The sequence below is a fragment of the Microcoleus sp. T2B6 genome, from assembly GCF_036700475.1.
Taxonomy (GTDB): domain Bacteria; phylum Cyanobacteriota; class Cyanobacteriia; order Cyanobacteriales; family Microcoleaceae; genus Microcoleus.
The window spans coordinates 1-57,201 of the sequence record NZ_JAUBOZ010000036.1; the positions used below are offsets into that span (position 1 = coordinate 1).

Here is a 57,201-nt window from a genome sequence, read left to right on the forward strand (position 1 = left end):
CGAGGGCTTGACCTCTCTTTCTACATGGTGATGATGATGACTTAATTCTCTGCAGTCTTCAGGGTTTTTTACCCTTATTTTTTTTCCGTCTCTACACAGACGCACTGCCACCAATCCGATTCCATCCTCAACTCGGTTGTTAAATCCCCATGTGGCGAAGATATTTGGCGGGTCACTGCCTGAGAAAATAGATCGATGCCGTTCAGCAATATACAAACAAAAGCTTCTCTGATGTAGGAGCTTTTGTTTTAGGTTTTAAAGAACTTAGACGGGCTCATTTGTGACAAGTTAAGAAAAAGTGCAAATTGTCAAGGGGTAGACAAAAAAAGGTAAAATAGGACGAAACCTTTACGGGGCAAGCAGTTCAGCCATAATTGAACCAGTTATGAGTAGCCAAAAACGAATCAACCGAGATCATGCAAAGAAAAAAAAGGTTCTTCGGTTCTTCCTTACAAGGTTCTTCGGTTCTTCCTTACTTGGTATGCCAAACTAACAATTAAAATGACAATTAAGCAAACATCTATTTTTGTAGTTTTCAAAATTCCTAAAGCCATATGCAGAACGTTTTATTAACTTAAGCTTGTTGTTAATACCTTCAACAATACCAATTGTTGTCCTATTATCAAAGTAAGCAATTATCTCGTCCAACCAATTAGTAATAGTCTTCACAGTATCTGGAAAATATTGTTGATCTCTTTTCGTAACTGCTCAATAAGTGCTGATAACCCACATTCCGCAGATGTGATTATCGTATCCGCTCAATAAATCGGGGTAATAGCAAAAAAAGAAGGTTCACAATCTAGGCACAGCATGGTAGAATATGACGTATTATTAATCATAAAATCAAGGATGTCATAACTTTTTTTAGCTACTAAAGTCACAATTAACCGTGGGTTTATACGACACTTACTAAAGGAATCAAGTGCCAAGAATTCAGAGCCTTTATATTTTTTTGAATTTGTTCAATCAGACCAGGACACACCCAAAGAATAAACTGAAGATTGTTGACGAATAATCATCCCCAAAGATGGAATATTTCCCAGGTGAGAAATACGGTCGTTCATATATTCAAAAAAGCTAATTCCTAATTTGCGGGTAGTGGCAACCAGAGACATGAAAATGTCCATCGCCTTCGTTCCTTCACAAGTTTGGGTTGCATAACTAATATTTCGTCGCTGCACGATTGTTCTAGCAGCTAGTTCAGCCGGGTTATTATGTAAAGGTAATTCCGGATGCTCCAAAACTAAAAGCAACTCAGATATTTTACTCAAAGTTAATTTTTTTCGTTCATCTAATTGTTCATAACCAGAGGAACTGCCGAAAATTTCCCAAAATTTTGATTTGAGCCTGAGCTTCTCTAACCCAGATGGAGAGTTTTTATAAGCTAATAATTCTCGGTAGTAATCCCAAAAATCATCAAGAAACTTGTCTAAACTTTTTTGATGACAAGTTACAAATGGACTTAACTTTTTATAATGTCTTGCTTCACAATACTCCGGACAGTTTTTGAGACAGAGGCTGAAACCCTCATTCTACCGTTAGCATTTGACCTCCCTGAGAAGGCTGAAACTCGAATTCTGCCGTTAGTGATTAAAAACTGTCCGGACTATTGGCTTCAGGCACCCAACATAAAGATAAATCATCTGTGAGTAATTTAAACTGGGGTGCATCATCAGTCACCAGAGTTTTTATTATCGGAATCTGGGATTGCTGAGCATAAAAAGCAATCGCTGCTGCCTCTAAAATCCTGGTACGATGTTGAGAGCCTACAGCACCCATATTTTTATTCAGCAAGGAGTTAAACTCATCACCCTTCAACGGAATTTCTCTTAGCAATCCTTTAATTTGATGGCTCCACTTCTGGGGTACATTGAACTTATCTAATAGCTGGTAAGTAAGTGGAGATATAATAAACTCAAGTTCTGGGTTGTTCTGTAATACTCCAAGTACGCTTAATCGGTTTTTTCTTAAAGTTGTAGAATAAACTGTATATAATGGGTTGCAAATTATATTTGTAGTGTGATTTACTCCTTTAACACGCGCACTTGTTTGGTCTAAGTGTTGCCAAGGACTACTTGCTAATCCGGATTCATACACTTCGTTAAATTCTGATTCAAACTTTGATGAATTTTTCACCACTAGATTTGATAAATAACCCGCTGACATCGAAATCCCAATATTGCTTAAAAAATCTAATAGCTTTCCGCATCGTCATGTTTCCCCCGTAATACAAGCTCATAACTAAGGATTTTACTCCCGGACCAAACTCTCCATCATATCCGGATGGTAAGGGTGAAACGTATGTTTTCTTTTCTGAAGGTGAGTAATACTACTGTTTCCGGAATAACACGTTATCTGTTTTCAGTAAAATGTCTTGAACTATTACCTCTTCATAACCCTTAAATTCTGCATCGAATGGCAGTTCTGCTTCAGGATACTCCAGGATTTTTGAGCGGTCAACTTTGACGATCGCATTTTTACCTGACGGGGCGACAAGTCGCATGAAAAACAGACAGGGAGGCAATCCTAGACAAATCGCCTCAAAAAAGATAGGGTAAGAAAGCTTCTTACCCAAAAACAATTAAATGATACCAGAATTATATCATGCCCATTTGTCAGAAAAGCTGACACGTTCTAATTACTTATTGACAATTTTATTGATTCAAGTAGTGCAATCGATTAAAGAAGTCACATTGGAAAGCATAGCGACAAAACTAGCGATACCCATTAAATTTGAAAGTAGAAGAAAAAAAATTCAGAGATTTTTATCAGAGGATAAATGGGTTCTAGATGATATTTGGCTGTCACTGGTAATTGGTTGGATTAAAGGTACTGTCAAACAGAATAAGGTTGTATATTTAGCAATAGACCGAACCAAATGGCAATCCAATAATATTTTGATGGTCAGCATGATTTGGCGAAAAAGAGCTATTCCTATTTATTGGAAAATGCTTGACAAACAAGGAAACAGCACATTAGAAAATCAACAATTCGTATTAACGCCAGTATTTGCCGCTTTATCAGATTATAAATTGATAGTGTTAGGAGATCGTGAATTTTGTAGCGTTACCCTCGCCAACTGGCTGAGGGAGAAGAAAGTAGATTTCTGGAGAGCGACTAAAAAAGAATGTTTGTATCAAGATTGAATCGGAGTTATGGGCTGAACTCAAAATGCTAGGATTAGAGCCAGGAAATAGCTTTTTCAATCAAGAAGTAACGATTAGAAAAACTGCACCTATTACGGGGTTTAATCTAGCAGGTAAGTGGCTGGGTAAATATCGAAATGTTACCACATGCATAACCTTGGTATATTCTGACAAGCTTGGCAGATATACAAACAGCCGTTGATGCTTATGCAAAAAGATTTGGAATTGAAGAAATGTTTAGAGACTTTAAAGGCGGAGGCTATAACTTAGAGAAGACTAATTTAACGGGCGACCGATTGAGTAAGTTATTAATTTTGCTATCGCTATCATACTTAAAGAGTATCATTCAAGGGATAGAAATTAAATCCAAGCAAGTTCAAGAATATCTAGGCAGAAAAACAGAAAGCCACAGAAAATATGCTAGACATAGCACTTTTTATATTGGACTATGGGGTGAATCATGGGTCGATTCGATGTTTAGTAATTGGCAGGTTGTTGTTGAATTAATGTCTTTGTCTCCACACAAACTACCTAATTATCAACAAGGCATAAGAGCTATGAGGCTTATTCTATCAGCGTTATAGGCGACTTGTCGCCCCGACAGCATTTTTACTGCTTTTAATGTGCTTTTTTGGTGCTTTTCGCTCTTTTTCGGATGAGTAGTTCTCTTTTAACTTTTTCGCTCCATTAGCTTTGACCTCTGGTTTGCCTTGTTCTCCTTTGAGGCGATTGTTTTCGGATTTTAATCTTTGATTTTCTGACCGTAATTCTCTGGTTTCTGCTTGTAATTGCTCTACAAGGTTTAGCAATATGGACACAGTACGACGCAATGATTCGTCAGCAATCTCAGATGGCTCAATGCTTTGCAGTAAGGTCTCTACTAATTTTTGAGGATATGATTCTTGCGTCATGAATCATATTCTACTATGCTGTGCCTAGATTGTGAAACTTCTTTTTTGCTGTTACCCCGATTTATTGAGCGGATACTATTTAGAGACGTTTTATATGTTTTTAATGCGAGATATTAATCCACTTTCCTTGAAATTTCTAAACCGAATTTATCGCGAAAGCAGACATCATCAAGTGCGCCTAGCAAGCACATTTTTTAATCTTAGTTTCACAAGGTTTCAAAAATGAAAACTTGATGAAAATTTTTCAAGTTAGTTATAAGACTATGTATAAGTTATAAGACTATGTATAACTGGTTGAATCGATGGGAATATGAGGGAATGGTCGGATTATATAATAAACCAGGTAGAGGCAGAAAAGAAACATTTAATTCCGCACAATCAGCTCAAATTAGAGACTGGGTAAAATTGCAACCAAAACAATTAAAGCAAGTAGTGCAAAATATTAAACAAGAATGGAATATTAATATCAGTACGGAAACTATTAAGAGAATAATTAAAAAACTTTGTATGAGTTGGCATAGGATGCGTCGAGGTGTTGGTGGCAAGCCAGACCCCATAGAATACAAGGAAAAAAAAGAAAACTTGTCAGAATTAAAACAACTAGAAGATGAGGGAAAAATTGATTTATACTATTTAGATGAATCCGGATTTTGTGGCATCCCTTGTGTCCCTTATGGATGGCAAGATATTGGTGAATATTTGTCAATTGAGAGTCGTAGAACTAAGCGTTTAAATGTCTGGGGAATCATGAATCGGCAAAACACTCTTCATGCTTATGTTTCAGAGCAGACTATTAATTCTGATGTAATCATAGCCTGCATAGATACTTTCTTTGCTGTGGTGGAGCGGCCAACAGTTATTGTAGTAGATCAAGCTTCTATTCATACTAGCAATGCCATTTTTGAGAAAATTGAAGAATGGAAAAAACGCGGCTTAACTATATTTGAATTGCCGACTTATTCACCTAAATTGAATTTAATTGAGATTTTGTGGCGGTTTATCCAATATGAATGGCTCGAAATAGATGCGTACTCTAGCTGGCAAGCTCTTGTTTCATCTGTCGAAAAAATCCTTAAAGAATTTGGAGATAATTATGTAATTAATTTTGCTTAACTACTTAATTCTAGTTGTGCCTGAACTTTAAATATTAGCTTAGAGCTAGAAAGGTCAGAACTGGTCGAATTAGCATCGGATTTTGCTGTGGATTGTCTGCTACAGATTTGGGTTAAATTATGATATTTTAGTTCTGTAGATAAACGACCTGCTGCTGACAACTGGAGTTTAGACTAAAAAAGAGAGAAGGGTGGCAAAAGCAGGACTTGAGCCACCGCGCCGGGAGAGAATGAGGGTGAAAAATAAAACCTATTGACTCCCTCAATGAACAGTGAACGATTAAAGGACTTTCGTCAAGCAGCATACGAATTATTGGTGCGAGCGAAAGATGCCACATTCGAGCTGATGGATGCAGTGATGACCACCAGGAATGCGTCTTGTTTGGCAGAATTTTCACTCAGCCCGCTATTCAATCGACAATGGTCAAGTATCTATGAAGCCTTACAAGACTGTAGACCTGACCGAAAAAAACTGATGGAGTTGTACCCTTGAGCAATTAGAACAGCAAGTACCCGCAACAGAACATATATTAGTGGCGATTGATCGTACTGTATGGGGGAGACCAGACGCTAAAACCTTAAAAGACAGAACCCATGAATATCAGGGGGGCGTAATTATCGGACAGGGCTACAGTACAATTGCCTGGATACCTGAAGCTCATGGAAGTTGGGCATTACCCCTACTCCATGAACGAATTAGTAGTGGGTCTTCGCCCATACTTCAAGCAGCTTCCCAACTCAAACTTGTCTGTCAACAGAGCGTCAACAAGCGTATTAGCAGTCTTAGATCGAGAAGATGGCAATGCAACTTGGGTATTAGCCCAAGCAGATATTCAAGCTGATTGCTTAATGAGAGTCCGAAAGAATGCCTGTTTGTGGTCGGCACCACCAGCCTATAGTGGTCGCGGTAGACCACGGAAACACGGGTTCAAAATGAGACTCAATGACCCAACCACATGGCTCGAAACGGATACTGTGATTGAAATTGATGAACATCCACAGTTGGGACAAGTCCGAGTCAGTCAATGGCTTGACTTACATTTTTATCGTGCGCCGGGACATCCTGTTAATTTAATCCTCGCCCTTAAGAATGAATCCCATGTCAAGCGGTCAGCCGTTTCCACCCTTGTGGTTGGTTTGGGTGGGAGAACGAACTCTACCCTTAGAAACTGTTTGGTTTAAGTATTTACGACGTTTTGGAGTGGATCATTGGTAACGGGAAAGCTAAGCAACGATTACATTGGACATTGCCTAACTTGAGAACTCCCGAACAATCTGAGCGTTGGAGTGATTTAATGCCATTGATGAGTTGGCAACTCTGGCTGGCTAGGGATTTAGTTCTCGAACATCGACTGCCTGGGCAGTCTGCTAGGATCGATTTAACTCCTGGACGTGTTGCCCAATCAATGTTATCGGTTTTAGTTGACATTGGTACTCCTACGAAACCACCTAAACATAGGGGAAAATCTCCTGGCTGGGAAACAGGAAAGGTACGGACTAAGGCACCGCGATATCCCACTGTCAAGAAACGGGTTTCTCGACGCAAAAAGTCTTCAAGATTAGTTGTTTAATCTCCTCAATGCGTGAGTTTTTGAGCAATAACTTGCCTTCTGTTGAAAGGCAGCTACTTTTAGATGCGATCGTTTTTTAGTCTAAACTCCAGTGACAAGGCATCGGTGTCACAAGCAAATTCAATATTTGATAACTCTCGCAACTTTTTCTGACCCTCAATTTCAGCTTTTTTGAGTTGTTTTTCTAATTTACGTTGGTCGGCATCACGACGCAAACTGCTCTCTACTACGAACCATCTTTGTGTAATTCCACCATAATTACTTTTGTGTTCTGACCAACGATATCCCGTTATTGAACTTTCATTGAATTCTGATTCCTGCAAGCTGAGACACCAGTTGCTGCGCTTGTTTCAGGCTTAGTGGTACACGAGTTAACCATCTTAAATTGGTTAACATTTCTAAATTTGGAGCGGTATATAATGCACTGTCAGCTACCATTAAACTGTCGAGATTTAATTTTTTTTAAAAGTCTTGACAGATTGAGGCGAATATGGAATTATCTGATTCGTTTCGTGAAGCTACTCGTAAAAATAGTGGCACATCTCCATCTCCACTACAAATTAGGTCTAAAATAAATTGTTTTAAGTCGGGACGATGGTCACTCTTTGTAGCCGTAGGTAATTTGAATTGGTATTGGGGATGTTTGATGGTTGATTGATGAATTATCTAACTGATTGCTATCCATTTCTGTCTTAGCAAAAGATACTGATGGCAATTATTGTTCATATTTGCCATGTAGATGAAATGAACTTGAGTCGAGGTGAGATGTGTCGGTTTTTATCTCGAATTTTTGTAAGGATTCAGGTCACTGAACTCCTTGCTGGGCAAAGACTTTAGATATGGAGCTTGATACTAAATCAATCTATATTCTCAATAAGCCACGAAAAACTGTCATTTCTCCTCGTTTATTGACAATAAACCACGAAAGACAAAAACCCTTATTTTGCCCTAAAACCCTTGCCAGACAAGCGTTGGAGCCGCAAGTTTTTAGACCTGAATCCTTACGAATTTTTGAGCGGCTGACAGGGCAATGGTTGTAAATATTTCTGTAATTACGGCTATTTATAATTTATCTAATACTCTTCCTAAGCGGTCATCATTTAAATGTGATGCTTGAATCCCTGCTCCAAGTAAATGTTCTGTTGCTTTCCCTTCAAAAAATTTAGAAAATAAGTATAATGGGGCGGAAACCATCCCTAATCCATTGATGATCATGGCTTTAACTACCAGGCCGGGACTGACTATCTCACCCGGTTGTTCGCCTACTAATTCATTGATTTTTTCAACAATTCCTATTTCATCAACTAGACCGGCTATCAAGCCCAGATGATCTAGGTTTTCTACTTTTATCTGGGATGCTTTCTGCATGGGCTGCTGAATCCTGATTTAAGCGTTTATCGCGATTGCTAGTTTACACTGTTTTTGGTGATTATTGGCTATGGTTGCGAGCGCAATTAACGCATTTTCGTCATCAATCAGGTTACGAATACGCCCTAAACTTCGTTTTCTACCGCTCGCCCTTTTAACTCGTATCAGATTTAACTCATGCCTTCACTTCTCTTGTCAGGAATTTTCAGCCCTCATGATTGGAGTTTGACCAAAATTATTGAGTATTTTTACTCACCATTGTCTCGGGTGATTCACTTTTACCCCCTCAATCCGACTATGTGCCAGTTTGGGGTGCGGAATGTGGGTTGGTGAGTGCAGTGACGATCGCGATTTAATAGCTGTTTAGTCTAAACTCCAGTAACTTGTCACAAATGCCCCTGGGCCTCTATTCCAAAAACCGAATAACAAAATCCCCGACTTCTTTAAGAAATCGGGGATTTAAGTGCGATCGCATTTTATGTTAGGCGTTTCGCCTGTTTTTATGCCAAAACAGGCACGGGTTGCGGCCAACGTCCCATGACTTTACCAATCACCGCCAATTCTTCCATCAACTTGTCGAACTGATCCGGTGTTAAAGATTGCGGCCCGTCAGACAAAGCTTTTTTCGGATTCGGGTGCACTTCAATCATCAGCGAATCTGTACCAGAGGCGATCGAAGCAAACGCCATTGAGGGTACAAACTGCGCCCAACCGGTGCCGTGACTCGGGTCAACCATCACCGGTAAGTGAGTCAGAGTCCGCAATACTGGTACTGCCGACAAATCTAGGGTATTGCGTGTATATTGCCTGTCATACCCGCGAATTCCGCGCTCGCACAAAATCACGTTCGGATTGCCAGAAGCCATGATATACTCAGCAGCCATCAACCATTCTTCAATGGTGGCGGAGATGCCGCGCTTCAGCAAAATTGGTTTGTCTTGAGCTCCGACTTTCTTCAACAGTGAGAAATTCTGCATATTTCTCGCCCCGACTTGGATCACGTCGGCTACTTCTGCGATCGCACTTAAGTCCGCGGCATCCATAACTTCCGTGATAATTCCCAAACCGCTAGCTTCCCGGGCCGCCGCTAGCAATCCCAAAGCACTCTCGCCGTGGCCTTGGAAAGCATAGGGGGAAGTTCTCGGTTTGTACGCCCCACCACGGAGAAAATGAGCTCCAGCAGCTTTGACGCGCATTGCCGTTTCGACAATCATTTCTTCGTTTTCGACCGAGCAAGGGCCTGCTACGATCGCGATCGGGTGGTGCAGGCCAATCATCACAGGCCCTAAAGGAGTAGCAACTTCTACTGTGCTGGCTTCTCCTTGGCGGTACTCCAGAGAAGCGCGTTTGTAGGGTTTTTCCACGCGCAGCACTTCTTCAATCCAGGTGCTCATTTCGCGCAGTTGCATCGGTTCGAGCTCGGCGGTGTCGCCTACCAAACCCATAACAACTTTGTAACGGCCGACGATTTTTTCTGGTATCAAACCCCAGTTAGTGCGGAGCTCTTCGTCTAGTCGATCGATCTCGGCTTCTGGAGTGCCGGCTTTCATTACTATAATCATTTTTTTTTGCCTTTTTAGTTGGGCTAGACACGAATTATGACACGGATGGAATGCGAAAAATCCCGTTTTTACCTAAGCCTCGATCCCCCTAAATCCCCCTTAAGAAGGGGGACTTTGAGCAAGTTCTTGTCCCCCCCTTCGTAGGGGCGGTGCCCCCGTGCCCGCCCTTGGCTAGGGGGAATCTGGGGCTAATCGTCAAACAGAAGTCTCTGACTGGGTTTAACCTTAAGTTGACACCGATGACTACTGACTAATGACTAATGACTAATGACTGCTGACTGCTAACTAATAACTAACTTTTAGATTTTGCCGCGCGCCACGCTTCTCGCATCCGTCCAAAATTGGTATTAAATTCTTCCCACCCCAGAGTGCTTCCTGAAATTTCTTCATCCCAGGAAGCCGAGAGGACTCCGTAGCTTAATCCCAGAACGCCTAGACCAAAACAGCCCATGCTTACCAGCAATACTGCTGTGTTGGGCAGATCGAACAAGCCTTTGCTGACTACCAAATAGCTGACAAAAAATGTGCAAATTCCCAGCATTGTCGGTATGCCGCAGAATACCGCTATGCGAGATATCATGCGTTGGCTGACTACTTCTGGGATGGATTGCGACTGTTTTCCGGTTTTGTTAGCTTTCGGCTGCTTGTCGGCAGAATCCGACTCTAAGGCTAGGCTTGCTTGGGGTTCAGGGGGCTTTTTAGGCGTTTTTTTACGATTTGTTGCCGGTTCAAAGGGCAAGCGCTTGCGGGGTGGTTCGGAGGACATATTTTATCTCTAACCTGAAATCTCGAACATTTTTCAATAAGTCTTGGTGTTTGTCCAAGATTAAAGAATATTGTCGCAAATTTTGGCTGTGGTGTTTAGCCGCGAATGCCTAGACGGGCAATCAATGCTTTGTAGCGATCGACATTTTCCCTTTGGATGTATGCCAGCAGGCGCTTGCGGCGGCTGATCATCATCATCAAACCGCGCCGGGAGGCGAAGTCTTTTTGGTTGATTTTCAGGTGGGCGCTGAGTTTGGTGATGCGATCGGTCAGCATGGCGACTTGGACATCTGCTGAACCTGTATCGGTTTCATGGGTTTGGAAGTCGCCCATGATTTCTTGTTTGCGCTGTTGTGTAAGAGCCATGAATTGATTTTAGTTTTTTTTGTACGATTGTCACAATCTGCAATGATATCACAGTCGATCGACAAGGGTGCAGCGTGCGGGATGAAATTTTTGCTGCAAAAGTTCGCAAGTTAAGTTTCAATCCCCTTGCGGGGAAAAGTGAATTGCGGCACGACCGCCGCCACCGCCACCGGGGCGGCCTCCGCGTTTCAATCCCCTTGCGGGGAAAAGTGAATTGCGGCTTCAGCTTGACTGTTCTCGTTCTTATTTTTTCTTTTTTTGTTTCAATCCCCTTGCGGGGAAAAGTGAATTGCGGCCATGCACGCGCCGTAGCTCAGCGCCGAAGCCAGCAGCAGGCCCGCCAGTTTCAATCCCCTTGCGGGGAAAAGTGAATTGCGGCAAAAAAATGAAACTTCAAACCATTTTGGTCACAGGTCAAGTTTCAATCCCCTTGCGGGGAAAAGTGAATTGCGGCGAGGCTGTTGGCAACGAGGGGGCCGCGCAGCAGACTCTCGCGAGTTTCAATCCCCTTGCGGGGAAAAGTGAATTGCGGCACTCCGCCTCCCTCATCTCTCTAGCAGTAGGTACTGGTACTTGTTTCAATCCCCTTGCGGGGAAAAGTGAATTGCGGCCTGTGGGATGAGTCTCAAAGATGGTTCCCAATGAAGTTTCAATCCCCTTGCGGGGAAAAGTGAATTGCGGCTCAAACTCATAAGGGTAGAAATGGGTAAATATAAGTTGAGTTATGACTTATACAAAAGAAAAGTTATAGAAGTTTCAATCCCCTTGCGGGGAAAAGTGAATTGCGGCATTGGAATAATGACATGGCCAAGAAAAGTAAAGGTTTCAATCCCCTTGCGGGGAAAAGTGAATTGCGGCTCATATATTGAGAGGGAATGGTAGTCATTTGATAATTAAGTTTCAATCCCCTTGCGGGGAAAAGTGAATTGCGGCCCGCACCGAGCACACTCTGAGTATACCCGGAAAAGTTTCAATCCCCTTGCGGGGAAAAGTGAATTGCGGCTGTTTTTTATTTAGGGAGCTCCACAAACTTTCCAAAACTATGTTTCAATCCCCTTGCGGGGAAAAGTGAATTGCGGCACAACTTACCGTTTAACGGATACCGAGACAATAATGTTTCTACAGCGTTTCAATCCCCTTGCGGGGAAAAGTGAATTGCGGCGAGGACATGGAATGTTGGTGACCCCATCAAACATCTGGAGTTTCAATCCCCTTGCGGGGAAAAGTGAATTGCGGCTATGAGGGAATGAGGGAAGCAAAAAATCATCTAATGGGTTTCAATCCCCTTGCGGGGAAAAGTGAATTGCGGCTATTACTGTTCATCTCATATATGACAGAGAGGACAAGGCAAGGTTTCAATCCCCTTGCGGGGAAAAGTGAATTGCGGCTAGACCTGTTATAAATGAAGTAAATAAAGAATTGAAACAACGTTTCAATCCCCTTGCGGGGAAAAGTGAATTGCGGCTGGGCATTCTCAAATGTACCTAATCCACCAACAAAGAAAGTGTTTCAATCCCCTTGCGGGGAAAAGTGAATTGCGGCCTGGTAAAAAAGAAATATTAAAATCAGTAGGTAACGTTTCAATCCCCTTGCGGGGAAAAGTGAATTGCGGCGTATCTGGCAAACAATTACGAATACTCTGGTGAGTTGTTTCAATCCCCTTGCGGGGAAAAGTGAATTGCGGCATAATGACTTCTACGTCTTTATGTATTTAGGAGGTAGTGTTTCAATCCCCTTGCGGGGAAAAGTGAATTGCGGCGCAAAAAAAGATGTGACAAGAGGATCTATCACACCTAAGAGTTTCAATCCCCTTGCGGGGAAAAGTGAATTGCGGCTAGAGAGTTTCTAGATTCTTTTTGGAACTACAAGTTTTCGTTTCAATCCCCTTGCGGGGAAAAGTGAATTGCGGCATAAAAAAAGTATTGGTGTGGCGATTCGGGTTGGTATCAGGTAGTAGTTTCAATCCCCTTGCGGGGAAAAGTGAATTGCGGCTGGAAAAAAGATCGTGAAAAATCAGGATGCATTGCTTATGTTTCAATCCCCTTGCGGGGAAAAGTGAATTGCGGCATTACCAGGAAGAGATTATGTCTACAATTCGTGATAATCAGGTTTCAATCCCCTTGCGGGGAAAAGTGAATTGCGGCTTGCGGGGAAAAGTGAATTGCGGCTATCAAGTTGTAGAAAACCCTAGTAAAGGCTATTCAAAGATAATTGTTTCAATCCCCTTGCGGGGAAAAGTGAATTGCGGCTTTTAGAACCAGGGGAGTTAGAAAAGCTTGCTAATAAGCCACAAGTTTCAATCCCCTTGCGGGGAAAAGTGAATTGCGGCTTAGTATGAGTTTTCCAATTCAACTAACCAGTATTCAGTTTCAATCCCCTTGCGGGGAAAAGTGAATTGCGGCTCAAGCAATGAGGAGATGCTCAGTAAGTTTAAAAAACTTCAGTTTCAATCCCCTTGCGGGGAAAAGTGAATTGCGGCCTAACCCTAATAACCCTGAGTTTTATCTACAGGTTAAGTTTCAATCCCCTTGCGGGGAAAAGTGAATTGCGGCTAAAGAGCAGGAAGGCCTACCTCTAGAATATGCTAGTGAAAAGTTTCAATCCCCTTGCGGGGAAAAGTGAATTGCGGCCCCAGGTTGTGGAAGCAGTGCCCAGTAAAGGCTCCAGAAGCCGTTTGCGACCGCCTCTGATGCTGAGCTCACTTAGAGCCGAAAATTGGCTGCCGAAAATCGCTGAAACCCTTACTGCACAATAGAACGGCCGCCTATACGAGAGAATTTGTGTTTCAGCCATTTAGCGAGGCGGTCGGATAGCTAAATGATTGAACTGCTAAAACACTACTTTAATGTATTTAATTTTCTAGGTACTGGTGCTGTTGATTCGGGTAGTAATTAACACGACAAGTTTACTTGGGCTTCTGTGGATTTACAACCATAATCTAGCAATGGAGACATAGTAACGTAGATTTCCCTGGCTGTCAAGTGTCAAAAAAAATACTTTAAACAATGACGGAAGTTGGCGGTTGAGTCACCGGCGGGCCAGAACCCCAAGTTTCTACCTGCCCGATCGCCCGCGTTGACAAAGCATAAAAACGGATGTTATCTTCATCCAAATTCACCCGTCCCCGCAGGCGAGTGCGGAACTCCTCAAACTGACGCTGAGACAGGACACACTCAAAAACCATAGTATTAAGCAGAAAACTATCGGCTCAAATAGGCGATCGCCTCGCGTATCCAATCATCGGCATTACCTTTGGCGGACAAAGTGCTGTCTTGACTGAGGGTTTGCAGCGCCTGCAAGACTTCAGCCGCAGTGTATCCCATCGCCAGCAGGATCATCTCGACTTCTTCTTGAATAGCTGGGGGGACTCCGGCGGCGACTGAAGTTGTCAAACCTGCTTGCTGTCGCCATTCCGAGAGTTTGCTTTTGAGTTCCAGGGCGAGACGTTCTGCCGTTTTTGTACCCACGCCTGGGGTTTTGGCGAGGATGCGGGTGTTACCGCCGACGATCGCCTGGACTAAATCTTGTAATCCTAAAGTATCGAGAAGTGCGATCGCCAGTTGAGCACCCACACCGCTGACACTCGTCAACTGCCGAAACAAATCGCGTTCTGCCGCGCTGCCAAAACCGTACAATACGATTTGGTCTTCCTTAACTTGCTGGTGGGTAAATATTTGGGCGACTTCGCCGGATGCTGGCAATTGACCGGTCACGCGGGGCAAAATTTGGATTTCATAGCCGATTTGATTGACTTCGAGAGTCAATATGACGCGGTTGCTGCCTTTGGCGATATCGGCTACTGTGCCTTTGAGATAGCTAATCATAGAGTTTATAATACACCGCTATTCGTTTTCGTCAAACTCGGCGATGATGCGACAGATGGAGTTGAGGCTGATACAGCAATTTCCAGGTTTATGGAGTACGGTTGCAAGGGTTTGTCAACCAGTTTGGTAAGTGCTTGGGATTAAGGTGTACTTTATTTGCCTGGAATCTGCTGTATCTGTTCGATCTGACATCTTGCACCATTCTCAATTAGCCTTTTAGGAACAGGCTTTTCGGCCTGTTCCACAAGAAAATCTACTCTTTGTGGAACGGGCATCTTGCCCGTTCTTGAGAATGGTGCAAGATGTGAGTTCGATCGGATTTTGAGTAAAGGGTTAATAAAAGTACGATCGACGGTGATTCTACTTGATAAATCATGCGATCCTCTAAAATCTAAAATCTAAAATCTAAAATCTAAAATCTAAAATCGATCGATGCCCTCCCACATTTGAGAAAGAGGTATTCGCTGTCCGGCTTTGGCTTGCTGCAATGATCTTCTGAGACTAGCTTTTACTTCTTCAACTGGAGTATCGTTGGGGTCGTCTTCATCTTCATCTGTAGGTTCGGGAAGAAGAACGATGATTCGCACGGGGCCGAGAGTGTCTAGTGTTAAAGGTCGATCGAGAATTAATTGACCTTTTTCGTCGATCGTTCCTGTGACTTCAAAGGCTTTCATTTGTTTCTCCTGGATTTTTTTCAATTAATACTATTATATAACCCTGTTCGATTTCGAGCGATTTTGTTATTCTCAAGTCAAAATAAGCTGCTGTTTAACCAAAGACAAATCCGTCTTACCAAAATTCATAACCAAAGCCACATTAAAATTTTCCAAGGATTTGACAAACCACATAATTTCATTAGAAGCTTTACCTTCATAGTGATTAAACAAAATAGAAAATCGCTTTTCCAACTCTGGTTTGACTTTGCCCGAAAGCAGTACAAGTTTCAGCAGTAAACCCATTGTCCTGCTGGCGCCGAGGTTGTACACTAAATCGTAAAAAACGTAGTGGCTGGGATGTTGGGAATTTTCCACTACTAAGAAGTTGAACAACTGGTGGCAAGTACGAACTAACAATGGATTATTGAATTTCACCGAGTCATTTTCTCGCAATGTATTTTTGATTTGTTTGTACAAACGGTCATTAAATTGACGCCCCCCGTATTCTGGTTCGATCGACGATATTAAATATTCATATAAATCCATTTTAAATGAAGCGTAAGATGGAGTTTGTCTGGAATCTCTCAAGAAAAATTGAGCCGCTTCTTTGTAGCTGCGATCGCCTGCTACTTTTCCCGCAAATTCCCTGACCGCTAAGTGCAGTTCTGCATCGTTCAAAAGTGTGGGATTAGCCGCCCGCTGCACAATTCCTATTTCTGTCTGTCTCGGCTCAACCATATAATTCAAATATTTAGACAAATGTGTTTCAAATTGTCGCTGTCTTTGAAATGCCAGTTTTTGGATGGTTTGTTGGTCTTCCTCAATGCTGTCCTTGCTCAGTAGAGAATAGCCGTACAAATAAGGATACCGACAGATCAATTCGCCCAAAGGAGAATCTGTATCTTGTTTCTGCTGTTCCGCCTCTTTATCTAAGGCTTTTACTAAGCGCTCTATAGTCTGGAATTCGTCACTTTTTGTAAATAATTTTATTTGTTCTTGCAAGCGCTTGACTATGTAAAATTCCATCCCGAATCGGGGAGAAGTCTGCTTAAATAAAGCTACCAACTTGGCAATCGCGAATTGGTTTTGGGAATGCAATTGCCAGCGGTTGATCGGGATGTAGCAGCAGCGGTGGAGGAGATATTTAAAGTCCTGATCAGATCGCTTGACGGAGACTATACTGTACAAACTTGCTTCAATCTCTCGATCGGGATAGCCCATGCCGTCGATAAATAGCTTTCGGAACCGCTCGATCACCTGTGCGGGGGATTCTGTTTCCACGCAGGAGACGATGTGATCGTACAATCTCTGTTCGTTGCTGCCAATTGGAACAGTGTCTGAGGGCGGGGTGAGGATGCTGCTGTCTGCTTCTGTGTCTACGCTGCTGTCTGCAACTTGTGCCACAACAACTGTCGGTTTTTCCCGAACAGTTCGATCGGGATTCAAGAACCAATAGTGTTCTTGGCTTAATTGTTTGTCCGCAGCCCAATCCAAAGCTGACTGCAAACTTTCCCCGGTCAATAACAGCGATTCATCTTCGCGGTCTGAAGCCAGCCATGCTGCTAGCGCGGAGCGGTACGGAGCCAATTTCCCCAGCTCTTTTTCCACCCAAAATTGATTAAAAACTGACTGATAAATTAGGTTAGCAACTATTAATTTACCGTGAGATTTCACAACCAGTCCTGACAGTTGCAATTCGATTTTTTCGGGAGAGTAATCTGCTGGTACTCCCTGCGATTCCCCGGATTTTGTTGCCTGGGGCGGTTGCAAAGCTTGCTGGTACAGCGTTAACAGCCGCGTGAGGTCGCAGTGGTTATGGAAAATGCGATCGCGTATTGCGGTCAAATGTTGGGGTTCGTCTTCTTCTTCCCAATTTTTAATAATTCTGTGTTTGACCAGTTTTTCAACCTGCTTAGCTTCGGAATTTCTGCCAATAAAAGGCCCGTACTCAAGTACCAATTGGCAAAGTTTTTGAGTTAGAAACGGTTGGCCACCCGTCCAAGCTAATATCTCTTGGAGCACTTTTTGGGGGCGAAAAGCTTTCAGGGCTAATCCTTTTGCTAGCGGCAAACTTTCGTGCAGTTGGAATCGACTTAAATGAATCTGCCGTCCAATATTAAAAGGGTTGCATCTTGGATCTCGGATCAATTCTGAGGGGGCTGCTACTCCCATAACAGCAAAAGTCAGGCGATCGTATTCCGGTTGCTCTGCCCGCTTGGAGTAACAAGCCCGGATCAAAGCAAAAAAATCGCTGGTACTGAAATTTAGGCTGCTGATGCTGTCTATGTCATCTATGAAAATTACCAGATTTTGCTGAAGTGACTTGAGCAAAACTTTTTCGATAAATATCTCCAATCGCTGCACCGGGGATAGCAGTTCGCGATCGTTCCACCACTTGATGGCATCAAACCTGTTTGTGATGTGTAAACTGCTTGCCATGCGGTACATGATTCCGCCATACCACTTTTGGGGGGAGATATCTGGGCTGCTGATGCTTCTCAAGTTGATGGCTGCAAAAACTGTACCTTCGGCGTGCAACCTTTTGGCCGTTTGCACTAGCAGGCTGGATTTTCCCATTTGCGGCGCACTCAGCACGTAACAGAAGTCTCCGGCTTTGAGTCCTGCGTAGAGTTCGCTGTCGGCCGATCGCCGGACATAGGTGGGCGCACCGGCAGGCAAATATCCTCCGACTTGATATTGGTACGTTGAGTGGACTTCTGCTGTCATCTGGGAATTCATCAAGATTTTACGCCCCTCTGCTGTGCGATCGAAAGGTTCCGAATTGGAGTTATTGCCCGCTTACTATGGTGGGAAACTTTTGTTCCTCTTTCTCTATTGTCTACTAGCTCAGCTTTCTCCTTATCAATCTTTACCGTATCTTTGCAAGCGTTCCCCCCAAATCCTACGATCGGCCCAATTGTACCCCGTCACTTGATTTTTTACACTCGTTCACATAATTAAATGAATTTTCACTCGATCGAGTGAGAAAACGCTAAAACGCCCTTTTTTTCACATTTTTTTACAATAATACTTTAAATTTCACCCGGTGGTATGATGTGGGCAGGGAAACTCATAACCACAGCCCCGTCAACCTTCTGCCTTCTGATCCGCCTGCCGGAGGCCGGAGAAAAAGGCGCTCGCAATGGCTGCCAATAAAAAACCCCAGCGTTTGGCTGAGGACTGCTTGAGTGGGAGATATCGTTAATCTGCGTTTTTTTAGTTGACTTAGATTGCATGGAATTCCATGCTGCTGACATTCCCCGGGCTTTCGCGTTCGGGGATTCCTAAGAACAAACTTTTCAGGATGCATCCACAAAAAGTTTAATTCTTAAAGGCTTTGTCAGTACCAGGCTAACCACTCACTCAACTATAAAAGTTAAGTCGGTGGCTAATTGTAGAAGATGCGCCCTGATGGCTTAACTACCCGATGGATTAGCACCCTGATGGCATAACTCCCTGATGGATCGACGCCCTGATGGCTTTCGCTCCACTACCCAAAAAAATCAGGTTGGTGGATGATCGTGGACATTAGTAACACGTCACTTCCGGCGTTTCCGATCGCAAGCGGGTGTGCCTGTCTGAATTGATTATGGCAGGCAGATTTATCAGAAGACAAGTGGGCTATTGCATCAACCCATTTCTGATATATCGGGTTAGCCAAAAAGTGCCAATCTACGCAAATCAGGGTCATCGAACATGAAAAACAGCATCTTAGTATTAGGGGTAATTGCCTCGGCTGGCTTCGGCTTTTTCCAGGCAGGCAGCGCCAGCGCTTCGGCGCTAGCTCCACAACCTTCATCAGCCAGGAGTTTGACGGCTTGGGAGAGTTGTCCCGACTTTAACTACACTGGAACGAATGAGGATGGGGACGAAGAAGAGGTAAAAACGGGTAAAAACAGGAAATAATTGGCGCTCTTGTGTTGTTCGCTCTTGCGCGGTTGTGGTTGTGGTTGTAGTTGTGGTGGTGTTTGTTGTCGCAACCGCCTGTAATCGAGGCGGTTAAAACTAGATCCCAATATCAGTCTACCTAATCCCGGGGGTGGGGGTCAGTTTCCGAGAACCGTGGATGGGAAAATAAACAGGTAAGGCGAGTCTGTCGGTGGAGTTTCCCCGCCTGTAAACTTCCTTACCTTCTGATGTTCGGGATTTGGATCTGGCACAATCGTATTTCATCTCGTAAAAACCTAATGGAAAATACTCTCGAAACTACCCGCAGACAGCGCGTATTGACAAGAACCCAGGAAAGGCGTCAGGCGACACCCAAAGAAAAACAGTTGATTCACCTGCTAGCCAATATGGCTTGCAGTTTGATTAAATACGACTACAAACACGCAGCGGGCAAGGGTACTCTCCCGCCTTCGGAAAGCAAGCGTTTAGCGGAATGGCACTACCTGCGAGTTCAGCAAATTCGCCGGATCGAACGCTCATTGGAGCCCGTAGCGACCCTTAAGCGCGTGTACTACAAGAGCATCCTCAGTCCGAGGGATCTGAAGTCTTTGAAACTTCTGTGGCTGGAGGAGGACAAAAACCGTGTCAAACGGGTCGATCCTGAGTTAGACGACATCCTCAGCGAAGCTTTGGATCGGGGAGATACTTTAAAACAGCTATTTCACTCGATAGAAGTCAAAGAACGCACCTTTTCTGCAACTCCTAGCCCCGGCGCCGTGCCGCTTTGGGTCAAAGAGTGGGAAGAGTCGGAATATGACATAAACTTTTTTCCGCCTTCCTTCCCTGCATGGGTTTCGATCGTGGACGACTAGGTTCAGGAAAAACTCTTTGACATGGCATCGATCGTAAAATTCAGATGGTAGACTTATTTGCTATTGCTGCCATTGGCGAAGAGGGTGGGAGCGATCGGCTAAACCAGGCGGTGTTGCGCTGTGGCATCCGAGTACAGAGAAGTGAATCGGAGTCAGTACCATTGTACAATGGGGGAAAACCAGGGCTTCAGCTAATCGCTGATAGCTGATAGCTGATAGCTGATAGTTTCTCATGACTGACTCGATTTCTACTTCTCCTCTAGACTCGGCGGCCGATACAGCCGAACTCCGCTCTCAGTTGAGGTCGGGTTCGGAAAAAGCTCAACTGCAACTGCTGCAACAACAAATAGCAGATTCCGGTTGGGATGTATTGATGGAATTTTTATTAGAGCGCAAGTCAGATGCACCGACTGCGGTAATGGGTAAGGCTTACCAAATTCTTTACAGTGCTGGTTCTCCGAGAGTGGCGGAGTTTTTGCAAGCGAATTTTCCGACTGGGGTTGTGCCGCTGCGATCGGACTCTAACATTGATTACACTCCGCTGCAACAATTATTGGCGTTACAAGAATTTCAAGAAGCCGATCGCTTGACTTTAGACAAGCTTTGTGAATTGGCTGGTGATACAGCTTCAGTGAGAAAGTGGCTGTATTTTACGCAAGTTGAGAGTTTGCCGGTGGCGGATTTGCAAACAATTAATACGCTGTGGAAAGTTCATTCTGAAGGCAAATTTGGCTTTTCAGTGCAGCGGGAAATTTGGCTAGGTTCGGGGAAGAATTGGGATAAGTTGTGGCCGCTAATTGGCTGGAAGAAGGGGAATAATTGGACGCGATACCCGCAAGAGTTTATCTGGGATTTGAGCGCGCCTAGGGGTCATTTGCCGTTGTCAAATCAGTTGCGGGGAGTGCAGCCTTTTGCAGCTTTGATGGCTCATCCTGCCTGGTTGAAGTGAATGGTTTTGGGGCTTTTGGAGAATGCGGGGCGGGCTGGATGGCCTGCCCCGCTATTGTTTTTGGGGAATTGGGATTGGGATTTTTGAGGCGCAGAAATTCACAGAAATTCACAGGCGGGATGCCTGTTCCAATTTTGGCATAGAGAGAGAAGGGCGATCGTACTTCTAGGAATGTTGGGAAATTTTGTATAATTGATATTTGATATCATGTCCGGTCGATTACCCTGATTCCTGTAGGGGCGGGTTCACCAATAATATTTGCCAAAAACGGACAATCTCACAAACCCGCCCCGGCCAATGTATTATGGGTGAGCGATCGGACATGATAGGAGTTAATTAGCGAGAGGGCTGGGAGTCATGGTAGGCATCGGAACCAAACTCACTTTAGCAGAATTTCTAGCTTTGCCCGACGGAGATCTATATTGTGAGTTTGTAGATGGTGAAGCAGTTCCTAAAGTGTCTCCAAAATTTTTTCATTCCAGTTTACAGGGAGCTTTGTGTGACCTGATTCGTGTATGGTGTAAAGGACGCGGGCGAGTGCTTCCCGAATGGGCAATTTTGTTAAAACGTCAGGATAAAGATTGGGCACCTGTTCCCGATTTAACGTACATTTCTTATGCACGTCTGCCGAAAAGTTGGCGGCGAAATGAAGCTTGTCCCGCAATTCCTGAACTGGTGATTGAGATTATATCGCCGGATCAAAGTATAAAGGAATTTGAAGAGAAGGCGAAAGATTATTTGGCGGCGGGCGTTCCGCGAGTTTGGGTGATTGATCCAGAGGCTATTTTAATTAGAAGTTTTTTGACCGATGGTTCGAGTCAAGTTTATACGGATAATACACTAATTTTGGATGAGTTGCTGCCTGGTTGGGAGTTGACGACTATACAGATTTTTGAAGAAGCGGAATTGATTGATTGATTGATTGATTGATTGAGGGCGATCGTACTCTGTGCAAGATATCAGTCGTAGGGTGCGTGACGGGAAAACTTTAACTCGCGGCGGTGGGACTATTGACTGTCACGCACCGCACGCGGGCAAAGCATTGAATAATACGCTGTCACCGGAAACGATATCACTTAAACTTCCAGACGGATTTTGACTGTTTTGCCAAAAGCTTTTCTGAAGGCTGATTCAACATCGGGAAGTTTTTGAATTGCCATTAGCAAAAGTGGTGTTGAGGAAACTTTAATCCGGGCTTCGTCATCATGGATAGCAATCAGTTTTCCGTGCTGTCGCATCAGTTCTTTAGCGCTGCGTGCTGATATGTGAAGTAGCACGGTTTTCCATGTTAGGTCTAGCATACTTTGAATTGCTTCTTCCATTTGTTTGAGTGGATCTATTTTCTGAGGCATTACAGGTAGTTCTAGTTGAATGGGGAAGTTGGGTGATTGTCGATTATTGAGGCTTGCCATAATCAAAATTTCCTCTGTGGCTTGACTTTTTAAGCATGACAGCTAGGAATCTCATATATTGGTAGTGAGAAAAATCTCATTTTTATGAGAAACGCCTAATATGGATGCCAAAACTGTCAGAAAGATTTTCGATAAACTACCTCCCAAGCGCAAGCAGGTACTCCTGAGAGTGTTAGCGGGTGAGAGTAAGGCAAAAATTGCCCTTGACATTTGTGATGGGAGCGAAGGTGCAGTACAGCAGAATTTAAGACAGCTTTATAAGGACTTTCAGTTTCAAGATGAAAGAGAACGCAAACTACCAGGGTTAATTGCTCTGTTTGCCAAGTCAATGCCTGAGTTGATAGGTGCTGGTAATTCTCAAGGGATTAACGAATCGCAGCTATCTGTCTATGGTGATGAGACTTTGGTAGGTGGTCAGGAAGCGAACATCGCAAACCCAATCACCAGTGTCGATCAAGAACAGAATTTTGGTTGGGTTGAAGATGCTTCAGAGGATAACCCCGATGTCTTGGTGCAAAGGGTGCGATCGCATCCCTATCACAATGCTAAGATTCAAGATCAGTGCGGACAATTACGCATTTTAGATGTTGAACGCCCAGTTGAAATAGATAATATTTACATTGATATCAACGTTCTAGAAAAGCTTCCCAGCAATAGTAGGAAAACGATTTCTGATTTTCAATCTTTTAATTCAGCGATAGATAAGTCTGACCGTCTTGATTTAGGTAGATCACAACAAGAACGAGTACCGGGAATAGATGTAGCAGCAGCAGAAAATAACATGAAGCTAATGGTACTGGGAGAACCTGGCTCAGGAAAAACAACTTTTTTGAAGTCTTTAGCCATTCAGTGCAACCAAGGTAGGTTTCAGCCTCAACTTATACCATTTTTTATAGAATTGAAATATTTTGCTATAACTGCCAGCAGTAATCAATGTGATTTTAGCCTTTTCAATTACATCAGAGACAATTTTTTGTTAAATTGTGATATTTGGGAAGAGCAGATTAATACCTTACTTTTTCATGGCAAAGCTTTAATTTTGTTAGATGGTTTAGATGAAGTAGACCCAGAGAATGCTGATGCAGTTTTGACAGAAATCTCTTGTTTTTCAAGAGTATATTTTAGCAATAGATTAGTAATCAGTTGTAGGATTGAGTCTCAGCTTGCCAATCGGCTATTTAGTTTAAATTTAACTTATGTTAAAGTGGCAGATTTTAAGAGTGAGCAAATAGAAGCATTCTCTAAAAAGTGGTTTGTAGCAGTTGCCAGAAACTCTAGAGAGCAGGGTTTAAGCCAAGCTGCTGAGTTTATTGAAAAATTGTATCTTTCAGAACATCAATCAATTCTAGAACTAGCACGCACACCGATATTGCTCAATCTAGCCTGCTTAGTTTTCCAAGAGAAAGCTAATTTTCCTTCTAGCCGAGCTAAACTTTATGAAGAAGGATTAGAAATTCTGCTTTTCCGATGGGATGAAGCCAAGAATATTAAACGAGATGAAGTTTATCGAAAGTTGCCTGTGCGGAACAAAAAACAACTATTGAGTCAAGTAGCAGCCATTGCATTTGAGAAAGATGATTACTTTTTTGAGATAAATGAAATACAGCAACTCATCGCCAACGGTCTTACTAAATTAACTGATGAAAAAAACGCTCCGGTGCAAGTACATTTAGATAGTGAAGCAGTGTTGAAGTCTATTGCGGAGCAACATGGACTACTGGTGGAACGCGCAACAGAAATTTACTCTTTTTCTCATCTCACATTTCAGGAGTATTTTACGGCTTGCAGATTTGCTAATACTTTAGAACCACAATTTTTAGAAAAATTAGTCGTCCACATTAATGAAGAGCGCTGGCGAGAAGTGTTTTTATTGACGGCGGAAATGTTACCGTCTGCTAATGCTAATGAATTAATGCTCTTAATGAAAACAGAAGTTGATAAAATTATACCCAACGATCAAAAGTTGCAGCATTTTTTTATATGGTTAAATGAAAAAACTTTGTCAGTGAAGAATCAAGACAAAGTTCCGTTCAAACTAGCGGCAGTTCGGAGTTTGTATTTTGCTCGTGAAGTAGATCGCTTTTCTAACAGTATGCGAGCGCGTGTATCTAGTCTTTTTAAGTGTGCTTATGCTCTGGATAAAACTTCTTATTTTGGAAGTAATAATGCTCTTGATATAGATAGTGCAGTTTATTTTTTTGTAGTCTTTGCCCATAAACCTAAACTTATCCGTTCTTGTACGCTTGATGCTGTCCTTGAACTTAAACCTGAGCTCAAGCAACAGCTCGAAAAACTCCAAGATGAAATACCTGATGATGAGGAAAACCAAGAAAAATTTAATAATTGGTTTAAAACAGATTTTCCCAATTGGTTTGAGCAAGTAAAAATGGTAACAATTAAGTATCGCAATATAGGCCAGACTTTGGAACTCAGCGAAGAATCTAAAACTCGGTTAAGCCAGTATTATGATGCGAATAAGTTATTAGTTGATTGTCTAAATAGTAGTCGTAATATTAGTCCGACAATAAAAGCGCATATCGAAGAGACTTTTTTATTACCTCAAACTAAATATTTTCAGCAATAAAAGTGAAAGATATCGCCGTCTTTTTAGACAAGATATATCTATTACACCAAAACAGAAGCAGATATTAACAGCCTAAATTGAATTGCTAACTATACATAAACTCAAAGACATTCATTCAGTTGCTTCATATCCCCTTGCGGCTGCACTTGCTTGTGCAAACTAATTTTGTCGCCCACTTCATACCCCGAATTAAAACCCGCCGCGCTGCTGACTTGAGAATCTGTTCTCGTTCTAATTTTAACCCCTCGGCCCTCTAGATAATCCGCGATCGCCTGTTGATTTTTCTCAAACATCGATCGCACTACAATCGCTGGAGTCGCCGCCACATCCCCCGAACCCGGAATCCCCGACTCTTCCATCTCCTGTTTTTGTTCCAACAATCTTTGTCTCAACCTCGTCGCGCATCCCACCCGAAAAGCATTCAGATACGCCAACCCCCTGCCGTTTCCTTTGCGGTATTTAGCCCTTTTTTCAATCGCAGAACTCAAATACTCGTACAGATGTTTGCAAACAATCAGGTTTGTAGAACTTCCCACCAAAAACATACTGCCATTATAAGTATTTCGCATGGCAGTACAACCGTTAGCGTCGGCAATTCCCGAAAGCAGCATCATTTTCCAAGTGACAAATTTCGATGTTGTTTCAACTGAGTCTTCGTCAATCTCTTCTTGGTGATTTGGCCCTAAATCGGCGAGGCTGAGATTGTACTGTGCCAGTAAAAGGGAAGCTTTTTCGGCCGCAGCAGTCGATTCGTTTTCATTGGATGAGGTGGCTAGGGCTAAAAGTTTTTTGATTCTTTCGACAATACTTGTGTCTGCCATTTTTCAATCGGTTTTAGGATGAGAGAGGATTTGGCGATCGAGGTGACTTTAGTATAATACCAAATCTGACTTAAATATCCCTCTTATTTCTTAGTCCGCGCAGGCGGACTTTGTTTGTGTAGTCGCGGTTTCAACCGCCGAGAACTCTATTCGAGGACTTCCAGGACTGATTTGGGCAACAATTTATCTTTAAACCAGACTACTTTTGCTGGCACATCATTTACATTCACCCCGGCTTTTTCTAAGTTCAGCCGTTCGGAAATAGCTAAAATCAAGTGATCGCATTCAGACTTCTGTACTTGTGCAAATTTCTTTTGCAAATACTCCGGCCGCCAATAGCCAACTATTTCTAATAAAAACACTCGTCCGTCGGGATGCACTAACCGAAAGTCGGGAATCATCACACTACCTGGAATCGGAATTAAATCAACTTCTCGTTCTAGTTGCCACTCGGTTTTTGTGGAATTCCATCTTTCAGCAAATGCTGCTTCTAACATACTATCATAAGGCTTGCCAGGGGGATAGTGGCTGACTAAACCGCAGTCGGAATTTAGGGTGAATTTACCTGTTTTCAAAACGCCGCTAAAAGGGTCTTTTGTGTGCAGTATCGAGTGCATACTCCATTTGGTGACGTGCAGCAGTGCGGGCAGCATTTTCGCCAGGGCTAAGCCGTAGCGGGTACTGGGTTTGAATAAGCTTGTAGGGCCGTCTATTGTCAGTGTAAAACCGTGGTCTGCATCGCCTTCGATGTAAGTCATTAATTGAAATAGTTTCAGATAGCGAAATAAGAGTTTGTATTCTCCTGGATCGTTGCGGTGGGCGGTTAATTGGACTTGACTTGCTCTGTAAAATATGCCTTGAACTTGAGAAAGATTGTATTTGTGAAGCAAGTTTTCGGGAGTTGGTGCATTAAACTCAGTGAGGATTTTGTTTTCGTTTAAATCCGCGTATAAACCTGTAGTGATTTCGCGAGGCAAAACTTCTCTGTTTAAGTCTTGGCTGAGTTCACTTGCTACTTTTTCCAGGGTTAATTGGGTGGATTGAGGGCTGGGAGTCGATCGCGCAGACAAGGCAAAAACGCGCTGTCTCAACTCTGAGGGTTCTAGGGGACTGATGACTTCCAAGGTGCAGAAACCGCCTTTCAGCAGGTGCGCTAATCCCCGTTTCAGCCGATAATCGGGGCTGTCGCCTTCTAATTCTAGCAAGCGTCCGTCGAGTTCGCCTTGGGTTTTGCCGATCGACTCTTGGAAGCAGTTTATTGTTTCGGTGGCTGCTTCTAAGTTTTTAGCATCTATCTTGAGGCGGAGAGGGATGATTGATTCTCCGTTTTGGCGGTGACTTAATAAATCAGTGGGTAGCATAAGCAGTGAAAAGTTTTACTCAATTTTTTGTTCAACAATCACCATAACTCCCCTAAGTTTTCCCTCTTCTGTCAAGCTTTGGGTAGTCCGAATTCGGCGATCGGAACTGACAAGATGGATTGTTTCAACAGCCCTCATAAAGCCAGTTGCTTTGTCCCATACTTGAAAAATTATCAAATCATCTCCAACTTCTGTCGCTAGTGTATTGTAGTTGGGAAAAACCGAGTCCAGACCTTCAATTTGCACTTGCCCTTCCCCGACAACATAACCCACAAAATTTTGGGTTTCACTCTGGCCATTGGCATAAGTTTGAAGGTTAGTTTGCCTCCACTCGTTATCAACTATTTTCTGGGTAACAACTGCTGTAAAACGCCTGGTTTCTTTGCAGTCGGCATCGAGTATTGTCCAGTCTCCCTCCCAAACTCCTGTATGTTTGGGGAAAATTTTAAAGTTAGTTAGTTGTGCAGTCTCGCTCATTGTTAGGTAATGTGAATTAGTTGTTGATGATATTTTATTCCAGCTTCCTTTAATTTTAGTGTAGCCACAATCATAGAAGAGGATATTACTCAAAGACCTCTAATTGAGGCGCAGCCCAAAATTGCGTGTCGGTACGAGTTGGAACCTATTGCGTAGGTTGGGTTGACAATCGGAAACCCAACAGCCGTTTACTAGGTTGGGTCTCGCGAAACGAGACCCAACCTACATCTGTTCCAGCTTAACAGTTGGGTTTTGAAGAAGCGATCGGTACTATGGCTCGGACAGACTCAGCGCAGAAAAGTTCTCTAAAAACCGATCGAAGGTGATGGCCACAAACCCATCCTTAGTGTTAGAACTCGGATCTTCCGGCGCCTTCGCGACACCTCTATTGTCCTTCCCCCAGGGGTTCCGCACTAGGATCATCTTCCCGTGTTTGGGATCGGTATAGGCATTGTGGACACTGTAGGCATGACCGCCAATCAACACGTTATCAGATCTCTGCTCGGCACCCAAGGGTGCCCCAGCCACGACGTAGCCTTTTTTAGTGTCCAACATAGTTTGAATGCGGTTGAAAACTTCATCAGCATTCTCCTTATTCTTCTTCTCCTCCTCAGCCTTCTCTTTCTCAGCCTTCTGCTGAGGAGTCAGATTCTTATCAGCCTTCTCCTTCTCAGCCTTCTGCTCAGGAGTCAGTATCGGCTCATCAGTCAGAGCCTTCGAGGAATAGGAACCTCCCTCGTCCTGACTGTCGACCAGCACAAAATTTTTGCCCTCCTTCCAGTAAATAGTTTCGACCTTCTTACCTGTCACCCGTTTGAGGGCAATCCCCGCTTGATCGCCATTCCCCATCACATCATAGCCATTGCTATCGGAACCCTTCTCCTCCTCCCGGAACTTGGCGTAAGCACGTTCAAAAATGGGGGCCCAGATGGGTTGCCCCGTCGCGTCGCTCGGCTTTGCGGCAAACTCAGTCGGCCATACCGTCCCAAAGACTAGACCTTCGTTGGTCGCCACCTGGTTGTCCACGGTGACCTCCTTCCCTGTGCCTGTTAAGTAGTTGTAGAACTTGAAAGTGTAGTTGTCACCCTTGGGAGTAATGGAGCCGAGCACTGAACTCTTCGCAGTGGTAGCAGCGCTGAGATTGTCGATCTTGCCAAACGTGGCCGCCACGGATGCGAGAAAGGCGCAGTCGCCGAACTGCTGCTGGTTGATGTCTGTGATTCGGATGGGATCGACCTTACCACCAGTGAGGGGCGCATAGGTGAAGTTATAGGTCTTAGGCGGGCTCTCGCTCTGGTTAGTAAAGACTGGTTTTGGCGATAGAGTTTCAGCACTCGCACTGCGTAGCGCGTTTGCCACCGGCGTTCCCGTCACCGTCGCATTCAGAGTATAGTCACCCAAGCCCGGAGCATCCACACTGGAGGCAAACACCACATATTGACCCCCCTGTTCCGTGGTGAAACTCACCCCAGCATTGAAGTCTCCGCTGCTGGTGTTAATGTCATCGTTTTTAGCCACCACTTCGCCCGTGAGCAAATCCACCACCGTCAGATAAGCATCGAAATCCTGCGATTCTTGAGTCACTGTCACCGTTAGCCCAGCCGCCAGTTCCGTCAACAGATAGGGATCGGCGTAGTTTTCCTGATCCTCCGGATCGAAGTCATCGTTTTGAGTGAGGGTGCCAGTCGTGGGGATGCCGGGAAAAAGCGCGTCATAGTTTTCAATGTCCACCCGGCTGCCCGGTTCGGAGATGGCAGCAATTTCGTAGGGCGTTGGAGCACCGGGCGCGCTGACATTGACGTAATAGGTACCGGGGTTGATGTTATCCTCCTGGATTTCATTTGTCCCCTGGGCAACAATCTCATCCGCATCCAACCGATCGTTACTATTGCGATCACTCCACAGGGTCAGGTTTAGATCCGGCTTCCGGTTATCGGTGGACAGATCCAGATACCCCCCGTTGAGCACTTCCAGGCGATAGGTATCCACTGCATCAGTCCCGCCCACATAATCGTGCAATTCCACTTCACCGTCTGGCGGCAGCAGGCGTGCCGTGCTGGGTCGATCGCCGGCCAAATCTTTTGCTACAGTTCCGGCAACACCTGCCAAACTCAGGCTGTAGTTGGTATTATCTTCAAATGCCTCCACCGATAGGAAATATTTACCCGGATCTAAGGTGATGTTCTCAATGGTTTCATTTGCAGTGCCCGATCGCTCGGATGCGGAGAGGATTTCATCTCCCCCCAATTCCCCATCGTCGTTTTTATCCTTATATAGTGCCACATCCGCATCTGCGCTCATCGCACTCAAGCCCAAGTCAACAATGCTCGTTTCCGTTACTTGGAATTGGAAAAAGTCGGCATAATCTTCATCGCCCACTGATCCCTGAAGGTTAGCTCCTCCCGGTATCGAACCCAGCACTGTAGCCCCCGGTTCCGTATCGTCCAGTGTCGCTTTGACGGTACTGAATAAGCCACTCAGGCTAGCAGGGCTGACTCCCTGCACCCGCGCCAAGATCCCACCAGTTGCTTTCAGCCGAATGAATGTATCGGTGCCATTCGCTTCCAGCGTTACGTCGGCTTCAGTCAGGGCATCACCTGCTCCATCCGTCAGAGCAATGACATCGCCCTCTTCATCGCTGAAGTCGGCGATCGTATCGGCGAGAGCCGGATTAGTTAGAGCATCAGCGACATTCAAAACAAAAGCATCGGAACCATCGCTGCCAATGAGACTATCAACTCCAGCACCCCCGGCTAGGAAATCGTCTCCCTCTTGACCGATTAATGTATCGTTGTCTTCACCGCCATAGATAACATCATTACCGCGTTCTCCCTGGAGATAATCATCTCCTGCATTGCCCAACAGCAGATCGGCTCCGCGTCCACCTTGTAGGCTGTCGTTCCCGATTCCACCGGAGATCGAGTCCGATCCGTCGTTCCCATAGACCAAATCCGGGCGATCGGAGCCGACAATGGAATCTGCTCCTGGGAGCGCTCGAATCCCAAAACCGGCCGGAACTTTGGAGTCGATCGTAAAAATATCGACACCGCTCGTCAAATCAAACAAGTTATTGGACGCCATTAGTATATGATCCCTGAAAGATGAATGTACGAAGACATGAGAAATCCCACCAGCAATACCTAGGAATTAGTTAGAGCTGTGAATTAGTTGTTTATCCCAAATCCGGCTTAAATACCCCCTCGATCTCTTAGTCTGTCCCTGACTACGTTCGAGGATAAAGTTCGGCAGACGTTGTAGTTGGTTCTCGTGAGTTTTAGGTGATAATAAAAATAAAACTTTCCGTGGTACAGGCCGGAAAGCCTGCGTGAGCGAGACGCTCACACTACCGTTTCCACCACAAATCCAGAACAGCCAATTTATTCGTCTACTATAGAGCTAAGGATAATATTGATGAGCTATTGCATCTTTATTAACTCTTATCTTACAAAAATATCATACCTTAGATAGATGACAAAGCAATAATAATTTTTATAACCGCTTGGTTAATCAGTGGGAAAACTAAACACTGTATGGGTTCACGAGGTGACAACCCCATCAAACTCATCAGCTTCCCAAAAATCGGTGTAGCAGATGGCACAATGGCGGTAAACTGCCGGTAAGGATTGCCAAAGCCCCGGCTCTCCTGAGTTTTAGGTGATAATCAAAATAAAACTTTCCGTGGTACAGGCCCGAAAGCCTGCGTGAGGGAGACGCTCACACTACCGTTTCCACTACAAATCTAGAATAGCCGTATAGTTTGAGGTCAAAATTTTTCAAGAGCCTTTTTCATAAAGGGGGTAACGGAGCCGAATTTGGCATTCTAAGGCTATACACTAAGTTGGCAATATTCAATCTTTATTTTCTTCGTCATAATTTTCTCCCCATTTGGCTGGTGATTCGGCTGCTTTTTTAGTCGCCTCCAGGTTGACTCCGTAAATGGGTGTTGGTTTGACAGTTTCTAATTTCTGATATTCAGGCTTGGGCGGTTCTATTTGTGTTTGTGGTTGGGGTTTGTGAGGCTGCATTCCTCCTCAGCGGCGTTGGGATGTTCTTCGTCGCGAAGAACGCGAATGGAAGAGGGAGAAAGAAAGAAAGAGAGTGTTCAGAAATAGTTTAGGCTTGCTACCAGGGAATTTCATCATTATCTTCTCCCCATTTTGCTGGTGATTCGGCTGCTTTTTTAGTCGCCTCCCGGTTGACTCCGTAAATCGGTGTCGGTTTGACAGTTTCTAATTTGTGATATTCAGGCTTTGGCGGTTCTATTTGTGTTTGTGGTTGGGGTTTGTGAGGCTGCATTCCTCCTCGGCGGCGTTGAGAAGTTCTTTCTTCGCTGGTGTCTTCGGTGACGACTTCGTAGAGAATAGCTAACTTATTTACATCGCTGCTTTTGCGGAGAACTCGACCCAATCGCTGAATGTATTCGCGTTCGCTGCCGGTTCCTGACAATATGATAGCAATTCTGGCGTCGGGAACGTCTACTCCTTCGTTGAGAACGTGGGAGGCGACGAGGGTTTTGTATTCGCCGCTGCGAAAGCGATCGAGGATTTCGTGGCGTTCTTTGACTGGGGTTTGGTGGGTTATTGTGGGGATGAGAAATTCTTGGGAAATTCGGTAAACTGTGGCGTTGTCTCCTGTGAAAATTAGGGTGCGCTGGGGAGAGTGTTCTGCTAGTATTTTGGCTAAGATTCGCAGTTTTCCTTCGGTACAAAGGGCGATTTCTTTGGCTTGGCGGTGGGCTAGCATGGCGCGCCGTCCCAGGGGCGATCGCGCGCTTGCCATGATAAACTGTTTCCAACCATCGAGGCTAGATATTTTGATGTTAGACTGTTTTAAGAAGTCGTTGCGAATGTTGATTAATTCGGCGTAGCGGTGGGTTTCTTCTGTTGACAGTTTTACCATAATTTGAACTATTTTATGGTCGGCTAAAGCATCGCCTGCCAAATCTTCGGGTCTTTTGCTAAATACTGTCGGGCCGATCAGGAAATGCAAATCGCTGTGGCGGCCATCGGTGCGATCGGGTGTGGCTGTCAATCCGAGTCGAAAAGGCGCGATCGCATATTCGGAAATTACTCGATAAAAGTCCGTTGGCAAATGGTGGCATTCGTCAAAAACCAGCAAACCGTATTTATTGCCCAAGGTTTCTGCATGAATACTTGCACTATCGTAGGTTGCGACTAAAATTGGCGTTTTGTCCCGCGAACCTCCGCCCAACAATCCGATTTCGATGTCGGGAAAAGCTGCTTTTAAATTAGCATACCACTGGTGCATTAAATCGAGAGTTGGTACTACAATTAATGTACTGCGACCAGTGACTTGCATGGCTAATTGTGCCAGATAAGTTTTGCCGGAAGCGGTGGGGAGGACGACTACTCCTTGGCTTCCTGCTTCCTGCCAAGCTGCGAGGGCCTGTTCTTGATGTGGGTAAGGCTGCATTTCCACGCTGGGTACGAGTTCGAGTAGTTCGTATCCCCTAGCTTCGTCGGTGAAGTGAATGCACTCGGCTTGGAGGCATTCTACCAGCGGGCGGTAGTGAATCGCTCGAATGCGGTATTTTTCCACGCGATCGTCCCATGTCGCAAAGTCCACCCAGTCTCTGCCTTTGGGCGGCGGGTGTAGCAGCAGCGTTCCGCGATCGAATGTTAAGGTAGGTATGCGTGGCATTTGTTTAGATATGGGGGCGAGTTATGCCTGTTAAATTATAAGTGACCGATCAAATATATTGACACCAAACTCTCTATAAGTTAGTTTTTTTATAAGCAAATCTCTAGAACCACCATCTACTTTATACCGTTTCGGGTTGTTTGTTGAGATTTTTACCATTTTTTTTAGCCTATAAGTTTGCCAAAATGTCAAAATTTTATTTGCACCTACCTAGTTAGTTGAAAGTCTGGCGAAGATGTTGCAATATCTAAAGATAGTATGGTTGCTGAGGTGGGTACTCAATACGGGCGCTTTGCCTAAAAAATAATTTATCTTACCAGCCCCAACAACTGCCCCTCATTGATTATAATTTGGAGTCATTTAAAGAAAAAGTAAGTCACACAAAAAAAAAGGGGTATAAAAGGTAAATGTAGAGTAACTATTTTAAGTGGCTTTACTTACGAGTATTTTGGCCTAGGGTATATCAATGCCGACCACGCATATCCAATAAAGTAGGAACAAGCTAAAAAGACGATCGACTGTATGGAAAACGATCAATTTGGGAAATTGCGATCGCACTGGCAGAAAATCCCACAAAAATTCTCATAGCCCAGCCGGATTGCCAAATCTAAAATCTACAATGGTATTGTCCCGCTGGGGATGGTTTTTAGGTTAGATTCGATCGACGTATGCCTGAGATTAGAGGTTATAGATGGAAATAGGCGTCCCCAAGGAAATCAAGGATTTAGAGTTTCGAGTCGGGCTCAGCCCCACAAGTGTCCGGGCTTGTTCGGACAAAGGCCACACAGTTTTTGTGGAAACGAATGCTGGTGCTGGGGCCGGTTTTGCGGACGAGGACTACGTTGAAGCAGGCGCTAAGATTGTCTTAAATGCTTCCGATGTCTGGAAGCGCGAACTAATTGTTAAAGTTAAAGAACCGCTGCCTGCTGAGTATCCGCTGATTCAAAAAGAGCAGTTGCTGTTTACATATTTGCACTTGGCGGCCGATCGCACATTAACCCAGCATTTAATCAGCAGCGGAGTCCAGGCCATCGCCTACGAAACCGTCGAACTCCCGGACAGAAAATTGCCGCTGCTAACGCCGATGAGCATTATTGCAGGGCGTTTGGCCGTGCAGTTCGGAGCTCGCTTTCTGGAACGACAGCAAGGTGGCAGAGGAGTGCTTTTGGGCGGCGTACCGGGAGTGAGACCGGGTAAAGTTGTGATTTTGGGCGGCGGCATTGTCGGCACAGAAGCAGCGCGAATTGCTGTAGGAATGGGCGCGAGAGTGCAGATATTAGACGTAAATGTCGATCGCCTAGCCTACCTGGAAACTCTGTTCGGTTCCAGAGTAGAATACCTCTACAGCAGTCCTTTGCAAATTGAAGCAGTTGTTCCCGATGCTGATTTGTTAATCGGTGCGGTTTTGGTCTTAGGTAAAAAAGCTCCGGTGCTGGTTTCTCGCGAATTTGTTGCGAAGATGCACCCCGGTTCAGTGATTGTTGACGTAGCCGTTGATCAAGGCGGCTGCGTGGAAACTTTGCGGGTAACTTCTCACACAAATCCTACTTATGTTGAGGAAGGAGTTGTGCATTACGGCGTGCCAAATATGCCCGGTGCCGTGCCTTGGACTGCGACTCAAGCTTTGAATAACAGCACTTTGCCTTATGTTTTGCAGTTGGCAAATAACGGGATTAAAGCTTTGGAAATGAATCCGAGTTTGGCGAAGGGATTGAACGTGCAGAATCACCGATTGGTGCATCCGGCCGTGCGCGAGGTTTTCCCCGATTTGGCCGATTAGATTCCCCTTTTTTTTAAGTAAGCTATCCCGCATCTAAATTGTATTTTGGTGCGGGTAGGAGCAACAGTCTCGATACCCCTCGCATCCCCTTAAGAAGGGAGACTTTGAGTGAGGAGAGTTGAATGGCTTGCTCGATGCGATCGAGGTCATCAGATAAAATATTAGGCAGCATAATTCAGTCGTTGCGCTAGTTGCTGATGCAGCCCTCGATCGAGAAAAAGGAGTAAAGGGCGATCGACCTTTTTATGCCAAAAAGAGCGATCGACCTTCTCCCTAATTCACAAGATAATCATTCAGAGTTTTTAGTAAGCGTTGATGTCGCTTGCGATGAAATAGCTCCAATAGAACCGATAATTTGATTGCGAGGCAATACAGCAAGGAAACCTAACCGAATTAACGATTGAGACCGTAAACCACTGGCAGCAAAGTCTGGGTCTGAAGGGGAAATAATATCGACAAAATCTGGAACCTGTTGATGTAGTTGGGTGCTAACACCACAAACTAAAAAATCTCCATAAGGAGGTAGTTCCCTCAGAAGGATGACTGGACGATTCTTAATTTTCCCGTCAGCTTGAGGAATTGGGGTGAGAACAACATCAGCTTCCTGCATAGTCAGGATTTGGTGTTTTAATTGCATTGAGCGGGTAATCGTCGTTCTGATTGTAGGCCTTGTTTAGTTGATGCCTTGACAACCACAACCAGGCTTCGCGTTCTGCTAATTGTTCCGGGAGGACTGTGATAATGAGTTTTATGTTTGGTTCAAGCTTATAGGGTTCATCTAGCTGAATAGATTGCCCATCAAAATGTGCTGATAAAGAAATAAGCTTCATGGCTTGGATATCTTGAAGGCGAGTGCTTTTACTAAGTTTATTATATTTTGACGCTCTAGGGACACAGGCTTTGACCCGTTTCTCTACCATAAATTTGCTCCATTCCTTAGAAAAACGATCGCCCCTCCTCGAAGCAAAAAGCGAGATTCCTCGATCGAGAAAAGCGATCGAGCTTTCCATGACAAAAGAGCGATCGCTAACCCACTGGACGCGAATAGTTGTATAATAGACAAACTAGGCAAGCGCAAAAAGTGAAAACCTATGTCACAGGCAATCCTCAAACAAATTGTTAATCAGCTTGAAATGCTGGAAGTTTTAGAGTTACAGGAACTCGAGCGCGTAATCTGGAAATATCTGGCTGACAAACAGCAAGCTACTCAAAAATATCTACTTCAAAAATCTGCTAATAAAAAACAATTATTTCGAGAATGGGATGACATTTCTGATGAAGAAGCTGCGATACTAAAAGCTGAGTTTGCCGCCGAGGATTTAGCTTTTGCAGAAGTCGCCTTAAGTGATTATCTGCCTCGACTTCAGCAACAGGATAAAATCTGATGCTAGGAGATATTTATTTGGCAGATTTGAATCCTTCTAGAGGGTCAGAACAAGCAGGAATTAGACCAGTCATTATTGTACAGCGAGATACATTAGACCGCTTTACTACAACAGTAGTAGTAATTACCATAACAAGTAATCTGCGACGATGCTCAAATACCGGGGACAATTATTTTACCGACTGGTGAAGGTGGTTTAACACAAGATTCAGTCGTGCTTTGCTATCAAATAGTAGCCATCGATAGAGAGCGATTAATCAAAAAATTGGGCACTCTTTCAGCAGATTATGTATCAAGATTACAGGTAGCATTGCAGTATACATTGCAAATGGATGAATTTGAGAATGTAGAAGAATAGAATGAGTTGAAGTGCGATCGCACTCACAGCCCCAAAGAGCGATCGCCCCTGTCCATCCACAAGACCGAGATCCCTTTCCATATCCCCAAAAAGCGATTTCCTATGGGATAGCTTCGCACGCGGACTGCACGATCGTTTATAATTACAATGATTGACGAGTTATGAGGAGCGTGCAAGTATGGCAAAATTCCCCAACGAACTTGCGGAAATTATCTGGAATTTGAAACGCCAGTTGCTAGATATTGTTGACGCAGCAACAGCAGCAGAATTGACTCTATTTGAACTTTTTGGAGAAACGAGTGATACGATACCATTTCTGGATGAACTGAAAAGTGTGGCTGAACGTGCTACACCCTGGTTTAATCGGCTGTCTAATTTTCAGTTACGCATAGCTGAGTCTCAACCCACAATTTCGGTTGATATGCTAAACTTAGTAAACCAATCTATTGAACGCATCCAAATCGAAATTCCGGCAATGGAACGGAGTATTCAAGAAGTGAAAACGGAGTGGAATTTGCCATGACTAGCCAACCGCGTATTCCCAATCCTGAAACAGCCAAGAGATTATTGGCTAATTTGCGCCGCAGTCGTTTAGCAATGGAAGCAGCGACTCTGGAATTAGAAGACATTACAATGCAGTTGGAAAATGACAGCAGACAAAGGCGTTTGGTGCGGTTGAGGCAGGCAATTAACGATGCTGAGGCTGCTAATTTTTCAGTCAATGTCTGAAATTATTTCTTAAATCTCGCCCCAAAACTATAATTTAAATATTGACGAAAACAGCAAGATAGATCGCACTTTTTGACTCATAACAAAAGAGCGATCGACCTTTCCCTATCCCCAAAAGATCGCCCTAGTTGTCAAGTAGACATGGTTTGAGATAAACTAATTCTGAAACTATTCCCTAAATATCGCCCCTTCGCCGACAATTTTAATGAACATCTTGTCCCCCCCTTCTTAAGGGGGGTTAGGGGGGATCATGCCGAGATTCGGGGGGATCATGCCTTTATTAAACGACTCAAACTTCCACCTACCATACAACCCAAAACTCATCCCCATCGCCAAACAACTGCGGAAAAATCCAACTCCAGCGGAAAAAAAACTGTGGCAGGATTTTCTGAGAAATTTCCCTTTTCGAGTTTTGAGACAGCGCCCGACCGACAATTTTATCGTAGATTTTTATTGTGCGGCTTTACTGTTAGTAATTGAGATTGATGGGGAGAGTCATTTTACCGAACAAGGGAAACTATATGATGCAGAAAGAACCGGGATTTTACAGGGGTATGGATTGAAGGTTGTCAGGTTTACGAATGTTGAGGTGTTGCAGAGTTTTGAGGGGGTTTGTGGGGAGTTGTTGGGTTTGATTGAGGGTGATTGTTGAGACCAGATCCCCCCTAGCCCCCCTTAAGAAGGGGGGGACATGAAAGAGGATAGATTGCTCGTTACCAAAAGGGCGATCGCGCCGACGTTGAGTTGAGGAGAGCGAGATCCCTTTTTTGAGAAAGAGGAGGAAAGGGCGATTAACTTTCTCGATACCCAAAAAGCGATCGCCCTGTCTCCAAAAACCCTGAAAAAAGCGATCGTCCCATTTTCTAGTTGCTAGTTATATTTGAAGTATCTTATCGCCAAGATGGCTTTTGACCTGGTTGTAAAGTTTCTGTCTTTGCGTCACTGGTTCGGAAGGCAATACGACCACCTTCAAAATCAGCAAAAATGGTGTCCCCGTCAATGTATTCCCGTTTAATTGGCGCTCCTAACCAGTGATTGTGACCACCACTATTGATGTAGTAAGCACCGACGCTTCCCCAGGTAGCAACTCGATTCCCGTTATTCAAATGGTAGTAAAGCCGTGCTTTACCATTTTCACCAGCAAATTCTTGTAAGGCTAGGGGTGAGCCTTTGCTGCTGGTGCCGCCTTTTTCGTCAGAGCGGGGATAGCCGAGATATGCCCAGCCACCGCCAGGAAGGTTTGCCCCAACAGGACCACCCACAATTTTGTACTCTTTGAGAATTTCTCCCCATATCACGTAAGCTTGGCTTTGAGCATCTTCGAGCATGAGCATCACTTCATTATTATTGGTGTCGAGGAAGCGTTGTGTCCAGCCATTGCCCCAACGATAAGCATCACCTTGAGCTTTGAGACCGCGCCCTTGACCGTTGATGCGGTTGTAGGCATCTATGAATAAATTTGGTGCGCGTGAACCTTTACCGATCGGATTCTGTGGTGGCGGCGCATCATTATCAGCGATCGATATTGTGCCAATCGTTGAAGCACCTAGGCTGTATTTACTATTTCCCGTGAGGGAAATACTTAGGGTTTCAGTTCCTTCTACAATTGCGTCATCAACGATGCCAATCGAAATATCGAGGCTCGTTTGACCTCCAGCAAAGGTTGCTGTGCCACTCAAACCAGAGTAGTCAACACCATTACTAGCAGTGCCACTTAAGGTGTAGTAAACAGTTTCCGCCTTGCTATTGTCACCACCGCTACGGGTTATGGTGACTTTCCCCGGATTCGGCGTTTCTCCAGCCTTGGTTTCTGCTGCCGAGCCATCAGTCGCAGCTATACTGACTGTTGATTTAGGAATTGTTGCAACACCCAAACCACTTATTAGCAGTGAGTAATTTTGGTTGAATGAAGCTCCTGAGTGACCAACATTGATTGTGTATGTGCCAGCAACAGGAGCATCAATGAGAACTTGCTCAACGTTATCAAGAGAGTTCTGCTTGTTGCGAACAGCCGAGGCAGATGGGTTATTTGGATCGAGTGTCCAAGGATAGAACTTTGTACCGTCTGGTCGAGTAATCCAAATGTCTAAGTTGTTGAGAAGCACAGAAGTAGTTTCATCTAAACCATTACCATGCGGTTTTCCCGCTGGATCAGTCCAGACAATGGTTGCTTTCAGAGGATCGATGCCGTTACTCGTTACGGGGTATGTCTGTACCGAACCGCTGTAGGTACTTTCTATTAGGCGACTTGATGTTTGTTTCTTTGCGTTGTCTAGGAACTGTGCTGCCGCTGCCGCATCAACTACACCCCAGCCATAGATGTAATCTGGCCCAACGTTTCCAGCGTCAAATGCGGTGTGAAGGATTGTTCCCTTCAAAGTTGCACTGAGGGGAGTCTTTCCATATAGATTTTGATAGTGTTGTGCCAATAGTGCTGCTGTCCCAGTGACATTCGGAGCAGCCATTGAGGTTCCAGAAATTGTGAAGTAGCTGGTATCAGATGCATAGCCAGATGAAGTTACATTAATACCATCAGCAACCACATCAACCTTAAGGCGACCGTCATCTGTCAATCCCAAATTCGAGAAACTAGCAATGGAAGCATCCGACTTCGTGTAGGGATCTTTAGTAATGGGGTGGATTGCACCGACAACTAACGTATTCTTGGCTGTGTGATCGGGATTTAGTGAGTCATACCCACCCAACCCACCATCCAAACCAGGTGCAAATGTAACTCCAGAGTTGGGTACACGATACCAACCCACACCTTTCCATCCAGCAATTCCAGGATTCTGCGAGAAGTAGGAAACATAAGTATTGTCTTTGTTTACATTGTTGAATGTCTCGCCTCGATCATTGCCTGATGACCAAATGCTCAAGAAATTAGGATTTTCATAGAGAACCTTATCTAGAGAACTGCTAAAGCCTGAATACTTTCCAAAATCCTGATTCTCACTGAAGCGTCCACGATCGCCAAACCAAGTGTCAATACGAACATCACCAAACCCTGTCCACTTAAACATACCCTGAGTCCACCCTGATATGTTGCCGTAAGAGTGATTACTTAAAGAGATGCCATTCTGAGCGGCAGTTTTCATTTCCTCTTGATCGTTATTCCAGTCAAAGCTTTGAATGTTGACCTTATTAGCCATTCCACGAGCATTTGCATTCACTCCAGCAGCCCCAATAGTTCCGGCAACATGAGTTGAGTGACCGTTATATTCAGCAGAGTCACCATAGCTGACTCGCCCAGTGAACTCTTGGTGTGTTCCCCGAACGCTACCCTCATCCCAAACCCCAACTTTTACTCCAGAGCCATCAAGGTTCAACCCCAGTGTGCCACCTTTCCACAACTGATCGGCATTAGTTGTGTCAGCAGCAGCCAAGTTGGAAGAGGAACTCCTGAGATTGAGTTCTTCTGGACTCTTGCCTCCTAGAAACCAGATACCCTCAGAAACTTCAATTGGGGTTTCTAGGAAGCCCATCTCTGGCGTAAACTCAATGACGCTTGACAAATCACCCGGAGTCACAACCGGCTCTGTTTCTTCCCCAGGCGGATCGATCGGCAAAATCACCGGAGGCGGTAATGTATCAAAAGCCCCTTGAACGTCGAATGCTTCAGGAGGCAGGGGCTGCTGCTGCAAACCCAGCGGGTCAAAATCAATCAGCGGCGGTAGATTGTTAGTTGGATCTCCAGAAGGGTCGATCGGGCAAACACCGCTATCAGCAAAGAAATTAGGTAAATCTAAATCAGACAGCGACAAAGAACCCAATAACTGATGCAAGTAGTCAAACTCGTGCAGCCAACCCCCAACCCCCACACTCGGAGTCACAATTGTTTCTAATCTAAAACTTTTCGGTCGTTTCCGACTCTTTGTTTTACTTGAATTCCCAAAATCTTGAGCCTCTTTGCGTTTTTTGCCACCAAAATTTAGCCAGCCCATAACTTTTGCACCCTGATTAATATGAATTCGATCGCAACAACTTAATTAAATGCCTTCAGACATTCAACCAAAATCCTTTGTTGACAAGGATTTTTCAATAATCGTCAAAAATTTCTGTTTATTTGAGAATTCACGCAAACTTAACAAATTTTCTGAATGGGCGATCGCTTGACATCTGCCGCGCTTTGCTAACGGTCAGGCGGGCGATCGGACAAATACTTTGTTAATGCGTAATTTCTATAATTTTTTGCTTCTTCACACGATTACCATACACCCAAGTTCTATTTGCGATCGTAAAGTTTGTGTAAACTTTTTTACGGCAACTTAATTATGACTTACGCCTTGCAAAGGGATAGCAATTCCGGCCTCAACCAGAAACATCCGCTACAGGCTCGTTTCCCACGCAATGACAGGTGGAAAATGCGTAATTCCTAAAATAGTTATAATTTACACTTGCTTTTTTTATGCTTTCTGATAATATGAACACAAAGGTGAAATTTGGATTAAAGTCTAAAGCCCAAACAAATATCACTAAAGCTTCTTCAAAAACTCCTTCAATACTTCCCTGCTTCATTAAAACAGGGGAAAACTCAGCCCTTAAACTTTCCGTTTTCAGGAAGACTTAGGCAGGCTCGAAATGCTCAAAAACCCAGAGGAGAGAGCTAAAAAAGAGAATATGGCGATCGATCCATGACCGAAGAACGAGCCCGCCGGGCCCCTGGCTTTAGACACGGGGATAAGTCGGCAGCGGTTTCAACCGCCTTCAATATTTAACAAATCTTAATACAAAACTAGTAGCGTATACAGGTTTACGCTGTATAACTATACTATGAGTGTTAATTACAAATCAAACAAAAATGTTGTCTACTCTTGTAAGTACCATATAGTGTGGTGTCCCAAATATCGCCGAAAGGTTTTAATTGAGGGTGTCGATACTCGTTTAAAGGAAATACTGTTAGAAGTTGCCACTGAGTTTAACAGTGAATTAATCGAAATGGAAGTAATGCCAGATCATGTCCATCTATTAGTCGAATGCGATCCTCAGTTTGGGATTGCTAAACTGATTCGGTACATGAAAGGACGTTCCTCTCGATATCTCCGCCAAGAATTTCCGTGGCTAAAAAGTCGATTACCAACGTTGTGGACTAATAGCTACTTTATTGCGACTGTTGGCGGTGCGCCTATTTCGGTAATCAAGCAGTATATTGAGAATCAAAAAAATGTCTAGTTATGGATGCCAGCAAAACCTAATCAGTCCCGACCGAGAGTTAAGAAGCGTCCTAGAATTTGTATGCGAAGAGTCGAATAAGCTAGCCAACTGCGGGACTTACTATTCTCGTCAGTTGTATTTTAAGACAGGGAAAATCCCTGGCAAATACGATTTACACAAATTATTCAAAGAGAACCTTCATTTCAAAGCACTATATTCCCATGTTGCTCAACAAACGTTGACCAGCGTTGCAGAGTCTTTTAAATCGTACATTGGATTGCTCAAGGGAATTTCAATTGGCACGGTAACACAACGCCCAAAGCTGCCGAAATATCGCAAAAACAGCTTGAAACTCGTGACGTTTCCAAGGGCAGACGTAAAGCTAAAAAATGGGCAACTGAGGTTTCCATTGGGAAGCAAGGTTAAACTATGGTTTGGAATTAGTGAATTCTATTTACCAATGCCGTCCAATCTAGACTACAAGAAAATTAGAGAGATTCGCATTTTGCCAAGAAATGGGCAGTTTTATGTCGAGTTTGTCTACCAACTTCAGTCCACAGTGATTGAATTAGATGCTAGTAAAGTTCTGGGTATCGATCCAGGATTGAATAATTGGTTGACCTGTGTTTCCAATGTGGGAACAAGTTTGATCGTGGATGGACTGCATCTAAAATCATTGAACCAATGGTATAACAAGCGAATTGCGGTGATTAAAGAGCATCAACCTCAAGGTTTTTGGTCTAAACAATTGGCGAGAATTACGGAAAAACGAAATAGACAAGTCAGGGATGCCGTTAATAAAGCAGCTAGATTAGTATTGAATCACTGCCTTGAAAACCAAATAGGCACAGTTGTTTTTGGGTGGAATAAAGGGATGCGCCAAGAAATAAATCTTGGCAGCAAAACCAATCAAAGCTTTGTGCAAATTCCTACCGCTCGGTTGAAAGATAGAATTTCTCAGCTTGGCGAACAACATAATATTCGGTTTGTTGAAACCGAAGAGAGCTATACAAGCAAGGCGAGCTTTTTGGATTCAGATGAACTACCTAAGCTCGGTGAAAAAACTGAAGGGTGGAAAGAATCAGGGAAGCGTATCAATCGCGGTTTGTATCGGTCAAAAGATGGAAGCAAAATCAATGCAGATTGCAATGCGGCTGCGAACATTTTGCGAAAAGTATCGGCAACTTTAGGGCTATGCCTGAAAGGAGTCTGTAGGGGCGCTTTGATTTCGCCCTTGAAGGTTCGCATTTGGACTCTTCAAGAATCCCCGTCCCTGAGCGGGCTGGGGAGTATCAAAATTTAATAAAACTCAACCACAGTTCCCCGTCGTCGATCCAAAAGTCCAGATCCCCCTAAATCCCCCTTAAGAAGGGGGACTTTGAGTAAATTCTCTTGTTCTCCCCGATGTTTTGGGAGACTTGACGAACACTCTTGTCCCCCCCCGATATTTTGGGAGACTTGACGAACACTCTTGTCCCCCCCCGATATTTTGGGAGACTTGAGGAACACTCTTATCCCCCCCCGATATTTTGGGAGACTTTAGGAACACTCTTATCCCCCCCGATATTTTGGGAGACTTTAGGAACACTCTTCCCCCGATATTTTGGGAGAATTTACGAACACTCTTCCCCCGATATTTTGGGAGAATTTAGGAACACTCTTCCCCCGATATTTTGGGAGAATTTACGAACACTCTTATCCCCCCCGATATTTTGGGAGAATTTACGAACACTCTTATCCCCCCCGATATTTTGGGAGAATTTACGAACACTCTTGTCCCCCCCTTCTTAAGGGGGGCTAGGGGGGATCGAGTTTCGGCCTAAAACGCGTAATTCCTTCTTCCTTCTTCCTTCTTCCTTCTGCCAAACCATGCAACTAAAATCAGCAGTGCAGTGGATACCTCATCCCGACGGTTATTGGATACTTCGCAATCCCGAAGACATTACCTGTATTCAAGTAGACGACTTTGACAAACAGGTAATTTTGCAACTAAGTCAACAACCACTAACTAATATTCTCGCTGAATACGACCTGGATTTAGAATATGTGCAAAATCTCTTGAGAGACTTAGCACAAGCAGGAATGCTAGAAGGAACCAAGCCACCGAAAGCCAAATTTAACCTGCTATCCTTCACAATTCCCCTAGTCAATCCAGATGTTTGGCTATCGCAGCACATCGACAAATTACGCTGGATGTGGACGTGGGAATTTGGCTTTTTTCTTTGCGCTTTCATCGCTTCCTCTGTAGCAGTGTGGTTGGCTTCCTCTGCCGAAATCGCAGCCTCACATCAGCAGTTGTGGATAGCCGGAAAAAATGAGACTATTTTCCAATTGGTCTTGCTGACAATGCTGGTAATAGCTTGGCACGAACTAGGTCATGCTTTCACGCTCAAACACTACGGCGGCATAGTTAAAGAAATTGGATTGCTGTTTATGTGTTTCATCCCCGGATGTTACACAGATACAACCGATCAATACAGTTTAGTCAGGCGGAAACAGCGGGTTTTAGTAGTAGCTGCCGGAGTATTAATCCAAGTAACAATTTGGGCATTTGCTGTTTGGATGTGGCTGTTTTCTCAGTCAAATCCGGTTTGGCATCAAATTAGTTATTTGTTGATGGTAGCCGCCTTGCTGACAGTTGCAATTAATTTGAATCCCTTGAATAGATTTGACGGTTATTATTTGTTAGTAGCTGGAACTGGCATTAACAATCTGCGACAAAGGTCGTTTGATTTTTATGTGGACTTGTTGCGGCGGGAGGAGATTGAGGAAGCAGCAGAAACGCAATGGGTTTTGGCGGCTTACGCGCCTTTGAGTATACTTTATACTGTTTGGGTTTTGAGTTATCTAGCGTCCTTGCTGGGTAATTGGGTTTTGCGGGTTTGGAGTTTTTAACCGCAGATTAATCACCGGCGGGACGCCCGTGCCACGATTAACCTAACGGGCGTCTCGCCCGTGCCACAAAATGCAACTTTATTATTGTAGGAGTTTATCGAAATGAAGGTTTTTCAAAAGTTGGGAATTGTTAGCGGAAGTTTGAGTTTTGCAGTTGTCAGTCAATGTTTTTCTGCACAAGCGGCAACTCTTACTCAAACTTACACTGTGAATTTGGGTTCGCAGCCGTTAAATAGCAGCACGAATGTAGTTTTACCCAAGTTTAATTCGCTGTTAGGAACACTATTAAGGGCTTATGTTACGGTTAAATCTACTGTTAATAACAGTGTTAGCATTACTCCTTTGACGGGAGATTTTATGGGGACGGCGGCGACTAATGCAAGTATTGCTGTGAATATTCCGCTGTTGAAAGTTGACCCTAATTTGACTTTAAGTGTGTTAGCGAGCCCGCCGGAAACGAGGATTGCTAGTGGCGGTACGGGAAGTGTTAGCGGTTCGGCTTCTGGTACTGTGTCGAAGAGTTATGATTTGCCGCAGTTTTTAAGTGCTTTAACTGGCTGCGATGGTGATACTTTTACTGCAGGCGTGGCGACAACTGGTTTGACTCAAATTCTGGGGAGTCCGGCTAGAGGTAGTTTTGGGGGTAAGGTTGTGGCTAACACTACAGTTAGTGCAATTTATGAGTATGAACCTGTACCGGAACCGATGACTGCTGTTGGTACGTTTGTGGCTGCTGGAATGGGTTTGTGGTGGAAGAGAAGGGCGGCAAAAAACGTGTAATATTAATTTGGATCTCCCCTAGCCCCCCTTAATTAAGCAGGGTGGATAGGGGGGATCTCAAAGTTCTCCCTATTACTCGCAGCCCAGAAAAAAAATAAATTCCCCAAAACACTTGACAGATTCGCGGAGGTATGGCAGAGTAGTAATTCGTGACCGATGCGGAACTGGCGGAATTGGTAGACGCGCATGATTCAGGTTCATGTGGTGCAAGCCTTCCGGGTTCAAGTCCCGGGTTCCGCATTCCAAAGGCAGAAGGAAGTTTGGGGTTAACCCGATACAGGCAATAACCCCATTCGCTCTGCTGAATTAAACAATGTTGACAAGTATTCAAAATCCCCTAGTTAAAGAAATCCGCAAGCTGCACAGCTCGAAGGGACGCAGGGAACAACAATTATTTTTACTCGAAGGGACGCACTTGCTCGAAGAAGCTTGCGCGGCCAAATATCCGCTAGCAACTGTTTGTTGCACTCCCGAATGGCTGGAGGATCACGGGGAACTTTGGCAGCAAGTTGGTAATTTAGCCGATCGCACAGAATTAGTAAGTGCAAAAGTGTTAGAGTCGATCGCCACTACAGTCCAACCCGACGGCATTGTCGCCACCGCACCCCGCACCGCAACAGATCCCGCAAAATTGTCAACTTTAGGAATAGCCCTAGAAACAATCCAAGATCCCGGCAACTTGGGGGCGATCGTCCGCACGGCTGCGGCTGCTAATGCCGACGGTTTGCTGCTGAGCGCAGACAGCGCCGATTTAGACCATCCCAAAGTGCTCCGCGCCTCAGCAGGAGCTTGGTTTAAGCTGCCAATGGCAGTCAGTCCAGATTTAACCGCCGAAGTCTCTGCGTATAAAAATGGAGGAATGCAAATTTTAGCAACCGTCGCCGGGGCAAGTTTAAGTTATTGGGAAGTAGATTTGCGAGTGCCCACTCTGATAGTTTTGGGCAACGAAGGCTCTGGTTTGTCGGAAGAATTGAGGAGTTTGGCCGATCGACAAATCCAAATTCCCCTGAGTCGTGGCGTAGAATCTTTAAATGTGTCGATCGCCGGAGCCCTCATCTTGTACGAAGCTCAACGGCAAAGAAGTCAATCGATTTTAGATTTTAGATTTTAGATTTTAGATTGAAGCATTGAGCCCACGGATAAATTCGGGGGCCAGTTTATCCGATACAGGTTTTTTATTTCTGGACGGATGAATCCGGGGGCTTGTCTCCTGGATGTTTTCGGTCATTAGTTATTAGTCATGAGTCATTAGTCATTATCTGTTGGGGCGGGTTCATCAATATCTGTAACTTCATATTCAGGGCAGCCACGGGGGGCAGCCCCTACAAGATAATGAAACAGCCGTGCCCCATATCCCCCTGTGCCCCTCTCCCCCTCTGAGATTTGGCCGATTTTGTTTATATTGATGCAAACTGTAAAGCCAGGAAAGCAATTGCTCTCGTATCAACAGTCCAGGCTGGCATGAAATAAATATGAAGAAGTGTAGTCAAGTGCTCTCACAAATGTTAAGATTCTTAACATAACGTAGTATTGTGCTCGCCCCAACCAAAACCTAACCTGAGACGGTGCTGACTGGGAGTAGTAGCTAGCTACCATAAAATTAAGCCTCTTTAAAAGGAAGGAAAGCGCAAGTCCCCGCCCGCTTTCCTTCCCAGCTAAAGCTAGGGGTTTGCGACTACCGCAAACCTTTAGAGGCACAGATCCTCAGCGGGAAAAGCTCATGAAAACTCTTAAGTCCTCAGATACAGATTCTGTTCGCGCTTACTTGCGGGAAATCGGCCGCGTTCCCTTGTTGACCCATGAGCAAGAAATACTCTACGGGAAACAGGTACAGCGCTCAACCGCACTGCATCAGGAGAAAAATATTTTAGCCGAAGAGTTAGGCCGCGACCCGACGGCGGCTGAATGGGCACAGGCAGTTGGTCTGTCTGAGGCACAGTTGCAGCGGACGATCGAGCAGGGGGAAAGGGCAAAGCGCCAAATGGTGGAAGCGAATCTCCGCCTGGTAGTGTCTGTTGCCAAGAAATATATCAAGCGCAACGTAGATTTACTGGATCTAATTCAGGAAGGCACGATCGGGATGCAGCGGGGAGTAGAAAAATTTGACCCGACTAAGGGCTACAGATTTTCTACTTATGCTTATTGGTGGATTCGTCAGGCAATTACTCGGGCGATCGCCGAAAAAGGTCGCACCATCCGCTTGCCGATCCACATCACCGAAAAGCTCAACAAAATTAAAAAGGCTCAGCGCCAACTTGCTCAACAGCTCGGCCGCGCGGCCACGGCTGCTGAATTGGCATCAGAGCTAGAATTGACTCCCAAACAGATTCGCGAATATCTCGATCGGGCCCGCCTGCCACTTTCCCTGGACTTGCGCGTGGGAGACAATCAAGATACAGAGTTGGGCGATTTGTTGGAAGATACCGGTACTACGCCAGAAGATTTTGCCCTGCAATCTTCCCTGCGGACTGACTTAGACCACCTAATGGCGGAACTGACTCAGCAACAGCGAGAAGTGCTCGCGTTGCGGTTCGGTTTAGAAGACGGGCAAACCCTAACTTTGGCCAAAATAGGCGATCGTCTCAACATCAGTCGGGAACGAGTTCGGCAAATAGAACGGGAAGCTTTGACCAAACTCCGCAAGCGCAAGCAAGATATCAACGATTATCTAGCCAGCTAGGTAGATTGGGGATTGGCGATCGGGTCCCCCCCACTTGCAATCCCCAATCTAAAATCGTAAAAACCGCCGCTTTTAATTCGGTTGTGCCCACTTGGTTGCTATGAATGTCCTGCTACATTAGTAATTACTTAGTAATAAAGATCAGCAGCCATCAGATAAGGGTTATTTAATTTAACCGCCCGCGTCTAACATAACAAGCTGTGTCTGAAACGGAGGTACTCGTGAGCAACTCATCTAATAAATCCCCAGAATTCTTTGAAGAAGACGGAGAAAATGCCAACTTATTATGGCAATACGTGCAGTCAATGGCTCCCGACACAGTTTCTCAGTTGTCTAAGCCGACTTCTCACGAAGTGTTTCAAGTAATGGAACGAAATATTGTTGGACTATTGGGGAATTTGCCTTCGGAACACTTTGGGGTGACAGTCACTACCAGTCGCGAACATTTGGGTAGATTGCTCGCCTCGGCTATGATTAGCGGTTATTTTCTGAAAAATGCCGAACAGCGAATGACTTTTGAAAAGTCCATACAAGCCAGTGAGAGACATGGCTCGGATGATTAGTAGATTCTTAACATTTAAGTGATCCAAGTGTCAAGCCCCCCCTCGCAAGATGGGGGCTTAATATTTTAGATTTTAGATTTTAGATTTTAGATTTTAGAGGGTAGATTTTAGATTAAATAATTGAAGAATTATTGATATTATTCTTACATTCCCAATTCCCAATTCCCCATTCCCAATTCCCCATTCCCCATTCCTAATTAATATGTCTGTTTCTCCTGTTGCCCACAAAGTTATCGGCGTTGCTGCAATCTGGAACGATCGCCAACAAATTTTGATTGACAAGCGCCGACAACATGGACTGCACGGGGGTTTCTGGGAGTTTCCGGGCGGAAAAATAGAGCCGGGGGAAACGATCGAAGCTTGCATAAAACGGGAAATTATGGAGGAGTTGGGGATTGTCGTAGAAGTTGGCGATCGCTTGATTACAATTGACCACGACTACACTAAATTTACAGTTAGACTATACGTGCACCACTGCCGCCACGTCAGCGGGGAACCGCAAACGATCGAGTGCGATGAAATTCGCTGGGTGACACTCGATGAAATTGACCAATTTACTTTTCCCAAGGCAAACGCACAGATTATTGCTGCACTGCGGAAAATTTGAGCTGTATACCAGAAATAAGAAGCAATAAGCAATCTTCCGCAAGGGTTTTAGGAATTAAGAACGTCCTAACCGTCGGGCGCGGTTGCTGTAATATCAAATTCGGTTGCTACTGACAACGGACAACTGACAACGGACAACGGACAACTGACAACTGACAACGGACAACTGACAACTGACAACGGACAACTGACAACGGACAACTGACAACTGACAACGGACAACTGACAACTGACAACTGACAACTGACAACGGACAACTGACAACTGACAACGGACAACTGACAACTGACAGCTAACTTTTATTTTTGGACGGGCAGAGTAAAGTGAAAACAACTGCCTCTATCGGGTACAGAGTCTACCCAAATTTGACCGTAGTGGGCGCGGATGATACCTTGACACAGAGACAGTCCAATGCCGTAACCGTCTGTTGATTTATCTCGCTGCAAGCGAAAGCTGTCTTCAAAAATGCTCGCGCAATCTTCTTCAGGAATCCCCGGCCCGCTGTTGCAAATGCTGACTTGAACTTTGTAAGCGGTGCGGTGGAGAATTGAAAGATTAACAGTTCCTTGGTCTGGCGTGTACTTGCTGGCGTTGTCAAGCAGGTTGACTATGACTTGTTTGATGCGATCGGGATCGGCATAAACTAACGGCAAATCGGCGGGAATGTCTGTTTCTAAGTTCAGACTTTTCGCCTGAAATTTGTCTTGAAACTGCAGGATTACATCTTGACAAATCGGCCCCAGTTCGATTCTTTTTGGTTCAATGTGGAGTTGAGCGTTTGTACCCCGGGCTGCTTGCAGGATATCTGTAATCATACGATCGACAATTCGGATTTGGCGGCGGGCTTGTTTCATCAAATGAGCCGCCAGACTCGGTGTCAAACGCGACTTTTCCCCCTCTTTCACCTTCTGACTTGACTCCAAAGTCTCCAAAGCCAAAGATGCGGCCGTCAAGGGATTACGCAAGTCGTGAGCTAGCATCGCAATAATCCGGTCTTTCAACTGCAACTGCTCTTGCAGGTGTTCTTTTTCCTGTTTGAGGCGAAAAACTTCATCGGAAAGCTGCACAATTTCGGCCGCGCAAGCAACGGAATAGATGGGTTTTGAGTCAGTCAGGGCTTCAGCAAGAGCTGGGGCAGACTGTTGTTGATCTGCGTATTCCTCTACAGAACGCTTCCAGCGGGGCCACCAGTGTTCGAGTTGGGCGATTAAATTGCTGCCGGCGAGAGTTTGTCGCGGATCTGGATGAATTTTGAGCAGCGAGGGTGTGGCTACAAGTTTAAAGTGTTCGGCTAAATCGGGCTGTTCTCCTACATCGATGATTTGAAGCTCAAAGTCCCACTCTGCCTTCAAATCCTTTAGGGACTTGCGGATGTGTCTGGTCTGTTCCCTGGAAGAGGGACGCTTGTCTACAAACAGCAAAAGCTGTAAAAGCGGTGCGGAATTGGCCGGCTGTTCGGGAGAACAGTCGGTATCGCTGCTGTCTGGTGTTGGATGGACGCTGTTGAGCTTTTCGATCGGGTGAAAATAATTGAGCATTGCCGAGCCGAGTTATTTCACTTCTACTTTAATTTAATACTTACTTTAGATTTATGCTATTGTCCGATAATTTCATTACAAGCGGGCAGATGATATTTTTGAGATGGAAGAAAAATGAGTCGCTGCGGGTGGTGGTTCAAGTGGCGGCCGCCTTTTTTGTGCTGTGCCTGTTGCTGACGCTGCACCGCTACTACAGCTTTTACGCTACTTACGACCAAGGCATTTTCAATCAACTTTTTTGGAACGGCACTCGGGGTCACTTGTTTGAGAGTTCCCTCTCTTCGGCGTTGTCCACTAATGTCGTTCACCAAAACCAGCTCCCGGAGGTATCTTACTACCGGTTGGGGCAGCATTTCACCCCGGCGCTGATGCTCTGGCTGCCAATTTACTCGCTGTTTCCCTCGCCCGTCACTTTGACTGTGTTGCAGGTGACTTTAATTACGGCGGCTGGAGGAGTGCTCTATGCTCTCGCCAGACACTATCTGGAACCGAGGCTGTCGGCGACAATTGTTGTGAGCTATTACTGCGCTAACGCGGTCATCGGCCCGACTATGGGCAATTTTCACGATGTTTGTCAAATTCCGCTGTATGTCTTTGGCTTGCTGCTGGCGATGGAGAAGCGCTGGTGGCCATTGTTTGGGATTCTGGCAACTTTAATTTTGGCCGTGCGAGAAGATGGGGGAGTTGTTTTATTTGGCGTCGGAGTTTACCTGATTTTGAGCCGGCGCTACCCTCGGACTGGTTTGGCTGTCTGCATACTCAGTTTTGGTTATATGATCGTCCTGACCAATCTGATTATGCCTTTGTTTTCTGCTGATATATCCCAGCGGTTTATGATGGAGCGCTTCGGTCAATATGCCGAGGGAGATGAAGCTTCTACTCTAGAAATTATTTGGGGAATGGTGAGCAATCCCGGACGGTTGGTGGCTCAATTATTTACGCCGTTTTTTGCTAAGATTAGATACCTCCTTGGCCAGTGGTTGCCATTAGCTTTGGTTCCCGCTTTCGCGCCTGCCTCTTGGATGATAGCTGGATTTCCGCTGCTGAAGCTATTTTTAGCGAAAGGAGAGTCGGTGCTGGCGATTAATATTCGCTATGCGATGACTGTGGTTCCAGGGCTTTTTTATGGGGCAATTCTGTGGTGGGCCCAGCGTCAAAAGGAAGAAGATAGAATGGTGAGAGAGGAAAAAATGTTTTTGCGTTTTCCTTCTGCTTTATTTCCTCTGCCTTCGTCTTCAAAGTTTCGCCGCTTTTGGGCATTTTGCATCTGCTTGTCGCTATTTTTTACCTTCACTTCTAACCCAAATCGGACTTTTTCTTGGATTTTGCCCGATGCGATCGATCCTTGGGTGCAGGTTCCTCTCGTCAGACAATGGCAGCACGTTTTGCAAGTGCGGCCGCTATTAGCTCAAATTCCTGCTGATGCTAGCGTGGCAGCGACGAATACTATTGTGCCGATTTTGTCAAGCAGGCGGGAAATTCTCAGGTTTCCGATGTTGGAACTCCGCAATGATGCGGGGAAGGCAGTGAAGATGCAATATGTAATTGCCGATCTCTGGCAGTTGCAGCAGTATCAGGCTGCGTTTCGCACGGAACGGGGACAGTTGCGGGAGATCGTACCGGCGATCGATCGAATGTCCAAATCTGGAGAGTACGGAATTGTTGGCTTTGAAGACGGTGCGATTTTGATGCGTCAGGGTGCTGTTTCTAATTCTGCATCGGCTGCTGCTTGGACCCGTTTTCGCGGCGAATTGGAGCCGATTTTGAAGAAAGGGTAAGCTGGTAGCCACGATCGCCATTGCTTTTCTCAGTGGCTCAAATCTTGAGGAAACCTGTTTTTTTCAGGTAATGGCGATCGAGCAATTTCCTGCAAAAACCAGGTTGAGGCATGATTTTCTGTCTTTGTTGCTGCCAAAAGTCAGGCATTGGGCATCAACTTGCGTTCAACTCAAAATTAAGGTTGATAATTATACAATAAGTCTGTTCATCCTAAACATTAAGATATATAAAAGCTTTGGAGGGGAGAAAGATGAAAATTTTGGTATTGGCATGGGAGTTTCCTCCCAGAATCGTAGGCGGTATCGCCCGCCACGTATCGGAACTATATCCAGAATTGGTGAAGCTGGGACACGAAATTCACTTAATTACAGTAGAGTTCGGCCACGCGCCGATGTACGAAGTGGTGGAAGGAATACGTGTGCATCGGGTGGTGGTGGGGCACGCTAGGGACTTTTTTCACTGGGTGGCGAACCTCAACCAAAGCATGGGCCACCAAGGCGGGAAACTGATGCTTGAGGAAGGCCCTTTTGATATCATCCACGCTCACGATTGGTTAGTGGGAGATGCAGCGATCGCCCTCAAGCATACCTTTAAAGTACCGCTAATTGCCACCATCCACGCCACGGAATACGGGCGCTTCAACGGCATCCACAATGAGGGGCAGCGCTACATTAACGCCAAGGAAAACGACCTCGCTTACAACGCTTGGCGGGTAATTGTTTGCAGTGATTATATGCGGCGGGAAGCCGAACGGGTACTATCGACTCCGTGGAACAAAATAGAGGTAATTTATAACGGAATAAGATCCGATAAAAAGCCCCGCTGGCACGAATTTGACGCGATGGATTTCCGCCGCCATTTTGCTGCTGATGATGAGAAAATTGTCTATTATGTAGGAAGAATTAGCTATGAAAAAGGCATTGGTGTATTTTTGAATGCTGCACCTAAAGTAATTTGGGAAATGGGGGGGAAAGCCAAAATTGTAATTGTTGGTGGCGGCAATACAGACCATCTCAAACATTTAGCTTGGCATTTAGGAATTTGGAATAAGTGTTATTTTACTGGGTTCATGTTTGAGGAACATCTTGACAAATTCCAGACGGTGGCTGACTGCGCGGTTTTCCCCAGTCTTTACGAACCTTTTGGGATTGTAGCGTTAGAAAGCTTTGCTGCAAGAGTGCCTGTGGTGGTTTCGGATGCGGGCGGACTTCCAGAGGTGGTGTTGCACACTAAAACTGGCGTTGTTACTGAGGCAAACAATCGGGATTCTTTGGCCTGGGGAATTTTGGAGGTTTTGAAAAATCCGGGTTACGCGCAGTGGTTGGTAGACAATGCTTATCAGGATTTGGAACGCCGGTTTAGTTGGCCTAAGTTGGCGATAGAAACCCAGTGGGTTTATGAACGGGTGGTGGAGGAAAGGGCTGAGGTTGATTGGTAAGAATGTTGACTGTTGACTGTTGACTGTTGACTGTTGACTGTTGACTGTTCACGGTTGACTGTGAGTAGAATATCAAGTTTTTTTGGTGCAAATCTTAAGAATTTGTAACACAATGATAGAGACACTCGAACTTACTTTGAGTGCACTCGGAAGATTTAAAGGGAATTAGCATCTTGAATATTTTTAGGGAAATCGATCCCCAACCCAGACGCAGCTTACTGATTTTATTCACCGCAGGCCTGCTATTCTGGTCGAGTTTGGCTTCGCTACTGCCAACTTTGCCGTTGTACGTTCAATTTGTGGGCGGCACAAAACAGCAAATTGGCTTTGTGATGGGTGCATTTGCGATCGGACTTTTGCTATCGAGGCCACAATTGGGCAAAATAGCCGACAGCAGGGGGCGAAAACAAGTTTTGCTTCTAGGCGCGTCAGTCGCTGCGATCGCCCCTTTGGGCTACCTGTTAGCTCAATCTATCCCCTTACTGTTACTTATTCGCGTTTTTCACGGCATTAGTATCGCCGCTTTTACTACAGCTTACAGCGCTTTGGTAACAGATTTGTCGCCGCCAGGAAAGCGGGGCGAATTAATCGGTAACATGAGCTTGGTGAATCCTATTGGTCTAGCAGTTGGGCCGGCTATTGGCGGATTTGTGCAAGCTTGGGTTGGTTATACTCCTTTGTTTGCGATGTCGGTGGCTTTCGCTGCAACGGCGGTATTTTTTACCTGCCAAATTGCGGAACCTAATTTTGCAGATTTAACCAAATCGGGCTCGCTAGCGGAGGACAAAAATAGCCAAAAATACTGGGAAATGCTGTGGAATCCGAGAGTGCGGATTCCGGCTTTAGTGTTATTGGTGGTTGGTTTAGTATTTGGAACTTTGAGCACTTTTATGCCTTTGTTTATCCAAGAAACTAAGGCTAATTTGAATCCGGGATTATTTTATTCTACGGCGGCTATCGCCAGTTTCGGCATACGGTTGGTCACGGGAAGGGCTTCGGACAAATACGGCCGCGGCTTGTTTATTTCTGGCGGCTTAATCTGTTATGCCGTATCTATGCTATTGTTGTATTTTGCTAACAACAGCAGTGCTTTTTTAATAGCAGCTTTGGTTGAAGGTTGCGCGGGCGGTACGGTTTTGCCGATGATGGTAACGCTGATGTCGGACAGGTGCGAACCTCATGAAAGGGGCCGCTTGTTTTCGCTTTGTATTGGCGGATTTGATTTGGGTATTGCGATTGCGGGGCCGACTTTAGGCTTTGTGGCTGAACAAGTTGGCTACAGAAATATGTTTGGTTTTGCGGCTGGACTCGCTGGTTTGGCTTTGCTGGTTTTTATTACTCAGTCTAGCAAGGGCTTGTCTAATTCGATGAAATTTGCGATCGGTCGAGGCAAAGATGTTTATGCTTTGAACCGATGATAAGCTGTTACGCATTTAAATTGGAAAATCTGGACAGGCTAGAAGCCCGTCCCACAAGAGTTTTATTGATTTTTGACACACAGTTTAAATGTAGAACAGCTTATAACAGAAGCAAGAAGGAAGAGGCAATTATGGGACTTACCAAAAAACCCGGTTTCTCCCAAAAATCGTGAATCTATGCGACAGATATTGAGGCAGAAACCGGGTTTTTGTTCCCGCGCTGCATTCTGAAAAACAGGCAAGATGCCTGTTCCACAAAGATTAAAAAAGTTCTGAGTTTTAAATCGTGAGTTGAATTAATTTCTTAATTCAAAACTCAAAACTCAGAACTCAGAACTCACAGCTTATAACGTTTTTAAATGGGCTTGGAGGGATTCGAACCCCCGACCTCATGGTTCGTAGCCATGCACTCTATCCAACTAAGCTACAAGCCCCTGTTGAGTTAAGATTTAATCTAAAATTGATTAAGTTCTTTTCTCACAGAATCTAACAGTAACACCATTACCAAAATAATGCAAGACCTTTCGCAAACTTTTTCTAAATTGCCCGATGTGGCACAGCTAACTCACCTCGACAACAGCGGGGAAGCCCAAATGGTGGACGTTTCGGCGAAGGTGCCCACTGTGCGGCAAGCTGTGGCTGCTGGCCGGGTGCGGATGCTGCCGGAGACGTTTGCGGCGATTGAAGCGGGGAATGCGCCGAAAGGTGATGTGTTGGGTACTGCAAGGCTGGCTGGAATTATGGCGGCGAAACAGACTGCACATTTGATTCCTCTGTGTCACCCTCTGCCGCT

57 protein-coding genes, 2 tRNA genes, 5 pseudogenes and 1 CRISPR repeat array (1 of these 65 only partly in view) are annotated in these 57,201 nt (G+C 44.8%); of the genes and pseudogenes, 33 read left to right on the plus strand and 31 right to left on the minus strand.

Annotated elements, in window-relative coordinates:
- The 5 genes and pseudogenes from QUA00_RS17085 to QUA00_RS17105 all read right to left on the minus strand — a co-directional run.
- On the minus strand, positions 1-216 hold a 216-nt coding region (locus QUA00_RS17085; protein ID WP_333410346.1), incomplete at its 3' end, for a hypothetical protein.
- Between the two features lie 273 nt (positions 217-489).
- Positions 490-684: pseudogene (locus QUA00_RS17090) on the minus strand (ISL3 family transposase); the annotation flags it as partial.
- Positions 685-962: 278 nt separating this feature from the next.
- A complete protein-coding gene (locus QUA00_RS17095; RefSeq protein ID WP_333410348.1) occupies positions 963-1,271 on the minus strand; it encodes a hypothetical protein in 309 nt (102 codons plus the stop codon).
- 319 nt (positions 1,272-1,590) lie between these two features.
- Complete coding sequence (locus tag QUA00_RS17100) at positions 1,591-2,166, minus strand: hypothetical protein (protein WP_333410350.1); 576 nt, start codon at positions 2,164-2,166, stop codon at positions 1,591-1,593.
- A 163-nt stretch (positions 2,167-2,329) separates the two neighbouring features.
- Positions 2,330-2,503, minus strand: a complete 174-nt coding sequence (locus tag QUA00_RS17105) for a hypothetical protein (RefSeq protein ID WP_333410351.1) — start codon at positions 2,501-2,503, stop codon at positions 2,330-2,332.
- Positions 2,504-2,585: 82 nt separating this feature from the next.
- On the opposite strand from QUA00_RS17105, the gene QUA00_RS17110 reads away from it, so the two are divergent.
- Both QUA00_RS17110 and QUA00_RS17115 read left to right on the plus strand, forming a co-directional pair.
- On the plus strand, positions 2,586-3,146 hold the full coding sequence (locus tag QUA00_RS17110; protein ID WP_333410353.1) for a hypothetical protein: 561 nt from the start codon (positions 2,586-2,588) through the stop codon (positions 3,144-3,146).
- Positions 3,147-3,322: 176 nt separating this feature from the next.
- Positions 3,323-3,730, plus strand: a complete 408-nt coding sequence (locus tag QUA00_RS17115) for a hypothetical protein (RefSeq protein ID WP_333410355.1) — start codon at positions 3,323-3,325, stop codon at positions 3,728-3,730.
- Here the strand turns inward: QUA00_RS17115 and QUA00_RS17120 are convergent.
- Entirely contained in the window at positions 3,725-4,057 is a 333-nt protein-coding gene (locus QUA00_RS17120; protein WP_333410357.1) for a hypothetical protein, read from the minus strand. The genes QUA00_RS17115 and QUA00_RS17120 overlap by 6 nt on opposite strands.
- A 94-nt stretch (positions 4,058-4,151) precedes the next feature.
- On the opposite strand from QUA00_RS17120, the pseudogene QUA00_RS17125 reads away from it, so the two are divergent.
- The 4 genes and pseudogenes from QUA00_RS17125 to QUA00_RS17140 all read left to right on the plus strand — a co-directional run bounded on the left by QUA00_RS17125 (position 4,152) and on the right by QUA00_RS17140 (position 6,740).
- Positions 4,152-5,170 (plus strand): annotated as a pseudogene (locus QUA00_RS17125) (IS630 family transposase).
- Between the two features lie 264 nt (positions 5,171-5,434).
- Positions 5,435-5,662 (plus strand): hypothetical protein, encoded by a 228-nt coding sequence (locus QUA00_RS17130; RefSeq protein ID WP_333410359.1) that lies wholly within the window; start codon positions 5,435-5,437, stop codon positions 5,660-5,662.
- A gap of 146 nt (positions 5,663-5,808) precedes the next feature.
- The gene (locus QUA00_RS17135; protein ID WP_333410361.1) at positions 5,809-6,351 is read left to right on the plus strand and encodes a hypothetical protein; all 543 of its coding nucleotides are present in this window, start codon (positions 5,809-5,811) and stop codon (positions 6,349-6,351) included.
- A gap of 65 nt (positions 6,352-6,416) precedes the next feature.
- A complete protein-coding gene (locus tag QUA00_RS17140; RefSeq protein ID WP_333410362.1) occupies positions 6,417-6,740 on the plus strand; it encodes a hypothetical protein in 324 nt (107 codons plus the stop codon).
- 77 nt (positions 6,741-6,817) lie between these two features.
- On the opposite strand, the pseudogene QUA00_RS36870 reads toward QUA00_RS17140, so the two are convergent.
- The 10 genes and pseudogenes from QUA00_RS36870 to QUA00_RS17190 form a co-directional block, all read right to left on the minus strand.
- A pseudogene (locus QUA00_RS36870) lies at positions 6,818-7,380 on the minus strand (IS1634 family transposase); the annotation flags it as partial.
- Between the two features lie 425 nt (positions 7,381-7,805).
- Positions 7,806-8,108 (minus strand): annotated as a pseudogene (locus QUA00_RS17150) (DUF4277 domain-containing protein); the annotation flags it as partial.
- Positions 8,109-8,608: 500 nt separating this feature from the next.
- Positions 8,609-9,670 carry a 3-deoxy-7-phosphoheptulonate synthase gene (gene aroF, locus QUA00_RS17155; protein ID WP_333410366.1) on the minus strand — a complete coding sequence of 354 codons (1,062 nt, stop codon included), beginning with the start codon at positions 9,668-9,670 and terminating at the stop codon, positions 8,609-8,611.
- A 292-nt stretch (positions 9,671-9,962) separates the two neighbouring features.
- Complete coding sequence (locus QUA00_RS17160; RefSeq protein WP_333410368.1) at positions 9,963-10,436, minus strand: PAM68 family protein; 474 nt, start codon at positions 10,434-10,436, stop codon at positions 9,963-9,965.
- Positions 10,437-10,531: 95 nt separating this feature from the next.
- A complete protein-coding gene (rpsO, locus tag QUA00_RS17165) occupies positions 10,532-10,801 on the minus strand; it encodes a 30S ribosomal protein S15 (RefSeq protein ID WP_190661928.1) in 270 nt (89 codons plus the stop codon).
- 114 nt (positions 10,802-10,915) lie between these two features.
- Positions 10,916-13,431: direct repeats of the CRISPR family, unit length 36 nt; unit sequence GTTTCAATCCCCTTGCGGGGAAAAGTGAATTGCGGC.
- Positions 13,432-13,799: 368 nt separating this feature from the next.
- Positions 13,800-13,985, minus strand: a complete 186-nt coding sequence (locus QUA00_RS17170; RefSeq protein ID WP_333410370.1) for a CRISPR-associated endonuclease Cas2 — start codon at positions 13,983-13,985, stop codon at positions 13,800-13,802.
- Between the two features lie 16 nt (positions 13,986-14,001).
- Positions 14,002-14,625 (minus strand): Holliday junction branch migration protein RuvA, encoded by a 624-nt coding sequence (gene ruvA / locus QUA00_RS17175; protein WP_015174486.1) that lies wholly within the window; start codon positions 14,623-14,625, stop codon positions 14,002-14,004.
- Positions 14,626-14,777: 152 nt separating this feature from the next.
- Positions 14,778-14,900 carry a hypothetical protein gene (locus QUA00_RS17180; protein ID WP_333410372.1) on the minus strand — a complete coding sequence of 41 codons (123 nt, stop codon included), beginning with the start codon at positions 14,898-14,900 and terminating at the stop codon, positions 14,778-14,780.
- Between the two features lie 144 nt (positions 14,901-15,044).
- Positions 15,045-15,299 (minus strand): type II toxin-antitoxin system RelN family antitoxin, encoded by a 255-nt coding sequence (locus QUA00_RS17185; protein WP_333410374.1) that lies wholly within the window; start codon positions 15,297-15,299, stop codon positions 15,045-15,047.
- Positions 15,300-15,371: 72 nt separating this feature from the next.
- Complete coding sequence (locus QUA00_RS17190; RefSeq protein WP_333410376.1) at positions 15,372-18,008, minus strand: AAA-like domain-containing protein; 2,637 nt, start codon at positions 18,006-18,008, stop codon at positions 15,372-15,374.
- Positions 18,009-18,977: 969 nt separating this feature from the next.
- On the opposite strand from QUA00_RS17190, the gene QUA00_RS17195 reads away from it, so the two are divergent.
- From QUA00_RS17195 to QUA00_RS17215, 5 genes are all read left to right on the plus strand, one after another.
- The gene (locus QUA00_RS17195; RefSeq protein ID WP_333410378.1) at positions 18,978-19,187 is read left to right on the plus strand and encodes a hypothetical protein; all 210 of its coding nucleotides are present in this window, start codon (positions 18,978-18,980) and stop codon (positions 19,185-19,187) included.
- A gap of 281 nt (positions 19,188-19,468) precedes the next feature.
- Complete coding sequence (locus QUA00_RS17200; RefSeq protein ID WP_333106046.1) at positions 19,469-20,041, plus strand: hypothetical protein; 573 nt, start codon at positions 19,469-19,471, stop codon at positions 20,039-20,041.
- A gap of 44 nt (positions 20,042-20,085) precedes the next feature.
- On the plus strand, positions 20,086-20,250 hold the full coding sequence (locus QUA00_RS17205; RefSeq protein WP_333410379.1) for a hypothetical protein: 165 nt from the start codon (positions 20,086-20,088) through the stop codon (positions 20,248-20,250).
- A 23-nt stretch (positions 20,251-20,273) separates the two neighbouring features.
- Entirely contained in the window at positions 20,274-20,990 is a 717-nt protein-coding gene (locus QUA00_RS17210) for a GUN4 N-terminal ARM-like repeat domain-containing protein (RefSeq protein ID WP_333410381.1), read from the plus strand.
- 357 nt (positions 20,991-21,347) lie between these two features.
- Complete coding sequence (locus tag QUA00_RS17215) at positions 21,348-21,908, plus strand: Uma2 family endonuclease (protein ID WP_333410382.1); 561 nt, start codon at positions 21,348-21,350, stop codon at positions 21,906-21,908.
- Positions 21,909-22,066: 158 nt separating this feature from the next.
- Here the strand turns inward: QUA00_RS17215 and QUA00_RS17220 are convergent, their stop codons facing one another.
- Entirely contained in the window at positions 22,067-22,402 is a 336-nt protein-coding gene (locus tag QUA00_RS17220; protein WP_333410384.1) for a hypothetical protein, read from the minus strand.
- 100 nt (positions 22,403-22,502) lie between these two features.
- On the opposite strand from QUA00_RS17220, the gene QUA00_RS17225 reads away from it, so the two are divergent.
- A complete protein-coding gene (locus QUA00_RS17225; RefSeq protein ID WP_333410386.1) occupies positions 22,503-24,986 on the plus strand; it encodes an NACHT domain-containing NTPase in 2,484 nt (827 codons plus the stop codon).
- A 101-nt stretch (positions 24,987-25,087) separates the two neighbouring features.
- Here the strand turns inward: QUA00_RS17225 and QUA00_RS17230 are convergent, their stop codons facing one another.
- From QUA00_RS17230 to QUA00_RS17255, 7 genes and pseudogenes are all read right to left on the minus strand, one after another.
- Positions 25,088-25,807: a DUF2786 domain-containing protein gene (locus QUA00_RS17230; RefSeq protein ID WP_333410387.1), complete on the minus strand. Its 720-nt coding sequence runs from the start codon at positions 25,805-25,807 to the stop codon at positions 25,088-25,090.
- Between the two features lie 146 nt (positions 25,808-25,953).
- Positions 25,954-27,168, minus strand: coding sequence for a DUF790 family protein (locus QUA00_RS17235; RefSeq protein ID WP_333144796.1), 1,215 nt, complete (start codon positions 27,166-27,168; stop codon positions 25,954-25,956).
- A gap of 15 nt (positions 27,169-27,183) precedes the next feature.
- Positions 27,184-27,645, minus strand: a complete 462-nt coding sequence (locus tag QUA00_RS17240) for a DUF3598 family protein (protein WP_333410389.1) — start codon at positions 27,643-27,645, stop codon at positions 27,184-27,186.
- Between the two features lie 270 nt (positions 27,646-27,915).
- Positions 27,916-30,726, minus strand: coding sequence for a C2 family cysteine protease (locus QUA00_RS17245; RefSeq protein ID WP_333410391.1), 2,811 nt, complete (start codon positions 30,724-30,726; stop codon positions 27,916-27,918).
- A gap of 479 nt (positions 30,727-31,205) precedes the next feature.
- Positions 31,206-31,289 (minus strand): annotated as a pseudogene (locus QUA00_RS36875) (IS1 family transposase); the annotation flags it as partial.
- Between the two features lie 204 nt (positions 31,290-31,493).
- A complete protein-coding gene (locus tag QUA00_RS17250; RefSeq protein WP_333144799.1) occupies positions 31,494-31,670 on the minus strand; it encodes a hypothetical protein in 177 nt (58 codons plus the stop codon).
- A 97-nt stretch (positions 31,671-31,767) separates the two neighbouring features.
- A complete protein-coding gene (locus QUA00_RS17255; RefSeq protein WP_333410393.1) occupies positions 31,768-33,306 on the minus strand; it encodes a DEAD/DEAH box helicase family protein in 1,539 nt (512 codons plus the stop codon).
- Positions 33,307-33,997: 691 nt separating this feature from the next.
- Between QUA00_RS17255 and ald the strand changes: the two genes are divergently transcribed.
- On the plus strand, positions 33,998-35,086 hold the full coding sequence (gene ald, locus QUA00_RS17260) for an alanine dehydrogenase (RefSeq protein WP_333144801.1): 1,089 nt from the start codon (positions 33,998-34,000) through the stop codon (positions 35,084-35,086).
- Positions 35,087-35,108: 22 nt separating this feature from the next.
- Here the strand turns inward: ald and QUA00_RS17265 are convergent, their stop codons facing one another.
- From QUA00_RS17265 to QUA00_RS17275, 3 genes are all read right to left on the minus strand, one after another.
- Entirely contained in the window at positions 35,109-35,258 is a 150-nt protein-coding gene (locus tag QUA00_RS17265) for a hypothetical protein (RefSeq protein ID WP_333306394.1), read from the minus strand.
- Between the two features lie 117 nt (positions 35,259-35,375).
- On the minus strand, positions 35,376-35,696 hold the full coding sequence (locus tag QUA00_RS17270; protein WP_333306396.1) for a hypothetical protein: 321 nt from the start codon (positions 35,694-35,696) through the stop codon (positions 35,376-35,378).
- Positions 35,683-35,916 carry a hypothetical protein gene (locus tag QUA00_RS17275; protein ID WP_333306398.1) on the minus strand — a complete coding sequence of 78 codons (234 nt, stop codon included), beginning with the start codon at positions 35,914-35,916 and terminating at the stop codon, positions 35,683-35,685. Before QUA00_RS17275 ends, QUA00_RS17270 begins: the two co-directional genes overlap by 14 nt.
- Before the next feature lie 70 nt (positions 35,917-35,986).
- On the opposite strand from QUA00_RS17275, the gene QUA00_RS17280 reads away from it, so the two are divergent.
- The 4 genes from QUA00_RS17280 to QUA00_RS36880 are packed head-to-tail and all read left to right on the plus strand — an operon-like array spanning position 35,987 to position 36,828.
- On the plus strand, positions 35,987-36,142 hold the full coding sequence (locus QUA00_RS17280) for a hypothetical protein (RefSeq protein WP_333234095.1): 156 nt from the start codon (positions 35,987-35,989) through the stop codon (positions 36,140-36,142).
- A 35-nt stretch (positions 36,143-36,177) separates the two neighbouring features.
- Positions 36,178-36,471, plus strand: coding sequence for a hypothetical protein (locus QUA00_RS17285; RefSeq protein ID WP_333058269.1), 294 nt, complete (start codon positions 36,178-36,180; stop codon positions 36,469-36,471).
- Complete coding sequence (locus QUA00_RS17290) at positions 36,471-36,659, plus strand: type II toxin-antitoxin system PemK/MazF family toxin (RefSeq protein WP_333410395.1); 189 nt, start codon at positions 36,471-36,473, stop codon at positions 36,657-36,659. Before QUA00_RS17285 ends, QUA00_RS17290 begins: the two co-directional genes overlap by 1 nt.
- Positions 36,660-36,684: 25 nt before the next feature.
- The gene (locus QUA00_RS36880; protein WP_445252072.1) at positions 36,685-36,828 is read left to right on the plus strand and encodes a type II toxin-antitoxin system PemK/MazF family toxin; all 144 of its coding nucleotides are present in this window, start codon (positions 36,685-36,687) and stop codon (positions 36,826-36,828) included.
- Here the strand turns inward: QUA00_RS36880 and QUA00_RS17295 are convergent.
- Positions 36,769-36,909 carry a hypothetical protein gene (locus QUA00_RS17295; protein ID WP_333144808.1) on the minus strand — a complete coding sequence of 47 codons (141 nt, stop codon included), beginning with the start codon at positions 36,907-36,909 and terminating at the stop codon, positions 36,769-36,771. The two genes, QUA00_RS36880 and QUA00_RS17295, sit on opposite strands and share 60 nt — an antisense overlap.
- Positions 36,910-37,006: 97 nt before the next feature.
- Between QUA00_RS17295 and QUA00_RS17300 the strand changes: the two genes are divergently transcribed.
- The 3 genes from QUA00_RS17300 to QUA00_RS17310 all read left to right on the plus strand — a co-directional run bounded on the left by QUA00_RS17300 (position 37,007) and on the right by QUA00_RS17310 (position 38,209).
- A complete protein-coding gene (locus QUA00_RS17300; RefSeq protein ID WP_333144809.1) occupies positions 37,007-37,351 on the plus strand; it encodes a hypothetical protein in 345 nt (114 codons plus the stop codon).
- Positions 37,348-37,557, plus strand: coding sequence for a hypothetical protein (locus QUA00_RS17305; protein WP_333058272.1), 210 nt, complete (start codon positions 37,348-37,350; stop codon positions 37,555-37,557). Before QUA00_RS17300 ends, QUA00_RS17305 begins: the two co-directional genes overlap by 4 nt.
- Before the next feature lie 271 nt (positions 37,558-37,828).
- Entirely contained in the window at positions 37,829-38,209 is a 381-nt protein-coding gene (locus tag QUA00_RS17310) for an endonuclease domain-containing protein (protein ID WP_333410397.1), read from the plus strand.
- A gap of 238 nt (positions 38,210-38,447) precedes the next feature.
- On the opposite strand, the gene QUA00_RS17315 is transcribed toward QUA00_RS17310, so the two are convergent.
- The gene (locus QUA00_RS17315) at positions 38,448-41,501 is read right to left on the minus strand and encodes a S8 family serine peptidase (RefSeq protein ID WP_333410399.1); all 3,054 of its coding nucleotides are present in this window, start codon (positions 41,499-41,501) and stop codon (positions 38,448-38,450) included.
- Positions 41,502-42,330: 829 nt separating this feature from the next.
- Between QUA00_RS17315 and tnpA the strand changes: the two genes are divergently transcribed.
- From tnpA to mutT, 9 genes are all read left to right on the plus strand, one after another.
- Positions 42,331-42,729 (plus strand): IS200/IS605 family transposase, encoded by a 399-nt coding sequence (gene tnpA, locus QUA00_RS17320; RefSeq protein ID WP_333410401.1) that lies wholly within the window; start codon positions 42,331-42,333, stop codon positions 42,727-42,729.
- Entirely contained in the window at positions 42,722-44,014 is a 1,293-nt protein-coding gene (locus QUA00_RS17325) for a transposase (RefSeq protein ID WP_333410403.1), read from the plus strand. The genes tnpA and QUA00_RS17325 overlap by 8 nt, the downstream gene beginning before the upstream one ends.
- Before the next feature lie 566 nt (positions 44,015-44,580).
- Entirely contained in the window at positions 44,581-45,606 is a 1,026-nt protein-coding gene (locus QUA00_RS17330) for a site-2 protease family protein (protein ID WP_333410405.1), read from the plus strand.
- 102 nt (positions 45,607-45,708) lie between these two features.
- Positions 45,709-46,386: a PEP-CTERM sorting domain-containing protein gene (locus tag QUA00_RS17335; RefSeq protein WP_333410407.1), complete on the plus strand. Its 678-nt coding sequence runs from the start codon at positions 45,709-45,711 to the stop codon at positions 46,384-46,386.
- Between the two features lie 158 nt (positions 46,387-46,544).
- A tRNA-Leu gene (locus QUA00_RS17340) sits at positions 46,545-46,626 on the plus strand.
- Positions 46,627-46,699: 73 nt separating this feature from the next.
- Positions 46,700-47,497: an RNA methyltransferase gene (locus QUA00_RS17345; RefSeq protein ID WP_333410409.1), complete on the plus strand. Its 798-nt coding sequence runs from the start codon at positions 46,700-46,702 to the stop codon at positions 47,495-47,497.
- 609 nt (positions 47,498-48,106) lie between these two features.
- Positions 48,107-49,066, plus strand: coding sequence for an RNA polymerase sigma factor, RpoD/SigA family (locus QUA00_RS17350; protein WP_333106022.1), 960 nt, complete (start codon positions 48,107-48,109; stop codon positions 49,064-49,066).
- Between the two features lie 221 nt (positions 49,067-49,287).
- Complete coding sequence (locus QUA00_RS17355; RefSeq protein ID WP_172187001.1) at positions 49,288-49,629, plus strand: DUF760 domain-containing protein; 342 nt, start codon at positions 49,288-49,290, stop codon at positions 49,627-49,629.
- A 202-nt stretch (positions 49,630-49,831) separates the two neighbouring features.
- Complete coding sequence (mutT, locus tag QUA00_RS17360; protein WP_333144817.1) at positions 49,832-50,236, plus strand: 8-oxo-dGTP diphosphatase MutT; 405 nt, start codon at positions 49,832-49,834, stop codon at positions 50,234-50,236.
- Between the two features lie 298 nt (positions 50,237-50,534).
- On the opposite strand, the gene QUA00_RS17365 is transcribed toward mutT, so the two are convergent.
- Positions 50,535-51,773, minus strand: a complete 1,239-nt coding sequence (locus QUA00_RS17365; protein WP_333410411.1) for a histidine kinase — start codon at positions 51,771-51,773, stop codon at positions 50,535-50,537.
- 53 nt (positions 51,774-51,826) lie between these two features.
- Between QUA00_RS17365 and QUA00_RS17370 the strand changes: the two genes are divergently transcribed.
- The 3 genes from QUA00_RS17370 (at position 51,827) to QUA00_RS17380 (ending at position 56,408) form a co-directional block, all read left to right on the plus strand.
- Positions 51,827-53,551: a DUF2079 domain-containing protein gene (locus QUA00_RS17370; RefSeq protein ID WP_333410413.1), complete on the plus strand. Its 1,725-nt coding sequence runs from the start codon at positions 51,827-51,829 to the stop codon at positions 53,549-53,551.
- A 251-nt stretch (positions 53,552-53,802) separates the two neighbouring features.
- On the plus strand, positions 53,803-54,990 hold the full coding sequence (locus QUA00_RS17375) for a glycosyltransferase family 4 protein (protein ID WP_333410415.1): 1,188 nt from the start codon (positions 53,803-53,805) through the stop codon (positions 54,988-54,990).
- 173 nt (positions 54,991-55,163) lie between these two features.
- A complete protein-coding gene (locus QUA00_RS17380; RefSeq protein WP_333410417.1) occupies positions 55,164-56,408 on the plus strand; it encodes an MFS transporter in 1,245 nt (414 codons plus the stop codon).
- 360 nt (positions 56,409-56,768) lie between these two features.
- Here QUA00_RS17380 and QUA00_RS17385 read toward each other — a convergent pair.
- A tRNA-Arg gene (locus QUA00_RS17385) sits at positions 56,769-56,842 on the minus strand.
- 78 nt (positions 56,843-56,920) lie between these two features.
- Between QUA00_RS17385 and moaC the strand changes: the two genes are divergently transcribed.
- Positions 56,921-57,201, plus strand: the 5' portion of a protein-coding gene (gene moaC, locus QUA00_RS17390; RefSeq protein ID WP_333410419.1) for a cyclic pyranopterin monophosphate synthase MoaC. The gene runs 241 nt beyond the window's last position; the window shows 281 of its 522 coding nt (coding positions 1-281); it begins with the start codon at positions 56,921-56,923; its stop codon lies beyond the right edge, outside the window.

Bases quoted from the DNA above. Each gene is read 5' to 3' on its own strand.
- mutT (WP_333144817.1), top strand. From the start codon at position 49,832: ATGTCTGTTTCTCCTGTTGCCCACAAAGTTATCGGCGTTGCTGCAATC.
- ald (WP_333144801.1), top strand. From the start codon at position 33,998: ATGGAAATAGGCGTCCCCAAGGAAATCAAGGATTTAGAGTTTCGAGTC.
- QUA00_RS17335 (WP_333410407.1), top strand. From the start codon at position 45,709: ATGAAGGTTTTTCAAAAGTTGGGAATTGTTAGCGGAAGTTTGAGTTTT.
- QUA00_RS17220 (WP_333410384.1), bottom strand. From the start codon at position 22,402: ATGGCAAGCCTCAATAATCGACAATCACCCAACTTCCCCATTCAACTA.
- QUA00_RS17210 (WP_333410381.1), top strand. From the start codon at position 20,274: ATGACTGACTCGATTTCTACTTCTCCTCTAGACTCGGCGGCCGATACA.
- QUA00_RS17310 (WP_333410397.1), top strand. From the start codon at position 37,829: ATGCCTTTATTAAACGACTCAAACTTCCACCTACCATACAACCCAAAA.
- QUA00_RS17230 (WP_333410387.1), bottom strand. From the start codon at position 25,807: ATGGCAGACACAAGTATTGTCGAAAGAATCAAAAAACTTTTAGCCCTA.
- QUA00_RS17270 (WP_333306396.1), bottom strand. From the start codon at position 35,696: ATGCAGGAAGCTGATGTTGTTCTCACCCCAATTCCTCAAGCTGACGGG.
- tnpA (WP_333410401.1), top strand. From the start codon at position 42,331: ATGAGTGTTAATTACAAATCAAACAAAAATGTTGTCTACTCTTGTAAG.
- QUA00_RS17275 (WP_333306398.1), bottom strand. From the start codon at position 35,916: ATGAAGCTTATTTCTTTATCAGCACATTTTGATGGGCAATCTATTCAG.
- QUA00_RS17100 (WP_333410350.1), bottom strand. From the start codon at position 2,166: ATGTCAGCGGGTTATTTATCAAATCTAGTGGTGAAAAATTCATCAAAG.
- QUA00_RS17200 (WP_333106046.1), top strand. From the start codon at position 19,469: ATGGAAAATACTCTCGAAACTACCCGCAGACAGCGCGTATTGACAAGA.
- QUA00_RS17105 (WP_333410351.1), bottom strand. From the start codon at position 2,503: ATGCGACTTGTCGCCCCGTCAGGTAAAAATGCGATCGTCAAAGTTGAC.
- QUA00_RS17245 (WP_333410391.1), bottom strand. From the start codon at position 30,726: ATGGCGTCCAATAACTTGTTTGATTTGACGAGCGGTGTCGATATTTTT.
- QUA00_RS17305 (WP_333058272.1), top strand. From the start codon at position 37,348: ATGACTAGCCAACCGCGTATTCCCAATCCTGAAACAGCCAAGAGATTA.
- QUA00_RS17365 (WP_333410411.1), bottom strand. From the start codon at position 51,773: ATGCTCAATTATTTTCACCCGATCGAAAAGCTCAACAGCGTCCATCCA.
- QUA00_RS17120 (WP_333410357.1), bottom strand. From the start codon at position 4,057: ATGACGCAAGAATCATATCCTCAAAAATTAGTAGAGACCTTACTGCAA.
- QUA00_RS17375 (WP_333410415.1), top strand. From the start codon at position 53,803: ATGAAAATTTTGGTATTGGCATGGGAGTTTCCTCCCAGAATCGTAGGC.
- ruvA (WP_015174486.1), bottom strand. From the start codon at position 14,625: ATGATTAGCTATCTCAAAGGCACAGTAGCCGATATCGCCAAAGGCAGC.
- QUA00_RS17250 (WP_333144799.1), bottom strand. From the start codon at position 31,670: ATGCAGCCTCACAAACCCCAACCACAAACACAAATAGAACCGCCCAAG.
- QUA00_RS17160 (WP_333410368.1), bottom strand. From the start codon at position 10,436: ATGTCCTCCGAACCACCCCGCAAGCGCTTGCCCTTTGAACCGGCAACA.
- aroF (WP_333410366.1), bottom strand. From the start codon at position 9,670: ATGATTATAGTAATGAAAGCCGGCACTCCAGAAGCCGAGATCGATCGA.
- QUA00_RS17130 (WP_333410359.1), top strand. From the start codon at position 5,435: ATGAACAGTGAACGATTAAAGGACTTTCGTCAAGCAGCATACGAATTA.
- QUA00_RS17180 (WP_333410372.1), bottom strand. From the start codon at position 14,900: ATGCCCGTTCCACAAAGAGTAGATTTTCTTGTGGAACAGGCCGAAAAG.
- QUA00_RS17215 (WP_333410382.1), top strand. From the start codon at position 21,348: ATGGTAGGCATCGGAACCAAACTCACTTTAGCAGAATTTCTAGCTTTG.
- QUA00_RS17345 (WP_333410409.1), top strand. From the start codon at position 46,700: ATGTTGACAAGTATTCAAAATCCCCTAGTTAAAGAAATCCGCAAGCTG.
- QUA00_RS17170 (WP_333410370.1), bottom strand. From the start codon at position 13,985: ATGGTTTTTGAGTGTGTCCTGTCTCAGCGTCAGTTTGAGGAGTTCCGC.
- QUA00_RS17325 (WP_333410403.1), top strand. From the start codon at position 42,722: ATGTCTAGTTATGGATGCCAGCAAAACCTAATCAGTCCCGACCGAGAG.
- QUA00_RS17240 (WP_333410389.1), bottom strand. From the start codon at position 27,645: ATGAGCGAGACTGCACAACTAACTAACTTTAAAATTTTCCCCAAACAT.
- QUA00_RS17190 (WP_333410376.1), bottom strand. From the start codon at position 18,008: ATGACAGCAGAAGTCCACTCAACGTACCAATATCAAGTCGGAGGATAT.
- QUA00_RS17285 (WP_333058269.1), top strand. From the start codon at position 36,178: ATGTCACAGGCAATCCTCAAACAAATTGTTAATCAGCTTGAAATGCTG.
- QUA00_RS17330 (WP_333410405.1), top strand. From the start codon at position 44,581: ATGCAACTAAAATCAGCAGTGCAGTGGATACCTCATCCCGACGGTTAT.
- QUA00_RS17265 (WP_333306394.1), bottom strand. From the start codon at position 35,258: ATGCTGCCTAATATTTTATCTGATGACCTCGATCGCATCGAGCAAGCC.
- QUA00_RS17255 (WP_333410393.1), bottom strand. From the start codon at position 33,306: ATGCCACGCATACCTACCTTAACATTCGATCGCGGAACGCTGCTGCTA.
- QUA00_RS17110 (WP_333410353.1), top strand. From the start codon at position 2,586: ATGATACCAGAATTATATCATGCCCATTTGTCAGAAAAGCTGACACGT.
- QUA00_RS17315 (WP_333410399.1), bottom strand. From the start codon at position 41,501: ATGGGCTGGCTAAATTTTGGTGGCAAAAAACGCAAAGAGGCTCAAGAT.
- rpsO (WP_190661928.1), bottom strand. From the start codon at position 10,801: ATGGCTCTTACACAACAGCGCAAACAAGAAATCATGGGCGACTTCCAA.
- QUA00_RS17300 (WP_333144809.1), top strand. From the start codon at position 37,007: ATGGCAAAATTCCCCAACGAACTTGCGGAAATTATCTGGAATTTGAAA.
- QUA00_RS17295 (WP_333144808.1), bottom strand. From the start codon at position 36,909: ATGGAAAGGGATCTCGGTCTTGTGGATGGACAGGGGCGATCGCTCTTT.
- QUA00_RS17205 (WP_333410379.1), top strand. From the start codon at position 20,086: ATGGTAGACTTATTTGCTATTGCTGCCATTGGCGAAGAGGGTGGGAGC.
- QUA00_RS17370 (WP_333410413.1), top strand. From the start codon at position 51,827: ATGCTATTGTCCGATAATTTCATTACAAGCGGGCAGATGATATTTTTG.
- QUA00_RS17185 (WP_333410374.1), bottom strand. From the start codon at position 15,299: ATGAAAGCCTTTGAAGTCACAGGAACGATCGACGAAAAAGGTCAATTA.
- QUA00_RS17290 (WP_333410395.1), top strand. From the start codon at position 36,471: ATGCTAGGAGATATTTATTTGGCAGATTTGAATCCTTCTAGAGGGTCA.
- QUA00_RS17350 (WP_333106022.1), top strand. From the start codon at position 48,107: ATGAAAACTCTTAAGTCCTCAGATACAGATTCTGTTCGCGCTTACTTG.
- QUA00_RS17235 (WP_333144796.1), bottom strand. From the start codon at position 27,168: ATGCTACCCACTGATTTATTAAGTCACCGCCAAAACGGAGAATCAATC.
- QUA00_RS17195 (WP_333410378.1), top strand. From the start codon at position 18,978: ATGAAAAACAGCATCTTAGTATTAGGGGTAATTGCCTCGGCTGGCTTC.
- QUA00_RS17225 (WP_333410386.1), top strand. From the start codon at position 22,503: ATGGATGCCAAAACTGTCAGAAAGATTTTCGATAAACTACCTCCCAAG.